At 28.4% G+C, this 51332-nt stretch carries 42 protein-coding genes, 7 tRNA genes, 1 rRNA gene and 1 other annotated feature; of the genes, 7 read left to right on the plus strand and 43 right to left on the minus strand.

From position 1 onward, the window contains the following. Positions 1 to 246: 246 nt before the first annotated feature. The 12 genes from EJJ37_RS13725 to EJJ37_RS13780 form a co-directional block, all read right to left on the minus strand. Positions 247 to 1581, minus strand: coding sequence for a peptidoglycan-binding domain-containing protein (locus EJJ37_RS13725; RefSeq protein ID WP_133016151.1), 1335 nt, complete (start codon positions 1579 to 1581; stop codon positions 247 to 249). 66 nt (positions 1582 to 1647) lie between these two features. Continuing rightward, positions 1648 to 5277 carry a S8 family peptidase gene (locus EJJ37_RS13730; RefSeq protein ID WP_133016152.1) on the minus strand — a complete coding sequence of 1210 codons (3630 nt, stop codon included), beginning with the start codon at positions 5275 to 5277 and terminating at the stop codon, positions 1648 to 1650. 78 nt (positions 5278 to 5355) lie between these two features. Continuing rightward, positions 5356 to 6030: a helix-turn-helix domain-containing protein gene (locus tag EJJ37_RS13735; RefSeq protein ID WP_133016153.1), complete on the minus strand. Its 675-nt coding sequence runs from the start codon at positions 6028 to 6030 to the stop codon at positions 5356 to 5358. Then, on the minus strand, positions 6023 to 6397 hold the full coding sequence (locus EJJ37_RS13740; protein WP_133016154.1) for a DUF3783 domain-containing protein: 375 nt from the start codon (positions 6395 to 6397) through the stop codon (positions 6023 to 6025). Before EJJ37_RS13740 ends, EJJ37_RS13735 begins: the two co-directional genes overlap by 8 nt. Positions 6398 to 6525: 128 nt before the next feature. Beyond that, positions 6526 to 7050 (minus strand): peptidylprolyl isomerase, encoded by a 525-nt coding sequence (locus tag EJJ37_RS13745; RefSeq protein WP_133016155.1) that lies wholly within the window; start codon positions 7048 to 7050, stop codon positions 6526 to 6528. 238 nt (positions 7051 to 7288) lie between these two features. Continuing rightward, positions 7289 to 7561: an STAS-like domain-containing protein gene (locus EJJ37_RS13750; protein WP_133016156.1), complete on the minus strand. Its 273-nt coding sequence runs from the start codon at positions 7559 to 7561 to the stop codon at positions 7289 to 7291. 161 nt (positions 7562 to 7722) lie between these two features. Beyond that, positions 7723 to 8499, minus strand: a complete 777-nt coding sequence (gene murI, locus EJJ37_RS13755; protein WP_133016157.1) for a glutamate racemase — start codon at positions 8497 to 8499, stop codon at positions 7723 to 7725. Between the two features lie 120 nt (positions 8500 to 8619). Next, positions 8620 to 8922 carry a hypothetical protein gene (locus EJJ37_RS13760; protein ID WP_193553932.1) on the minus strand — a complete coding sequence of 101 codons (303 nt, stop codon included), beginning with the start codon at positions 8920 to 8922 and terminating at the stop codon, positions 8620 to 8622. A 156-nt stretch (positions 8923 to 9078) separates the two neighbouring features. Further along, positions 9079 to 12285: a carbamoyl-phosphate synthase large subunit gene (gene carB / locus EJJ37_RS13765; protein WP_133016158.1), complete on the minus strand. Its 3207-nt coding sequence runs from the start codon at positions 12283 to 12285 to the stop codon at positions 9079 to 9081. Positions 12286 to 12298: 13 nt separating this feature from the next. Beyond that, the gene (locus EJJ37_RS13770; protein ID WP_133016159.1) at positions 12299 to 13348 is read right to left on the minus strand and encodes a carbamoyl phosphate synthase small subunit; all 1050 of its coding nucleotides are present in this window, start codon (positions 13346 to 13348) and stop codon (positions 12299 to 12301) included. Between the two features lie 518 nt (positions 13349 to 13866). After that, positions 13867 to 14682 (minus strand): HAD family hydrolase, encoded by an 816-nt coding sequence (locus EJJ37_RS13775; protein ID WP_133016160.1) that lies wholly within the window; start codon positions 14680 to 14682, stop codon positions 13867 to 13869. A gap of 11 nt (positions 14683 to 14693) precedes the next feature. Beyond that, on the minus strand, positions 14694 to 15476 hold the full coding sequence (locus tag EJJ37_RS13780; protein ID WP_133016161.1) for an SDR family NAD(P)-dependent oxidoreductase: 783 nt from the start codon (positions 15474 to 15476) through the stop codon (positions 14694 to 14696). Between the two features lie 249 nt (positions 15477 to 15725). Here EJJ37_RS13780 and EJJ37_RS13785 point away from each other — a divergent pair, with 249 nt between their 5' ends. Next, a complete protein-coding gene (locus EJJ37_RS13785) occupies positions 15726 to 15998 on the plus strand; it encodes a hypothetical protein (RefSeq protein ID WP_133016162.1) in 273 nt (90 codons plus the stop codon). Positions 15999 to 16035: 37 nt separating this feature from the next. Here the strand turns inward: EJJ37_RS13785 and EJJ37_RS13790 are convergent, their stop codons facing one another. From EJJ37_RS13790 to proB, 4 genes are all read right to left on the minus strand, one after another. Further along, a complete protein-coding gene (locus tag EJJ37_RS13790) occupies positions 16036 to 16632 on the minus strand; it encodes a SanA/YdcF family protein (protein WP_133016163.1) in 597 nt (198 codons plus the stop codon). A 70-nt stretch (positions 16633 to 16702) separates the two neighbouring features. Beyond that, entirely contained in the window at positions 16703 to 17149 is a 447-nt protein-coding gene (locus tag EJJ37_RS13795; RefSeq protein WP_133016164.1) for a GNAT family N-acetyltransferase, read from the minus strand. Positions 17150 to 17198: 49 nt separating this feature from the next. Continuing rightward, a complete protein-coding gene (locus tag EJJ37_RS13800) occupies positions 17199 to 18443 on the minus strand; it encodes a glutamate-5-semialdehyde dehydrogenase (RefSeq protein ID WP_133016165.1) in 1245 nt (414 codons plus the stop codon). Positions 18444 to 18467: 24 nt separating this feature from the next. Beyond that, positions 18468 to 19274: a glutamate 5-kinase gene (gene proB / locus EJJ37_RS13805; RefSeq protein WP_133016166.1), complete on the minus strand. Its 807-nt coding sequence runs from the start codon at positions 19272 to 19274 to the stop codon at positions 18468 to 18470. A 297-nt stretch (positions 19275 to 19571) separates the two neighbouring features. Here proB and EJJ37_RS13810 point away from each other — a divergent pair, with 297 nt between their 5' ends. Next, positions 19572 to 20948 carry a YjiH family protein gene (locus EJJ37_RS13810; protein ID WP_133016167.1) on the plus strand — a complete coding sequence of 459 codons (1377 nt, stop codon included), beginning with the start codon at positions 19572 to 19574 and terminating at the stop codon, positions 20946 to 20948. An 87-nt stretch (positions 20949 to 21035) separates the two neighbouring features. Here the strand turns inward: EJJ37_RS13810 and EJJ37_RS13815 are convergent. From EJJ37_RS13815 to EJJ37_RS13825, 3 genes are all read right to left on the minus strand, one after another. Beyond that, positions 21036 to 21110 (minus strand) — tRNA-Glu (locus EJJ37_RS13815). 130 nt (positions 21111 to 21240) lie between these two features. Further along, entirely contained in the window at positions 21241 to 22935 is a 1695-nt protein-coding gene (locus EJJ37_RS13820; RefSeq protein WP_133016168.1) for an ABC-ATPase domain-containing protein, read from the minus strand. Positions 22936 to 22938: 3 nt separating this feature from the next. Beyond that, positions 22939 to 23511, minus strand: a complete 573-nt coding sequence (locus tag EJJ37_RS13825; protein ID WP_133016169.1) for a DUF1836 domain-containing protein — start codon at positions 23509 to 23511, stop codon at positions 22939 to 22941. A 220-nt stretch (positions 23512 to 23731) separates the two neighbouring features. On the opposite strand from EJJ37_RS13825, the gene trhA reads away from it, so the two are divergent. Together trhA and EJJ37_RS13835 are read left to right on the plus strand one after the other, a co-directional pair. Further along, positions 23732 to 24379 (plus strand): PAQR family membrane homeostasis protein TrhA, encoded by a 648-nt coding sequence (gene trhA / locus EJJ37_RS13830; protein ID WP_133016170.1) that lies wholly within the window; start codon positions 23732 to 23734, stop codon positions 24377 to 24379. 267 nt (positions 24380 to 24646) lie between these two features. Then, positions 24647 to 26236 (plus strand): ABC-F family ATP-binding cassette domain-containing protein, encoded by a 1590-nt coding sequence (locus EJJ37_RS13835; protein WP_133016171.1) that lies wholly within the window; start codon positions 24647 to 24649, stop codon positions 26234 to 26236. 26 nt (positions 26237 to 26262) lie between these two features. On the opposite strand, the gene EJJ37_RS13840 is transcribed toward EJJ37_RS13835, so the two are convergent. Next, positions 26263 to 26823, minus strand: coding sequence for a TetR/AcrR family transcriptional regulator (locus EJJ37_RS13840; protein ID WP_166484772.1), 561 nt, complete (start codon positions 26821 to 26823; stop codon positions 26263 to 26265). A gap of 207 nt (positions 26824 to 27030) precedes the next feature. Between EJJ37_RS13840 and EJJ37_RS13845 the strand changes: the two genes are divergently transcribed. Continuing rightward, a complete protein-coding gene (locus EJJ37_RS13845) occupies positions 27031 to 27921 on the plus strand; it encodes a phosphatidylserine decarboxylase (protein ID WP_133016173.1) in 891 nt (296 codons plus the stop codon). 13 nt (positions 27922 to 27934) lie between these two features. Here EJJ37_RS13845 and EJJ37_RS13850 read toward each other — a convergent pair whose 3' ends face one another. The 3 genes from EJJ37_RS13850 to EJJ37_RS13860 all read right to left on the minus strand — a co-directional run bounded on the left by EJJ37_RS13850 (position 27935) and on the right by EJJ37_RS13860 (position 30093). Then, positions 27935 to 29068 carry a Card1-like endonuclease domain-containing protein gene (locus tag EJJ37_RS13850; RefSeq protein WP_133016174.1) on the minus strand — a complete coding sequence of 378 codons (1134 nt, stop codon included), beginning with the start codon at positions 29066 to 29068 and terminating at the stop codon, positions 27935 to 27937. 101 nt (positions 29069 to 29169) lie between these two features. Beyond that, positions 29170 to 29244, minus strand: a tRNA-Arg gene (locus EJJ37_RS13855). Between the two features lie 69 nt (positions 29245 to 29313). Then, a complete protein-coding gene (locus EJJ37_RS13860; RefSeq protein WP_133016175.1) occupies positions 29314 to 30093 on the minus strand; it encodes a DUF1189 family protein in 780 nt (259 codons plus the stop codon). 179 nt (positions 30094 to 30272) lie between these two features. On the opposite strand from EJJ37_RS13860, the gene EJJ37_RS13865 reads away from it, so the two are divergent. Together EJJ37_RS13865 and EJJ37_RS13870 are read left to right on the plus strand one after the other, a co-directional pair. Further along, positions 30273 to 31475 carry a L,D-transpeptidase family protein gene (locus EJJ37_RS13865; RefSeq protein WP_133016176.1) on the plus strand — a complete coding sequence of 401 codons (1203 nt, stop codon included), beginning with the start codon at positions 30273 to 30275 and terminating at the stop codon, positions 31473 to 31475. Between the two features lie 131 nt (positions 31476 to 31606). Continuing rightward, on the plus strand, positions 31607 to 32947 hold the full coding sequence (locus EJJ37_RS13870; protein ID WP_133016177.1) for a CCA tRNA nucleotidyltransferase: 1341 nt from the start codon (positions 31607 to 31609) through the stop codon (positions 32945 to 32947). Positions 32948 to 33045: 98 nt separating this feature from the next. Here the strand turns inward: EJJ37_RS13870 and addA are convergent, their stop codons facing one another. From addA to rrf, 20 genes are all read right to left on the minus strand, one after another. Beyond that, positions 33046 to 36801, minus strand: a complete 3756-nt coding sequence (gene addA / locus EJJ37_RS13875) for a helicase-exonuclease AddAB subunit AddA (RefSeq protein ID WP_133016178.1) — start codon at positions 36799 to 36801, stop codon at positions 33046 to 33048. Between the two features lie 2 nt (positions 36802 to 36803). After that, positions 36804 to 40235, minus strand: a complete 3432-nt coding sequence (addB, locus tag EJJ37_RS13880) for a helicase-exonuclease AddAB subunit AddB (RefSeq protein ID WP_133016179.1) — start codon at positions 40233 to 40235, stop codon at positions 36804 to 36806. A gap of 10 nt (positions 40236 to 40245) precedes the next feature. Beyond that, positions 40246 to 40764, minus strand: coding sequence for a GNAT family N-acetyltransferase (locus tag EJJ37_RS13885; protein ID WP_133016180.1), 519 nt, complete (start codon positions 40762 to 40764; stop codon positions 40246 to 40248). A gap of 138 nt (positions 40765 to 40902) precedes the next feature. Beyond that, entirely contained in the window at positions 40903 to 41844 is a 942-nt protein-coding gene (locus tag EJJ37_RS13890) for an ROK family protein (RefSeq protein WP_133016181.1), read from the minus strand. 187 nt (positions 41845 to 42031) lie between these two features. Then, positions 42032 to 42124 (minus strand) — tRNA-Ser (locus EJJ37_RS13895). A gap of 5 nt (positions 42125 to 42129) precedes the next feature. Then, positions 42130 to 42220 (minus strand) — tRNA-Ser (locus tag EJJ37_RS13900). Between the two features lie 88 nt (positions 42221 to 42308). Beyond that, positions 42309 to 42866, minus strand: a complete 558-nt coding sequence (locus EJJ37_RS13905; protein ID WP_133016182.1) for a beta-class carbonic anhydrase — start codon at positions 42864 to 42866, stop codon at positions 42309 to 42311. Positions 42867 to 42959: 93 nt separating this feature from the next. Further along, positions 42960 to 43050, minus strand: a tRNA-Ser gene (locus tag EJJ37_RS13910). A 242-nt stretch (positions 43051 to 43292) separates the two neighbouring features. Then, complete coding sequence (gene panD / locus EJJ37_RS13915; RefSeq protein ID WP_133016183.1) at positions 43293 to 43679, minus strand: aspartate 1-decarboxylase; 387 nt, start codon at positions 43677 to 43679, stop codon at positions 43293 to 43295. 17 nt (positions 43680 to 43696) lie between these two features. Beyond that, positions 43697 to 44542, minus strand: a complete 846-nt coding sequence (gene panC, locus EJJ37_RS13920) for a pantoate--beta-alanine ligase (RefSeq protein WP_133016184.1) — start codon at positions 44540 to 44542, stop codon at positions 43697 to 43699. Between the two features lie 13 nt (positions 44543 to 44555). Next, on the minus strand, positions 44556 to 45383 hold the full coding sequence (gene panB / locus EJJ37_RS13925) for a 3-methyl-2-oxobutanoate hydroxymethyltransferase (RefSeq protein WP_133016185.1): 828 nt from the start codon (positions 45381 to 45383) through the stop codon (positions 44556 to 44558). A gap of 2 nt (positions 45384 to 45385) precedes the next feature. Continuing rightward, the gene (locus tag EJJ37_RS13930) at positions 45386 to 46237 is read right to left on the minus strand and encodes a Rossmann-like and DUF2520 domain-containing protein (RefSeq protein ID WP_133016191.1); all 852 of its coding nucleotides are present in this window, start codon (positions 46235 to 46237) and stop codon (positions 45386 to 45388) included. A gap of 241 nt (positions 46238 to 46478) precedes the next feature. Then, positions 46479 to 47756, minus strand: coding sequence for a serine--tRNA ligase (gene serS / locus EJJ37_RS13935; protein ID WP_133016186.1), 1278 nt, complete (start codon positions 47754 to 47756; stop codon positions 46479 to 46481). A gap of 61 nt (positions 47757 to 47817) precedes the next feature. Next, positions 47818 to 48022 (minus strand) — a binding site (T-box leader). A gap of 129 nt (positions 48023 to 48151) precedes the next feature. Then, positions 48152 to 48385 carry a DUF1667 domain-containing protein gene (locus tag EJJ37_RS13940; RefSeq protein ID WP_133016187.1) on the minus strand — a complete coding sequence of 78 codons (234 nt, stop codon included), beginning with the start codon at positions 48383 to 48385 and terminating at the stop codon, positions 48152 to 48154. Between the two features lie 14 nt (positions 48386 to 48399). Continuing rightward, a complete protein-coding gene (locus EJJ37_RS13945) occupies positions 48400 to 49812 on the minus strand; it encodes an NAD(P)/FAD-dependent oxidoreductase (RefSeq protein ID WP_133016188.1) in 1413 nt (470 codons plus the stop codon). A 17-nt stretch (positions 49813 to 49829) separates the two neighbouring features. Beyond that, on the minus strand, positions 49830 to 50339 hold the full coding sequence (locus EJJ37_RS13950) for a transcription repressor NadR (RefSeq protein WP_133016189.1): 510 nt from the start codon (positions 50337 to 50339) through the stop codon (positions 49830 to 49832). Between the two features lie 15 nt (positions 50340 to 50354). Then, a complete protein-coding gene (locus tag EJJ37_RS13955) occupies positions 50355 to 50852 on the minus strand; it encodes an HD domain-containing protein (protein ID WP_133016190.1) in 498 nt (165 codons plus the stop codon). A 192-nt stretch (positions 50853 to 51044) separates the two neighbouring features. Continuing rightward, positions 51045 to 51120, minus strand: a tRNA-Ala gene (locus EJJ37_RS13960). Between the two features lie 5 nt (positions 51121 to 51125). Next, a tRNA-Ile gene (locus EJJ37_RS13965) sits at positions 51126 to 51202 on the minus strand. Between the two features lie 5 nt (positions 51203 to 51207). Then, positions 51208 to 51324: ribosomal RNA gene (rrf, locus tag EJJ37_RS13970) — 5S ribosomal RNA — on the minus strand. Between the last annotated feature and the right edge of the window lie 8 nt (positions 51325 to 51332).

Genomic DNA, 51332 nt, shown 5'->3' on the forward strand with positions numbered 1-51332 from the left:
AGTGATAGAGAAAAATTAATGATATAACCGGAAGAAAGTATTATATAATAAGCTTTAGAATTTAATTATTATTGTAATAAAATTAGCGTTAAGAAGCTGAGGTAAGCGATAGCGAACTTCGAAGCTTTAGCTAATTTTATGGAAATAATAATATAAATTCTTAGCGAAATTATATGACTTAATGGAGGTTATATCATTAATTTTCGGCATCACGGCATTAACGCTTTAGTTCGCAATATTATTCAATTAGTCGTCGAAGTAGTTTATTTTTGGTACTTGTTTTGAGTTTAAGATATCAAATGATAATGGTGGGACAAATGTTCTTTGTTTGATAGATGATCTTAATTCTGCAATTCTTGTTACTCCAACATAAACATCAGATATTCTATACCATGTTGCATAATCTACAACCCCTGTTTGAGGTAAGTTGAATACACTTTGAAATACCTTAACTGCTTCTTCTGTCCTTGGACCATATACTCCATCAACTGCAGACTTAGGTATTAATGGATAGTTTTGAGCTATTCTATTCAATTGATCTTGAATTGTTTCAACTTCAGTTCCTGTAGAACCTACAGTTAAATCATATCCTGGATAAGAACTTGGACTTCCTTTTACAACCTCTGCCGTAACTAACTCAATATCATTTCCATAATAAGTAGTCAAAATCTCATACGGAGTTTTTCCTTCATCTCCAAGATATTTACTTCCCCACTGAGTCATCCATCCTGGACACTTAACATTTTTTCCATCACAATACTGAGTTAATAAAGGTTGCTTTCTACCTATTCTTCTTACATAACTTGAAAAAATATCATCAACAACTACGCTTATGCTATCATATATATTTCTTCCATAATTAAAAGCATGATCATATGCTGTTGAATTTGTAATATCATAGTCTTTACCTTTTCCCCTATACCATTCTGTATAAATTCTATTTAAGGTAAATGATATTATTGCATAAATATTAGCTCTTATTGTACTCTCTGGCCAAGTTGAATAAATCTCGCAAGATGCTACATTTTTAATATAATCTTTATATGCTACTGTGTAATTTGGTGCTGAAGTATTACTTGGTGTACCTGCATGAACAGTTATAAATTCTGGAACTACAGGTTTAGGAAGTACTACACCACTAGTTGGTGGTGGTAATGGCTTATCTACTTCCTCTGGAATTTTTGCTGGGAAATTACCATTTAGTGTGTTAGGATTTATGTTTATTACATCTGCCCTAAAATTTCTACTACTAGTATTTTTTATCAACTGACATTTTTGTATAGCTGTTTGCCCTGGGAAAATTTGTATTCCATTTATAACAAGTACCTGAAACCCTTCTCTTTCAACTCGTAAATCATACAAACTGTAAGGTGTTGGTTGTGAAGGCTCTTGTGAATATTCTAATGGAGGTGCATCTAACTCTATTGTTTGGGATTCTCCTGATGAATTTGTTACTAAATTTACTTCCTTACTCTCTCCTGTTTGGCCTGATGATGGCACTAATACTGCCTTACTTCCATCTACTGGTATATAAGTATCACCTACAAAGCATTGTACTTTTAATCTACCTTTCTCAGCCATAATTACTCCTCAATATATTAATCCATTAATATTAATATGCTTTTTATACAGCTTTAGTTACTAAAGCTATATCTCTTTTGGCTTTCTAACAAATAAATTTCCTATATTATACTCTTCATATCGATCATTACTCTCAACTTTGTTAGTTCTAGTCTTCTCCTCATAAACCTCACTTATAGTATCAAATATCCCTTGCAAATTAAAAGTTCCATATCCCCATTCTCTATTTGGATAAATATCTCCACTTCTTGTATTAGCTCCTGCAATAATATACGCCCTCACCTGTGGAGTATATATTGCTTGCTGGTTTTTATTAACTACTGCCCATTGTAAAATTAAAGCGCATCCACCTGCTACTACAGCTCCAGCTACTGATCCTCCAGTTGCTAACCCTGTTCCTCCTCCTGGTTTAATAACAGTTGCATTTATACCTCCTGCTGCTATATCAGGTTTTATTCTATTATCTCTTGTATATCCTCTACCAGATTCACTTACAACTGAATTATTATTTTGATTATAATATGATACACTAATTGAACCAGAAGATGTACTAGGAACTGTCAATGTTGTGTTTGATGTCGAATTTAATAACTTAGTTTCTTCATCTAATAATTCTCTTTGTGGTATCCACACATAATACTTTCCATCTACTATATATTTTCCTTTCAATCTAAACTTCCATATACCTTCTCTTAAATTACTTGCCTTTATAATAATTAATGAATCACCTGTTATATAATCAGGACTAATAAAATTTACAATCATTTCTGTTCCTTCATAAGTGAATTTTATTTTTTGATTTCTAGATATTTTTGATGTTAAATTATCTATTATCTCTCCTGATGGTGATACTATTGACAATACAACAATATTAGGTTTATTTATATATATTTGTACAGGTAATATATTTTGATTTTTTCCTACTCTAAGCTCTATATCTTTAACATCACCAGTATTATTAATTACTCCTTCAACATGTGTTTCTGTATTTCCCTGATTACCAGTATTAGTTACTATTAAAGTTCCAACTTGTCTTGAAAAATTTTCTATAGGTCTCTCTAAAATTCCCTCACCCGAATGTGATGACATATTAGTACCAAGTGGTATATATATAACTATTGGTCTATTAACTTCATTTCCTATGGCAACTGTATATCTTAGTGCTAAAAGTATACTCCAAGGTGTATACCCAATTTTTTTAGGATCTATATAGGAATTAAGTAATTCATCCTCACTTGCCCTTGCAAGCTTTACTACTACAAATTCACAATCTGGTGCTGCACCCTTCAACTCTGGATTAATTCCTCTAGCTCCAACAATACCTGCTACCATAGTTCCATGACCGATTTCATCTTTTGATGGAACTATAGAATATGGATCTTGACCCTTTGCTTTAGCTGATATAGCTTCTGTTATTTGTTCTTCAGTATATTCCCTTCCATATTTAATTCCATATACATTTTCAGTTGCAGGTAATGTTTGATCCCATATTCTAAATACTCTGGATGTTCCATCCTCTCTTTGAAATTCCTCACTTAAATAGTCTATTCCAGTATCAATTATTCCCACCAGTACCCCTCTTCCATTTAACCTTAAATATGGATTATTATTAAATGTAGGGGCACCACTAGCCTCAACCGGAGATATATCACTTAATGTCATTATTGGTTGTAAATCAAGATCAACTATACTATTAGCTAATTTCTCTACTTCACTAACCTCATCCTTTGGAACTATTACTATTGCAAAAGTTTCAGATATCATTACTCCTGCCACACCGGGAATTTTTAAAATTTCATTAAGTGTTTCCCTGTTAGGAACTTCGATTAATAGAACTATAGAGTGTCCATCATTCTCAATTCCATTAATACCTATACCACTTTGGTTACTTGCACTTCCTTGATTAGATTCAGTTGTGGTTGTTGCATTTATATTCGTTGCTGGATCATCTTGTCTAATTCCTACATCAATTCTAGCTCCTAACGCTTCCATTGTGGCTCTAAGGCTATTATATGCACAAACTTCACCGTATCCCCATGCTGAATCAGGATAACTTATATCTCTTCTTTCCTTTTTAGCCCCAATAATTAAATAATATTTTAATCTTTCTCCATACAGATAAGGATCGTTTTTCTTTACTATTCCCCATTGCATCATTAATGCACATATTCCTGTAACATTAGGTGTTGCCATTGATGTACCTGTCTTTCTATCATAAGACTTCTCAGGAATTGTAGAATAAATATTCTCACCTGGAGCCACTATATCTGGCTTAATATACTGTCCAATAAACGCTTCTCCTCTACCACTAAATGGAGATATATTATTAGTTAAATAATTATAACTTCCAACTGAAATAATGTTGATTACTGTTGCCGGAATTCCTAATGTATTATTTATGGTTGGATCTAAAAATTTTGTAGTTACATTTAATCCTTCTGATATTGGTAACCATATATTAAAATTCCCCTTATAATCATTAATTCTTCTAATAGTCAATTTCCATTGTCCAGATGATACAAAAGCGTTGACACCTCTAAGCATTATTCCAATTTCTCCGCTAATATCAAATGGTTTCGGTCCTGTATCATATATTTCGTAAATACTCTCCCCTATTCTACCGGATCTAAAACCCTCTGCTAAAAATATCTCACCACTACTTATTCCTGAAGGACTTATAATCTCTATGCTAATTCTCGGTAAAATAGATTTATATATGTTTAACGCTATAATGGTTTCTGCATCACCAACATTAAAATACACATTATTCTCAGGATTTAATGTACCAGAAATATGATGTGCAGCCTCTCCCTCATTTCCAGCTGCTATTACTATAGTTTGTCTCTCTAAAGCTGCCGTTATACTTATATATCTCTCTAATAAACTACTCCCATTATGTGCACCATCATTAGTACTTAGACTCATATTTACAACTAGTGGTAGTCCTAATTCTTTTGATTTATCATTTAAAAATTTAAGTCCTCTCATTATTTGAGTACTAAGTGCAAATCTGGTTCTTGCAGCTTTAACCATAGCTATGGAGCTTTTAGGTGCTACTCCATAAAATTTTTTATCTATTTTCCCTCCAGCACAAGCAATACCTGCTACATGAGTTCCATGACCAACTAAATCTACAGAATTTACTACCGAAGATGGATTTGCTGACTGTAATGCTTTATTTATAGTCTCACTATCATATATTTTTCCACCCTGCTCTAAATCATAAATATATTTAATTCTAGTAGTTCCATCATCATTTATAAATGCAGGATGAGTATAATCTATTCCAGTATCTATAAATCCAACTAAAATTCCTTCACCATCTAAATCATATGAACTCACAGCTTGTGGAATACACGATACTCTATTAGCTTCCGAGTCTGTTGTATATAAACTTTTAGGAAGTTCTATATATTGAATACTAGGATTTAATGCTAAATCTATTAATTTATCCACAGGAATTGTTACAATTCCAAAATTATATCCCAAATCTTCATATTTTCCTCCTAACTTATCCACAGATTCAGCTACTTTATCCACACTATCCCCAGAGATTATAGTAACCTCTATTTCTTGTTCAACATTTTTTAACATGAAACTATTTGATATATTTAGTTTTCCTAAAACTTCAATGGGAAAGTTTTTTAATAATCCTAAATAGTTTTGATTCGAATAATTAGTTTCTATAAATATCATCCCCATATAAAATTGATTTATATAGTATATGCTTATCTATTAATTTTTGTATTAAAAAAAGTGCCCTTAAGCACTTTATTATAATTTGATTTCTATTCTTTCTAACTTTGCAATTACTGATATTTCTCTAGATTCTACAGTTTCTGTCATAAGAGCTCCCCCGTTGCTTACAAGAAGTAACTTTGAGTTTCCTAGACTCTTTATTTGTCTTATTTTTCTACTTCCTTTATAATCAACTAAGAATATTCCATTATTACTTATTTCCTTTACTAAATGAGCAAAAGCTAAATCTCCTTGCATCATTCTAAAACCAGACATTTCATTATCCTGAATTTCTAAATACATAACTTTATCTTGTGGAAATCCTTCTACTTTATTTGAATGAATAGGTAATTCTATTTTTCCTTTAATATTTTTTAAACTATAATCATAAATTGGAACATTCTTTAAAACAGATGAAAATGCATTATCCCATACTTCTTCTGTTTCTATCTTTGCTGGCTTTTTATTTACTGTAGCATAAGTTTTTCTTTCTTCCATTAAAGCTTCATCTGTTACAACCATACTTACATCATTTAAATCTGCATTTAAAATCTTAGCTGCCTTATCTATAAATGATTCTTGTACAATCCTTCTACCTGTTTCAACTTCGTTTATAAATTTTTCTGCAACACCTAACTTCTTCGCAAGTACCTTTTGTGTCATACCAGATTTTAATCTAGCTTCTTTTATCTTTTCACCAACTCTACTCATTGCCCTCTTCCTTTCTAACTTTTGAATACCATTCTTTTTCCTCTATTAAATGCTTAATAAGGTCATTCACCTTCCAATTAATAGATTGCTGTGTCACTACAGCCAATATTCCATCTTTAATATTTTGCCTAGTATCCATTATAGCTTTTCTAAGCTCATATTCAGATAAATTATTGTATAGTATTACCTTTTCTTTAATTGGATTATTATTAAATATTTCTAATCGCATACCAAGTAATATATCCATTAATGTCATATCACACATTTCAGGAGTTATTTCTATTATTTTATACCCTAACTCCTTTAAATTCAATAACTCTATATTAGATAATCCATATACTAAAATACACTTATTATTATCAATCATAACACTCACCCCAACATATACATATAAATTTAATTTAAGGCTGCATTAAAATTCAATGTGAAAACAATACGGAGTTATTCACATACTTATTTTAATACAGCCCTTAAAGTCTTAGCCCTAATGAAATATTATTCTTCTATTATTTCAGGCTCATCAAACTTTTCACCAAAAGTTTCTACTGTTACTTTTTTCATTACTTGATCTTCATATGGCTTATCGCTATAATCTCTCTTAGTGTTAACTATCTTTGTAGCAACATCTAATCCTTCTATTAATTTACCAAATGAAGCATATTGTCCATCTAAGTGTGGTGCATCTTCAACCATTATGAAGAATTGGCTACCTGCAGAATCTGGGTGCATTGCTCTAGCCATAGATAAACCACCTTTTGTATGTTTTAAGTTATTTGCAAATCCGTTTCTTGAGAATTCACCTTTTATACTATATCCAGGACCTCCAATTCCCATTCCTTCTGGACATCCACCTTGAATCATAAATCCAGGTATTACTCTATGGAATATTAATCCATCATAAAATCCTCTATTTATTAAATCAACAAAATTTTTAACTGTATTTGGAGCTATTTCTGGATATAACTCAGCTTTCATTATATCTCCATTTTCCATTTCTATAGTTACTATAGGGTTTTTCATATAATTACCTCGCTTTCATTTTTTGGTATAATTTATTATTATCATATTTCTATATAGTAATTCAATGTTTTAGGTAAATTTTTTATTTTTTAAGGATATAACACTATATTATAAATACTAATATATAACTTTTAATAAGAAAACTCAAAAAAAAAGCCTCGAAAATCGAAGCTAATAAAATTATAATTACTAAATAGAAATCTTTAAAATATATTATATGAAGTTGAAAAATTTTTATTTATTGTTGAAATGCAGTTCCTAAAACTACTCTTGAATAATCATTATAGTTTGATAAATTTTTAACATCAATTTGTTTAAAAATATAGTCTCGTCCAAATTTATTTATTAAGTCAGTAAATAAACATATTAAAAAAGTCGATGGAATTCTCTCTAAACCGTCGAAGTCTAAAGTTACACCTGTATCTAAATTATTCTTTACTATTTCTCTTAATAAAATAGCATCCTCTATTGAATAACTCTCTCCTAAAAACTCTTTTATTTTTATATTCATACTCATTACCCCAATCTCCTTTTTTAAATATTCTGAAAATTCTTTCTATACTAATAATATATACAAATTTCAGAATATTGTCAACTATTTAACAATTATTTTTAATAATTTTTTCTTATTATACCTACAAATAAAAAAAACGCCCTTTGGCGCTTTTTTATTTATGACTGTTGAATTAACTTTAAACTTAAATCAATAACCCTTTGATCATCTAATGAGTTATATATAGTTATGTTTCCTGTTTCCCTTCTATCTGTTAATAAGTCCTTTTCTTTTAACCTTCTTTTAATTTCTCTAGCAGTTCCTTCTCCACCATCCATTATAGCAACGTTACTTCCTACAATTTTTGCTATTGTATCTTTCACAAATGGATAATGTGTACAACCAAGAACTATAGAACTAATATCATCTTTATTATATAAACTTAATTTTTCCTCTAAATATTCCTCTAATTCTTTTCCACTTAATACTCCATTCTCAATAAACTCCATAAGTCCAGCACATGGTATTGGAATTATTTCAGCCTTTTCTTTATATTTATTAAGTAACAAATTAAATTTTTCTTGTTTAATAGTCATTGGGGTTGCCATTATTAATATCTTACCATCTCTATTTAATTCTACTGCTGGTTTTATTGCAGGCTCTATTCCAACTAAAGGAATATCTGGATATACTCTTCTGAGCTCACTTACCGCTGCACTAGTAGCAGTATTACACGCAACAACAAGTCCTTTTATTCCTTTTTCTATTAAAAAATCAACTACATTAAATGTTAAATCTCTAATCTCTTTTTTAGGTTTTACACCATATGGAGCATTTTTTGAATCTCCAAAATATATATAATTCTCATTAGGCATTATCTTTATGGCTTCTCTCATCACACTTAAGCCACCTACTCCTGAATCTAAAAAACCTATTGGTAAATCCTTCTTATCCAAGTTATCTCACTCCAATTTATATATTCCTTAACTTTATTTTATACCTTAATTAATAGTAAATCTACTTTCATTTACTATAATATATAAATTATTGTGTATTTTTCTTTAAACAAAAAGTTATTAATTATTACACATCCAAGATGGTATTGATACTCTATCATTTTCAATTATTTGCGAGTGTAACAAATCTTTCTTTTTAGCCAATTCTCTCTTAGCTGAATTTATACTTAATAATTCTTCTGCTTCTCTTATACTTTTAGCCTTAAAAACCATTGTCCATCCATCTTTATTATATTTTCCTGCGCACATAACATATTTATCTTTATTTTTATTTATTCCATTCATACTATCATAAATAAAACTATTAAGCTCTCCAATATTTTTATAATTAACTTTTACAAATATTCCTCTATTTCCTTTCATACCGCACCTCCGAACAAATGTTCATTTCTTAACTAAATAATACCAGAACATTTGTTCGTAGTCAACATTTTTTTATCTTTTTAGAGAAATTTCTACCATAACCTAAAAAAAGGAACAAGAAATTTAACTTTTTAAATCTCTTGCTCCTTTTTTATATTATTCAGCTATATTAAATACTTCTAAATCTCTCTTATCAATTTCAGATACTTTAACATCAGCAATTGCTCTTAATGTATCTAATGCTGTTATAACTCCTATATTTCTCTCAATAGCAGCTCTTCTAATTAAGAATCCATCTCTCTTAGAGTCATTACCCTTAGTTGGTGTATTAACTACTAGATCAACTTCCTTATTCTTAACAATATCTAATATGTTTGGTTCATTTTCATTAAGTCTTCTTACTTCTTCTGCATCAATACCAGCTTCTCTTAATAATTTACAAGTACCTTCTGTTGCTATAAATTTATAACCAACCTTAGCTAAATCTTTAGCTATTGGTAAGAATTCAGCTTTATCATGCTTATTTATTGTTGCTAATATTTTTCCTTTTTCCATTGATGGATACATTCCACCACCAACAAATCCTTTATATAAAGCTTCCTTAACATCTCTACCTACACCTAAAACTTCTCCAGTAGATTTCATTTCAGGTCCTAAAGATACTTCAACCTTTGGTAACTTTTGTGTTGAGAATACTGGAACCTTAACAGATACTAGTTCTGGTTCTGGATAAACATCTACTCCATATCCTAAGTCAATTAATTTTTCTCCAAGCATAACCTTAGTAGCTAAATCTACTATTGGAACTCCACTTACCTTACTGATATAAGGAACTGTTCTTGAAGCTCTTGGGTTAACTTCTATTACATAAAGATTTCCTTCAAATTCTATGAATTGAATGTTTATCATTCCTTTTATTCCTATAGCTAAAGCTAGCTTTTTAGTATAATCTAAAACTTTTGCTTTTATTTCATCACTAATATTTTGACTTGGATACATTGTTACAGAGTCTCCTGAGTGAACTCCAGCTCTTTCTAAATGCTCCATTATACCAGGTATTAATACATTTTCTCCATCAGATATAGCATCTACTTCAATTTCTCTACCCATTAAGTACTTATCTATAAGAATTGGATTTTTCTTATCTTTCATAAATGCATTCTTTAAGTAGTATGTTAACTCTTCTTCATCATGAGTTATTTCCATACCTTGCCCACCTAAAACGTATGAAGGTCTAACAAGTACCGGGAATTTTAATCTTCTTGCTTCCTCTATACCTTCTTCTAGAGTCCAAACACCTTTTCCTTTAGGTCTTGCTATATCAAACTTTTCAAGTAATTCTTCAAATTTTTCTCTATCTTCAGCCATATCAATTTGATCTGCTGTAGTTCCTAAAGTTTTAATTCCTTTTTCCTTTAAGAAGTTTGCAAGCTTAATTGCTGTTTGACCACCGAATTGAAGAATAACTCCATATGGATTTTCTTTTTCAATGATATTTAATACATCTTCTTCTGTTAATGGTTCAAAATAAAGTTTATCTGATATATTAAAATCTGTACTTACTGTTTCTGGATTATTATTAACTATTATAGTTTCAATTCCCATTCTCTTTAATGCCATTACACAGTGAACTGATGCATAGTCAAATTCTATACCTTGCCCTATTCTGATTGGTCCTGAACCTATTACTATAACTTTTTTCTTATCTGATACTTCAACTTCATCATACTGTTCATAAGTTGAGTAATAATATGGTGATAATGCTTCAAATTCTCCACCGCAAGTATCAACCATCTTATAAGCTGGTTTTATATTCCATATATTTCTTAATCTATAAATATCATCTGGACTAACCTTCAACATATCAGCTATAGCCTTATCAGAGAATCCTTTTCTCTTAAGATTTAATAACCATTCCTTATCTAAATCATCTATTTTGCTTAACTTTAATCTAGTTTCTTCATGAACTATCCATTTGAATTTTTCTAAGAAGAATATATCTATTCCAGTAATTTTAGCAATACTTTCAATTCTATAATCTCTTCTTATCATTTCTGTAAGAGCAAATAATCTTTCATCATCTGGCTTCATTACAGCTTCTTTTAATTCTTGTATACTCATTTCTTTAAACTTTGGATGATCTAAAGAATACTTTCCTATTTCTAAACTTCTGATACCCTTTAATAATGCTGATTCTAAGTTAGCACCTATAGCCATTATTTCTCCAGTTGCCATCATCTTTGTTCCTAAAGCTCTATCAGCTGTAAAGAATTTATCGAAAGGCCATTTTGGAATCTTAACTACTACATAGTCTAACGTTGGCTCAAAGCATGCATAAGTTTTTTGAGTTACTGCATTTTTAATCTCATCTAATCCATATCCTAAAGCTATCTTAGCCGCAAGTTTTGCTATTGGATATCCAGTAGCTTTTGATGCTAAAGCTGAAGATCTTGAAACTCTAGGGTTGATTTCTATAACTGCATATTCAAATGAATTTGGATTTAAAGCAAATTGTACGTTACATCCACCTTCAATTCCTACTGCATTAATTATATTAATTGATGCAGTTCTAAGCATTTGATATTCTTTATCTGATAAAGTTTGAGATGGAGCTACAACTATACTATCTCCTGTATGAATTCCTACTGGGTCAATGTTTTCCATGTTACATACAGTTATACAATTTCCATAAGAGTCTCTCATTACTTCGTACTCTACTTCTTTCCACCCTTTAACTGATTTTTCTAGTAAAACTTGCCCTATAGTACTTAATTGTAATCCTGACGCAAGAATAGTTCTTAATTCTTCTTCATTTTCAGCTATTCCACCACCAGTTCCTCCTAATGTGTAAGCTGGTCTTACTATAACTGGATAACCAATTTTGTTTGCAAAGGCCATACCAGTTTCCATATCAGTTACTATTTCAGACGTAATAACTGGCTCGTTAATTCTGTGCATCATATCTCTAAATAACTCTCTATCTTCACCTTCCTTGATAGAAGCTATTGATGTTCCTATAACTTTAACATCATACTTTTCTAATATTCCTGCATCATGTAAATCAACTGCTAAATTAAGCCCTGTCTGTCCTCCCATACCAGCAAGTAAGCTATCTGGTCTTTCTTTTGCTATTACTTTTTCAACAAATTCTAATGTTAATGGTTCTATATAAATTTTATCCGCAACTTCTCTATCAGTCATAATAGTAGCTGGGTTAGAGTTAACTAATACAACTTCTATTCCTTCTTCTTTTAACGCTTGGCATGCTTGAGTTCCTGAATAATCAAACTCTGCAGCTTGCCCAATAACTATTGGTCCTGATCCTATAACTAAAACTTTTTTAATATCTTTATTTAATGGCATTTTCTAAACCCTCCTATAGTGCATATTCCATAAATCTGTCAAATATATATTCACTATCCTTTGGACCTGCTGCAGCCTCTGGATGGAATTGAACTGAATATATTGGTAAAGTAGTATGTTTCATACCTTCTATTGTTCCATCATTGATATTTACATGAGTTGCTACAACTCCTTCTGGTAATTCGTCAACTACATATCCATGATTTTGAGAAGTAATATGAACTCTATTTCTTTCTAAATCTTTTACTGGATGGTTACATCCTCTGTGTCCAAACTTTAACTTAGTTGTTTTTCCACCTAAAGTTAATGCTAATAATTGATGTCCTAAACAAATACCAACTATAGGTTTAACTCCAACAATCTTCTTAATATTTTCTATTACAGTTCCTAAATCCTCTGGGTCCCCAGGGCCATTTGATAAAAATACTAAATCAGGATTTACTGATAATACTTCATCTGCAGTAGCTGTCATTGGGAAAACTGTTATTTTACAATTTCTCTTTTTGAAATTTCTTATTATATTAGATTTTATTCCAAAATCCATTATTGCAACATGTTTACCAGTTCCCTCAATTGTATAAGTTTCCTTTGTTGAAACTATACTAACTGCTTCTTTATTTGAAAAAGCTTTGATCTTTTCTTTTACTTCTTCTAAATTTTCATGTTCTAATGAAATAATCCCCTTCATAGTTCCATTATTTCTTAAAACTTTAGTTAAAGCTCTTGTATCTATTCCTTCTAATCCAATTATTTTATTTTGTTTTAAGTAATCTTCTAATCCAATTTCACATCTAAAGTTATTTGGGAAGCTACATTTTTCTCTCACTATGAATCCTTTTACTTTTGGTGATTGTGATTCATTATCTTCTAAATTTATTCCGTAGTTTCCTATTAAAGGATATGTCATAGTTACAATTTGCCCATAGTATGATGGGTCTGTTAATACTTCTTGATAACCAGTCATTCCTGTTGTAAATACAACCTCTCCTACGCTATCTTTTAAATATCCAAATGCCTTACCTTCAAAAGTCATACCATTTTCTAATATAAGCCTTGCTTTCATTCCTAGCCCTCCTGCAAATTAAGTATATAACAGCTAAAAATACACTTTCTAAAAGCTCTTTAATTTTAAATATATTTTATCTATTAAATTCATTATATTTTAATAAAAATAACAGAAAAGGATAGTAGGGAGACATTTAACTATGTAATCTCTCCATACTATCCTTATAATATTTAAAATCAACTTTAGAAAATTTCTTTGATAAATCGATGTAACTATTGCTATTTACGTATAACATACCTACATACTCCTTTCTGGCCTCTCTGGACCAATTTAAAGTGTACTTTTTAACTAATTAATTTATTTATTGTATATCTTTGTATATTATTCTATATGGCACATGAATTAATGTCAAGAATAAAATAGTTCAATTCGTAATTTTTTGTATAATTAGTTAATTTAGCACCTTTATTTCAAATATTTAACTGCATTTTCTATAATTATACATATTTGTGAATATTTATTCAATGCTTTTTTTAGAATTTCTCTCCCTTTTTAATCATATAAAAATAAATTATTTATATTAAATCTTCTTTTAATTGACCAATCCATTTTACTATGAACTCTATTGGATTATCATCATTACTTGGTGCTATATATTTTGATTTTTTCTTTAGTTCTTCACTTCCATTAGCTATACAAAATCCATAGTGAGCCTCTTCTAATAGTTCAACATCATTCATGTTGTCTCCAACAGAAATTATCTTAAATTCATCAAGACCTTTATATATTACTAACTCCTTTAGAGCTTGTCCTTTTGATATTCTCTTTGGTATTATTTCTAAATATACATCTGAACTTCTTACAATATCTTTATCTCCATAGTTTTCCCTTAAATATGTTTCAACAAAATCTAATTCTTCCTTTTCCCCTACAATTAAAGCTTTAGTCCATTTTTTATTCCATATACTATCATCAATATTATAAATTACGTCATAACCTAATTTGTTAAATCTTTCTGTTCTTTTACATGATTGATAAATATATACTACCTCATCACTATATATTTCTATTCCCACATTTGGACTAACTTCTTTAACTACTTTAATTATTTCTTTTCGATCTTCCTCTAAAAACTTCTCCCAAATTACTTTATCATTATTAAAATCATATACTTTTGTTCCATTGTACATAATAACAGGAAGTGTAACTTTCATTTTATGAATATGCCTTCTTATAGAAGGTAACATACGCCCAGTAGCTAAAGTGAATTCTCCTCCATTATCTACAAAATACTCTATAGCTTTTTTATTCTCTTCTGATAATTTTCCCTTACTATTTAAGAGAGTTCCATCCATATCCGAAACTAATAAATATCCATCAAAAGTCCCCATATTTTTCTCCTTTACTTTCTATTAGTCTTTAGTACTATTTTTCTCGAAATACTTCTGGGTAAAAATTTATTTCCTATAACTAATAACTTATTTTTCTTTCCTGGAATTATAATAAGTTTTCCTTTATTAAAATCTTTATAGCAAACCCTTGCCACTTCTTCTGCATCCATTAAATATTTTTTAGCAGCCTCGCTCTTTTTAATACCAGCCTTACCTTGAAAATTGGTTTTAACTGGACCTGGGCAAAGACATGCTATCTTTATTCCAGCATTTTTATATTCTTCATATATAGCTTCTGTTAAGTTAAGAACATAAGCTTTTGATGCATAATATGTAGCCATTCTTGGTCCAGAGCAAAATGCTGCAGTGGAAGCAACATTTAAAATTCCACCATTTTTACATTCTACTATTTTAGGTAAAAAATATTTTGTTAATCTTGTTAATGCTTTTATATTTATATCTATTAATTCTTCTTCTTTTTTCCAATGAATATCATTAAAATCTCCAAAGGTTCCTATACCAGCATTGTTAACTAAAGTATCTATATTTACCTTATTTATTTCTACATAATTAAATATATTTTGAATATCTTCACTCTTTGATAAATCTAATGCTAAAATTTTTATATCTACATTATATTTTGACAATTCATTTTTTACAGATTCTAATTTAATTTTATTTCTAGCAACTAAGATTAAATTATTCTTATCCCTTGCAAATAACTTAGCTAATTCATATCCGATTCCAGTTGATGCACCTGTTATTAATGTATATCTTATTTCATTATTTATCATAATGTTCTCCTAATTCCCCTATTTATTTTTTTATTTTTATAAAAAGTACCTAAAATAAAATTATACATTGTATTTAGTAATGACAACAGTAATTAAGTAAATCAACTTAAAAATATTTATAAAAAAGGTACTTAAAACAAAAATAAGAATTGTATTTAGTATTGTAAAAGAACTTTAGAAAAATCATAACTTATTGTATATATTATAAACCAATGATAAAAATTAATTTTAAATTGTAGGAGGCTTATTATGAAAAAACATAAAAGTAACAAAATTTACGAGGTTATTAATAAATATAACAACGCTTTAAACTTACACGAAATTAAAGCTAAAACTGGTGCTGGAAATGGATATAAGAATTATATAGAAGTAGCTACTTCAAATAATTCTTATATGACTGAAACTGTTGTTCATAAAAGTCATATAATTAATTCTGTATTACTTAATAGCAACAAAAAACTTAATCTTCATGAAATAAAAGCTCAAACTGGAGCTGGAAACGGCTATAAATATTACTGTTAGAATAAATTTATTAAAAATAACCTTATAAAGATACATATTAATGTATCTTTATAAGGCATAAAAAGAAATCTTTAATTTGTGCTAATAATTCTCTTCTTTTATATTTTTTCATCCTATCATATTCCCTCATATCTGAAGCAATACCATAAGCATCAATTCCTAATTTTCTTGCAATATATATAGCTCTAGGTAAATGATACCTATTTGTTGATATTATTGCACTTTTTATATTAAATACAGTTTTTGCTCTATACATACTATCAAATGTACAAAATCCACAATTATCGATAAGTAAATCCTGTTCTCTTACATTTACTTCAGTATAATTATTCATAATCCAATTTTTCATAGCCTTAAGTTCATTATAACTTTCTCCACTATTCTCTCCAGTTAATAAAATTGTTTTACTCATTCTTCTTACATATACTTTAGCACCAGTATCTAACCTATCTACTAATATATCACAAGGATTTCCATCCTGCCTTACTCCCGCTCCTAAAACAATCACTGTATCGCAATCTATCGGAAGATCTTTCATGTCTAAAATGTACTTTTGTCCATATCTATCCATTACTACTAAAATCTCAAGAACAATTAGCACTATCATTAAACAAAAAATCAATACATAGGCCATATATTATTCCTTCTCGACTATTTCTACTACTATATGATATGTATTGACTCTTGTATTTGTATACTATTTTTTATAATTCTATTTTCATTTTAACGTGAGGAATGTTTACCTCATTATAAGTATCAGATATAACTTTGAATCCTACACTTGAATACATTTCTTTTACATACTCCTGCGCAGATAGTACCACTACATTTTCATCTAAATTATTTTTAATAAATTCTAAACATGCTTTCATCATATTTTGTGCTATACCCTTTCTTCTATGGCTATTAAGCACTAAAACCCTACCGATTGAAATATTTTCATATCCAATTCCTCTAGGTACAATTCTACTGTAAGCAACAACTCTTCCATTTTCCTTTAACATTACATGATGACATAGCTTATCTTTATCATCAAAGTCTTGCTCTTCAGTAATTTCTTGTTCACAAACAAAAACTTCGAACCTTGACTTTGCAATCTCATACATTTCATCAACTGTTAATTCGTTAAACTTCTTTATTTCAAACTTCATAACCTTTCCCTCCTTTTTATATGAAACTCTCTATTCGCTTCGCTCATAGTTATCTTATTTGACCATTTCCATAGATAATATATTTAATAGTAGTAAGTTCTTTAAGCCCCATTGGCCCCCTTGCATGAAGCTTTTGAGTACTAATTCCTATTTCCGCTCCAAATCCAAACTCTTCACCATCTGTAAATCTAGTTGATGCATTTACATAAACTGCTGCTGCATCTACCTTTTGTAAGAACTTTTGTGAATTCGCATAATCTTTAGTAACTATAGCTTCTGAGTGGCCTGAACCAAAGTGATTAATAAGAGTAATAGCTTCATCTATATCCTTAACTACTTTAACACCAATTATATAATCTAAATATTCATTGTACCATTCTTCATCATTTGCCTTTATTATTGATGAATCATATGCAATAGAAGATTCATCTCCTCTAACTTCAACTTCTTTCTCTCTTAAAGCCTTTAAAATTATTGGCATAAACTCCTTAGCTATCTTTTCATGAACTAATAATTTTTCAGCAGCATTACATACAGATGGTCTTGAAGTTTTTGCATTTAATACTATATTCTTAGCCATTTCAAAATCAGCATATTCATCAATATATATATGACAGTTACCTGTTCCAGTTTCAATTACAGGTACAGTTGCATTTCTAACTACAGCTTGAATAAGCCCTGCTCCTCCTCTTGGAATTAAGACATCTATATATTCTTTTAATTTCATCATTTCAGTTGCAACTTCTCTGCTAGTATCTTCCACCAATTGAATTGCATCCTCTGGAAGATTTACAGCTTTAAGTCCCGCTCTTAAAACTTTAACTATAGCCTTGTTAGAATTAATAGCTTCACTTCCGCCTCTTAAAATAACTGTATTTCCAGCTTTAAAACAAAGTCCTGCAGCATCACTTGTTACATTTGGTCTTGCTTCATATATTATTCCTATAACTCCTAGAGGAACTCTTTTTTGTCCTATTTGTAATCCGTTAGGTCTATTCCACATTCCTAAAACTTCTCCAACAGGATCTGGAAGTGATGCCACCTGTCTTAGTCCATTAGCCATGCCTTCTATTCTTTCTTCATTTAATTTTAATCTATCAAGCATAGATTTAGACGTCCCTTTTTCCACTGCTGCTTGTAAATCTATTTTGTTGGCATTAATAATTTCTTCCTTATTATTAACTAAAAAATTAGCCATTGTATTTAAGCCTTTATTTTTTTCATCAGTACTTAAATTCCCTAATATAAAAGAAACTTCTTTAGATTTCTTTCCTTTAATAATTAATTCACTCATTCATATTTAACTCCCCTTTTATAATTATTTTCTTATAAACAATGTTCCAATTTCTTTTCCCTCAGTAATATCTAATAATATTGATGGATTATCTCCATTAGCTAATATCATATTACATCCTGCATTTATAGCTCTTTTCGCTGCTGTTAATTTTGTAGCCATTCCACCTGTTCCAAGTGAACTTCCAGCTCCACCTGCGCATGCTTCTAATTCTGGTGTAATTTCTTCTACAGTTCTTATAAGTTTAGAATTTGGATTCTTTCTTGGGTCTGAATCATAGAATCCATCTATATCAGATAATATAATTAACAAGTCTGCTGATACTAATTGTGCAACTATCGCAGATAAATTATCATTATCACCAAATCTAACTATGTTTTCTATTTCATCTATGGCAACAGTATCATTTTCATTAACTATTGGTATTATTCCATTCTCTAATAAAGTTTCAAATGTATTAACAACATTTTCTCTTATATGATCATCTTCAACAACATCTCTTGTTAAAAGAACTTGACCAACAACATGACTGTATTCTCCAAAGAATTTACTATATATATGCATAAGTTCACATTGTCCTACTGCTGCTACTGCCTGCTTTTCTTTTATACTTGTTGGTTTTTCTTTTAATTTCAGTTTATTAACTCCAACACCAACTGCTCCTGATGTAACAAGTACCACTTCTTTTCCTGAATTCATTAAATCTGATAGAACTCTTGTTAATTTTTCGATTCTTGTTAAATTTATATTTCCATTATCATAAGTAAGAGTAGAAGTCCCTACCTTAACTACTATTCTATTGCATTCTGTTATTTGATCCCTATAATCCATTTCACTCATCTCCCAAATCTTAGCTTGTTATTTTTATATTATAATTATCTTTATTACTATTTACCATAAAAATTTCCCTTACATTTATCCCCTCATATTCCTTTTAAAATGATTTATAACTATAAAATTGAATAAAAATATTATAAAATTAAATATTTTTGCATAAAAATTAAATTTTAGAAGGTTTTTCTAAGATTTTATGCATAAAAAACTATTGATTTTTAATATTCTTGCATTTACAATGAACATAGCTGAATAATCATAAAAATTTATTTGTATAAATATAAAGGAGATAAAATGGAGATTTCAAAAATTAACCCATTTAATGATAATAAAGTTACCTTAAAAGATAACTTAAAATTTATAGTTCCTTCTATAATTGGTGTCTTATTATTTATGATTCCAATAAAATACGAAGGTGATGTAACAATTCCAATTGCTATTTTTTCTGGAATGTTAGTAGATTTTCTTGGTGAATATTTAGTATATATAATTACTGGAACATTAGCTATATCAGCTATACTTAGTTTAATAACTACATTATTTAAACCTAAATTTATTACTAATAATAAATTATTAAACTCACTTTTTAGTACTACACCTTTATGGTTAACATCTAGGGTGCTTGGAGGAATATTTGGAGTTCTTGCAGCATTTCAAATAGGACCTGAAATGATAATAAGCGCAGATACTGGTTCATTTGTATTGCATGATCTTTTAACTGTGTTATTTTCTATATTTTTATTTGCAGGATTATTCTTACCACTATTACTTAACTTTGGCTTACTAGAGTTCTTTGGTGCTTTACTAACAAAAGTAATGAGACCTGTATTTAAGTTACCTGGTCGTTCATCAATCGACTGTATCACTTCTTGGTTAGGTGATGGTACCTTAGGAATAATGCTAACTAACAAACAATATGAAGATGGATTTTATACTGAAAGAGAAGCTGCTACTATAAGTACTACATTCTCTGCAGTTTCAATTACATTTAGTTTAGTTGTAATAAATACTGTTGGACTTGGAAATATGTTTGTACCATTCTATTTAACTGTTACATTTGCTGGTATAGTTGCAGCAATAATAGTTCCAAGAATTTATCCATTATCAAAAAAGAAAGATACTTATTACAATGGTAAAACTAAAAAATTAGATGAATCTATCCCTGAAGGATATACTTCTTTATCATGGGGATATGAACAGGCTATAACAAAAGCAAGAAAAAATTCTAATGTAGGTGAATTCTTCGCTGATGGTGCTAAAAATGTTTTAGAGATGTGGATTGGAGTTCTTCCTGTTGTTATGTGTATGGCAACAATAGCTCTTATAATAGCCACTTATACTCCAGTATTTAAAATTTTAGGATTACCATTTGTTCCAATACTACATTTATTACAAGTACCTGAAGCACTTCAAGCTTCTCAAACATTAGTTGTTGGGTTTGCTGATATGCTATTACCTTCAGTTGTTGCTTCAACAACAATAACTAGTGAAATGACAAGATTTATAGTTGCTGCAGTATCTGTAACTCAACTTGTATATATGTCTGAAGTTGGTGGTGTTTTACTTGGATCAAAGATTCCAGTAAACATAAAAGAATTAATCGTAATATTTATAGAAAGAACATTAATAACTTTACCTGTTATAGTTTTAATTGCAAATTTCATTTATTAAAATACTTAAGCTGTCTTTTAAAGACAGCTTATTTTATTTTAAATAAAAAAGGAGCAAACATAATGTTTAACTCCTAAATCCTTGATATGGTGACCTGTAGGGGAATCGAACCCCTGATTTCACCGTGAGAGGGTGACGTCTTGACCTCTTGACCAACAAGCCATTGTAAATTATTTACTTTACAATATTAATATTACCACATCTTATAAAAATATTCTAGTTATTTTTTACATTTTTAAAAAAATATTTAATTTTTAAATATTTTTTCAATAACCTTTTTCATTTATCCATATTAATTTTTAATTTTTAGATTTCTAAATCTGTTATAGGCACTTATTAATTCCTGTTTTCTGACAGTAGCGAGACTTCCATATCCACCTTTTGTATTATCAATATTAATAAGATTATTATTTATTTCTTCAATCATTTTATCTGTAATTTCAATTAAAGTTAAATTTTTTCCCATTAACTTATTTTCAACATATTTCATTATGGCACCTATAGTATTTAATTGTTCAGTATCTACAATCTGCTCAACAGCCCTTAAATCTATATTATCTCTATTAATAGAAAGTCCATCTTTTCCTAAAGTTTTTATCTTAACACCTTTAGGTCCAGATTCTATAGTTCCTTTAAGTATTATTCTATTAAAATTTATATTAATATCTAAGTCTTTATTATATTTCTTATTACTTTTACTTAAAGATTTAGCCTTCTCTGTAACTTCAAAAGGTTCATAATTATCCATTTGAATAACTAGATCTGCAATATCAAAAAAATCTCCTGAACTTCCAGCCACTAATATAGTTGATATACCTTTTTTATTATAAAGACTTCTTGCAACATCAATAAATGGAGTTATTGGTTCTTTATCCTTTACTACAAGCTGCTGCATAATGGTGTCTCTAATCATGAAGTTAGTTGCTGAAGTATCTTCATCAATTAAGAATACTCTTGTTCCACTTTCAATTCCTTCAACAATATTAGCTGCTTGAGATGTACTTCCACTTGCATTCTCTGTATAAAACTTCACTGTATCTTTTCCATTAGGCAGATTATTTATAAATAATGATATATCAGTTTTAGTTATTGCTCTTCCATCTTCAGCTCTAACTTTTAAAGCACTATCATCAGTAATAACAAATTCTCTACCATCACCTTCAATATGATTATATACACCAAGTTCTAATGCTCTAAGTAATGTTGATTTACCATGATATCCACCACCAACTATAAGTGTTATTCCTTCTGGTATTCCCATTCCTTTTATAATTCCTCTATTTGGTGTATTAAACTCTATTTCTAACTCCTTAGGCGATATGAATTTCTTTGCATCTTTTAATGGTTTTTGTGAAACTCCACTTTCCCTTGGCAAAATAGAATTATTAGCTACAAAGGCAACTAATTTTCTCTTTTTAAGTTCACCTCTAATAAACTCTTGATCTTGAACTAAATTTATTCTTTCATTTAAAGCTTTATTATTTATATTAGTGTAAATTAAAGTATTCTCTACTATATTAGGTAAAATATTAAATAATATCTTTTCTAATTCATATGATAATACACTTCTTCCTTTAGCCGGAAAACCAACATAAAATCTTGCTTCAATTTTTTCATTATCTATTATTATTGAGGTTCTTTCTAATATTTGTTGTGGACATCTACTTATTTCTAAAAGCCCACTCTTACCTGATCCAAATATTTTTTCACCATATTTATATATATTTTTACTAAATAATCTAGTTAAAAAATCACATAGTGCAATTTTCTTATATTTCTCATTAAATAATTGCCCTGGAAATTTATTAATATTATCTTCTACTATTACTCTAACTCTTGATGGTGATGCAAATGGATCTCCTTGAACATGATCTATGCTTAATACATAGTTATCAAATTTATATTGACCCTCTAAATCTTTATATGACTTATATCCTCGTCCATTGATTCTATCTAATTCTCTTTTTAAATCCCTTGAATTTTTCATATACTACTCCTGTTCAGTGAAGAACTCATCGATTAACTTCTCACTCATTCTTCTATACATATTACTCATATTTACTAAAGAACATAACAATAAAAATCTTTTTTCAAATTCACTATTTAATACTTTATTTTCATCAATTTTATTATTTATATTCTCAATTTTATTAATAACATCTTCTCTAAAATTATTTTCATCATTTACGCATTCATCTAAAAAGCAAGAGTATAATTCTCTTAGTGGATAATTATCTTCCTCTGGCTTATTTATAATTTCATCTAAAGAAAGCTTTATATCATTGATAGATAATGCCCCTTTTAAATTATAAATTAAAGACATTAATATTATATGTTCTTTTGAATATTTCTTATTTTTTATTGGTAATAATAACTTTCCTTTAGCATAATTATTAATCATGGTTTTTGTTAATATCTTCTCATCTTCATTTCTTTTTTGATCACTTAACTTTGATTCAAATAATTGTATTACTTGATCCATGTATAAATCTATTTCCGGTATTTCATCCAATTTTATATTACTTTCTAATTTCAAATCATTTAATATATCTAGTATATTCATAGTATCCTCCAAGTAGTTTCAAAAACTATATCATATCATCTCTACATTTAATAATAATAGCATTTACTAATATTTGCAAGAATATTTAATCTAATTGATGATAATTTCCTTAAATCACCTATCATAAACTTTGACTATTTTGCATATATAATAAATAATATTAATATAATATCACGTAGTTTTGTAAACTACATGATAGATTGAGAGGTGTTTTTTCTATATGCATAAAAAATTAAGAGAACCTATTAACTCTATTACTCATCTTGCTGGAGCTGGATTATCTTTACTTGCTTTAATAGCAATGTTAATTAAGGCTATATCCTCAAATTCTTCCAGTATTGCAATATTATCTGTGACTATTTTTGGAATTAGTTTAATTCTTTTATATACAACTTCAGGAACCTATCATGGAATAATGTCTAGTGAAAAAGTAATTTCTACTTTTAAAAAACTAGATCACTCAATGATTTTTGTTCTAATTGCTGGATCTTATGCTCCGTTCTGCTTGCTTTCTATCGGTGGCAAATTTGGTATTACAATGTTTCTAATAATGATTACTCTTGCTATTGCAGGAATTATATTTAAACTTTATTGGTTTAATTGCCCTTGTTGGGTTGATAGTGCAATGTATATTGGAATGGGATGGGCTGCTTTATTTATGATTAAACCTTTAGCTGCTATTTTACCTGGAATAAGTTTATTTTTATTAGTTCTTGGTGGAATCCTTTATACAATTGGTGGAGTTATTTATGCTACTAAATCTAAGAGGCTAACTATAGGAAATTGGGGGTTTCATGAAATATTCCATATCTTTATATTGCTTGGCAGTTTAAGTCATTTTATTTGTGTATATACTTACGTAATATAATTAAATTTTATTTATGAGAGATTTATATAATGAATGATTTAAATGAATATTTAGTTTAATCTTTTCTTAAAAATACCTGCAATAAATAATTATTGCAGGTATTTTAATATTCCAAATAAAATATTATTTAGATATATAAAATTTTACAATGATTTTTTTTGCAGAATTCACACTAATTCACTCCCTCAATATTGCATATTTTCATGAAAATATAAAAACTTTGTGTTATAATATCGGGAGAATAAGAAATGAAATGAGGTATGTTGAGTGATAAATGTTTTAAATGTAAGTTTAAGATACGGGTCTCGTAAATTATTTGAAGACGTTAATATCAAATTTACTCCTGGGAATTGTTATGGTGTTATTGGTGCTAACGGAGCTGGAAAATCTACATTCCTAAAAATATTATCTGGAGAAGTTGAGCCAAATACTGGTGAAGTTATAATTGCTCCAAATACAAGAATGTCTGTTTTAAGTCAGGACCATTATAAATATGATGAATTCCCTGTTTTAGAAACAGTTATAATGGGTAATGAAAGATTACATACTATAATGAAAGAAAAAGATGCTTTATATGCTAAACCAGACTTTTCAGATGAAGATGGAATTAAAGCTGCTGAATTAGAAGGTGAATTTGCTGAATTAAATGGTTGGGAAGCTGAATCTGAAGCATCATCTTTATTACAAGGTTTAGGAATCGGAACTGATGCACACTATAAATTAATGTCAGAATTAACTGGTGCTGAGAAAGTTAAAGTATTACTTGCTCAAGCTTTATTCGGTAACCCAGGAATATTAATCCTAGACGAGCCTACTAACCACTTAGATATTAAATCAATTAAATGGCTTCAATCTTTCTTAGGTGACTTTGAAGGTACAGTTATAGTTGTATCACACGATAGACATTTCTTAAATGAAGTTTGTACTCACATGGCTGACGTTGACTTCGGTAAGATTAAACTATATGTTGGTAACTATGATTTCTGGTATGAATCAAGCCAATTAGCTACTCAAATGGCTAAAGACCAAAATAAGAAAAAAGAAGAAAAGATTAAGGAATTACAAGACTTTATCGCTAGATTTAGTGCTAATGCTTCTAAGTCAAAGCAAGCAACATCTCGTAAAAAGTTATTAGAAAAAATTACTTTAGACGATATTCAACCATCAAGCAGAAGATATCCATTCGTTGGATTTAAACCTGAAAGAGAAGTTGGTAATGATATATTAGTAGTTGAAGGATTATCTAAAACTATTGATGGAGTTAAAGTTTTAGATAATGTAAGCTTCAGAGTAAATAAAGATGAAAAAATTGCTTTTGTAGGAAATGAAATTGCAATTACAACTTTATTTAAGATAATAAACGGAGAAATGGAACCAGATGCTGGTGAATACAAATGGGGAATCACTATAACTAAAGCATACTTCCCTAAAGATAACTCTGAATTCTTTAACGATTGTACATTAAGCTTAGTTGACTGGTTAAGACAATTCTCTGAAGAAAAATCTGAAAGTTATATCAGAGGTTTCTTAGGAAGAATGTTATTCTCTGGAGAAGAAGCTTTAAAACAAGCTAACGTATTATCTGGAGGAGAAAAAGTTAGATGTATGCTTTCTAGAATGATGCTTTCTAGTGCAAATGTATTAATTTTAGATGGTCCTACTAACCACTTAGACCTTGAATCAATTACAGCTGTAAATAACGGATTAAAAGATTATAACAGTAATGTATTATTTGCTTCTCATGACCACCAATTCGTTCAAACAGTTGCAAATAGAATTATAAGAGTAAATGATGACGGATCTATCTTTGATAGAACTATGACATATGACGAATTCTTAGAAAAATTCGGTGAATAATAAAAGAGCCAGCTATACTGGCTCTTTTATTTAATTACTAAACCATCAAACATTATATCTACAATATTTTTCATGGTCTCTTTATACTCTAACTTTTCCTTATGTAAATTATCATCTTCAATTAAAATTCTAATACTACCAATTAAAACACTTTTCATAAGATATAAATTTACTTTTTTAATCAATCCCTCTTCAATACATTTATTCGCTAGTATTTCTGTTGGTTTCCAGCCTATATCTAATCTATTAATTATTTTTTCATAGATATTAGGATAAAATTTCTTTATTTCATGTATTTTTGTATAATCAATAGTATTATAAGAAGTTGGAATTATTGTTAATAATCCCTTTAACTTGTCTAAATCATCTATACTATTATCTTTAATTATTTCTTGTCCTTGTTGCTTAATTGAATCAAATACCTCATCAACTAATAAACTTAGTAATGTTTCCTTACTATCTATATTTTCATAAAGTGTTCTTTTACTAACCCCTAATTTGTTAGCAATATCATCCATCGTAAATTTAACGCCTTTTTCTCTAAAAATATCTATCGTTGCATTTATTATTTTTATTTCCAAGCTCATATCATCCTCCATAACCTAATAAACTATTTCATATAGATTTATTCTATAGCTTTACCTTTATAGTTTCAAATAATTTTTCTATTATATTAATGTTAATAAACTATTAAAAGAAAATATGTTAATATATTATAAGAATATTATTGTATTTTCATTTATAATAAATAATAACAGTTTTCTTAATCACAATAATTAATATGAGGTAAATTTATGATACAAGTTTATAATAGAAAAACAAATAAATATGATACTGAGAATGTCGCTGGCGAAAAATACATAAAGTGGGCTTATGAATCACCCCTAGGTAAAGGCTTTGTTGAATTATTTATAAAAAGAAAGTTTTTTTCTAAATTATACGGTAATTATTGCGATAGTAAATTTAGTACCAAAAAAATTAATTCTTTTATTAAAAACTTTAATATTGATACTGATATATTAACTAATGATCCATCTGATTTCAAAAGTTTTAATGACTTCTTTATTAGAAAACTTACTCCAGAAGCTAGGCCTATTAATAAAGATAAAAATATCTTAATCTCTCCTGGTGATGGACGTTTATTAGCTTATACTGATATTGATATAGATTCTTTAATTCAGGTAAAAGGAATTACTTATAGCCTATCTGAATTAATAGAAGATAATCCTATTGCAAATGAATACGTTGGTGGTACTTGCTTAGTTTTAAGGTTATGTCCTACAGACTATCATAGACTACATTTCATTGATAATGGTGTTGCAGAAAAATCAAATATAGTTAAAGGGAATTATTACTCTGTTAATCCTACAGCTTTAGAGAGAATTCCTAAATTATATTGTCAAAATAAACGTGAATGGTCTATTTTCCATTCCGAAAACTTTGACGATGTAATTCTTATAGAAGTAGGTGCAACTTGTGTTGGATCTATAGTTCAAAGCTATGAACCAAATAAAAAAGTTGCTAGAGGTGATGAAAAATCATACTTTAAGTTTGGTGGTTCTACTACTATTCTTTTCTTTAAACCAAACACTGTAAACATAGATGATGATATCCTTATTCAATCATCCTTTGGCTTTGAAACAAAAGTTAATATGGGAGAAAAAATAGGAGAAAAATTTAACTAAAGTGCCTTGCACTTTAGTTATTTATTATATCCTTAACTTCCTTAACGAATTTTTCTTCATTTCCATCAAAAATAATTAAATGAATTCCCATTTCTTTTGCTCTTATTTTTACTGGAGATTTTATTGGCTCTTTTGTTGCTACTAATATTTTATAAGAATTTTTTCCTCCAAATTTAGAAGCATACACATTTAATTCATTTAATGCCATTTCATTATATTTATCACTATCTTTACATGAAATAAAAATTGGAACTGAATCCTTTACTGCTACAACATCGAGCTCATTTCTAACAGATTGATTTTCATCATTCCATAAAAACATTACGCCATTCTTTGCTTCATCCACCTCTTCAATACTGTTAATCAATTTATTTGTTTCTATTTCTAACCATGTTCCACTTTTGAATATAAATGCCTTTAGATAATCATTATTAAAATTAACAGTTATTTTATCATTTTCTTTCCTATAACTAATTTCATTCATTTCTTTAAATTTAGATAATATTTTATCTAATAAATTAATTTCTTCATTCTCTAAAGCTTGTGTATGAATATAAATTTTTTGCGGTTCATTGCTATCATGCTGGAATATACTCGCTTCATATAATTGTTGTTTATACTTATGCCATAATTCTAAGTTATTAGATATCTTTTCAGAAAAATAAATCAAATCCTTTTTATTACATAATTCTGAAGAATCTTCAACAATTTTTCCGCCTGAAGCCTTAACAATATCATCAATCTCCAAATCTTCAAAAGTTTTTTCACATATTATTATATTTTCTTTAAATTCATACATAATTTGCTTCTTAATATCTATATATAGTGCTGTAAGCTTTTCTTTTATACATAAATCTAACAAAATTAAAGAATTTATTCTTTTTCCCCCTGTTAAATTAAGTAGAATATTTTTATCTTTTATGCTTTTTATTATTTTTTCTAATTCTTCTTTATCTCCTTCTTCAACAAGAAATTCTTCAATTTTAATTTTTCTAAAATTTTTTTCATAATATAATCTAAGTGTTTTCATCTTTTCTTCAGAGTCTTTATCCTTTATAAAATAGACTACACTTGGATTAAACTCTTGAGTTGCTAGGATATTACTTTCATTATGCTCATCTACTTGATTTATTAATATATCAATCATATATCTATACCTCTTTATTTTAACTATAAAGATAGTTTTCCTAGTAACATAGAATTTTATAATAACAAAAAAAGAACTGTTGAAAATCAACAGTTCTTTTATGGCAGAGCGTAAAGGAATCGAACCCTTAATGCGCCGTCCGTAGCGGCGTGTTATATCCGTTTAACTAACGCTCCATAGTGTTAACAAGACTATGTTAACACAAAAATTATAATTTATCAACAATTAAAATTTTTTACATTTAATTAATTACTTTCTATACTTCCATTTTCATTATAAAAAGATATATAATTTAATCCAAACATTAATATAATGCCCCCAACTAAAATAGAATATCCACCAATTGGATATATTAAATTAATTATTGCAGGTAATGTAACAGCATATAATGAAAGATTAAACAACTTTCCATACTCCATCTTTCTATTTGTAATTAGATTACTTAATAATCCTACTAATGATATTATTAATGCATATATTATTAATTGCACAAAACTAACAATTATCATAATCGGAATAACTATATATTTAACTATATCAACTTTTTCTAATGTGGCGATTATGAAACTATTATCAAAATCTATCTTATCTAAACCTATATCAGAATATTTATATACCATATCTTCTGATCCACTCTTAATCATAAATCCGTCTTTAAGTAATACAGTTACTATTTCTTTATGAACTGTAATACTTCTCAAAGATTCTAAATCTCCTATTCCTTTATTCGTATCTATATATAATAACGCTTGACCTTCCTCCTCTTTTATAGGAGATGTCTTAAAGTCTAATAATCCATCCTTCATTTCAAATTGAACTTCATCTTGATTTAAAATCATTTTTGTAGTCTTTTCCAATCCTGAAATAATTACAGCACTCATGGCTCCTTGAATAACTCCAATAATCAAAGAAAGTACTAATACATATAAAAATGCCTTACTTATTTTCTCTTTATATAAATAAACATATTTCTTAGGGCTAATACTAAAAATAAATTTATTTCTCATTTTTAATTTATCCTTCATTACTCCTCCATAAATCTAATTAATTATTATTAAATTTAATATTAAGTTAGCTTTTCATACTTTGATTATAACATATTTTTCTAAATTCTCTTATGTACTTTTTGTAAATTTGCTTACTATAGGTTTAAAAATAAAAGAAGTAGTCAATTATTAATAATAAAGCATAAGGAGGTATTTAATTGAGAAATTTATTTCGAAAACCTAAAAAAAGTGTTTTTAAATTTATTACAATTATTTTTGCTGGATTATTACTAGTATTCGCTGCTAATTACTATATAAATTACAAATACTCTTTAATTACAGATGACTTTTTCTCGAAATTTAATAGTTGTGATTTTACTGCTGCAAAAGACGTCATTACAGATGATAATATTTATTTAAAATTAAAAAAGAAAACTTTAAATAAAGACTTAAATACTTATTTTTCGTCTGTAGTAAAAAACTTGTGCGATTCTGTTTTGGATAATGAAGATAGTAAATCCAAGGCTCTAGTAGTTTTAAATGAAATTAAGAGTTATAATATATTGAGTTCATCATTGAATAAAGTAATAATTTCATTAGATGATACCTATATTCCAGAAAGTGACTCTGATTATAAAGCAATTTTAGATTTAGCTTTAGATAATTATAATAATGGAGATTTTGCTATAGCTATTAACTTATTAAACAAAATACCTGATTCTTCAAAATATTATAGTGATGCAACTAATTACATAGAGAAATGTATCACTGATTATAAAGATAATTTATTCAAAGAAGCTGATGATTTGGTTAAGGATGATTATTATACTAAAGCTATAAATTTATTATCTAATGCTGATACTTCTATAATCACTGAAGATGATGCTGATATTAATAATAAAATTGATTCCATAGCTGAGGCTAAAGAAAATTATCTAGCTTCTATAGGTGCTAATGATAGTCAAAATTCAACTTTAACTTCTAATCAATTGCTTCAATCAATTACTAGTAGTAACATAAACACTTTAAACATAGAAAGCTTAACTCCATATTTAATATATGTAAACTTATCTGAACAAATGACATATGTTTATAAAGGAACTATGAATAAATGGGATACGGTTAAATCATTTACTTGCTCTACAGGCATAGCTGATGAAAAGACACCAACTGGAATTTTTGATGTTCGTGAACGTGGAGATTGGTTCTTTTCAGATAAGTATCAACAAGGTGGAAAGTATTGGGTTCAATTCTATGGTGATTACTTGTTCCACTCTGTTCCTTATAATGAGGACCAAAGCGAGGTTGTAGATAATACTTTAGGTACTCCAGCTTCTCATGGTTGTATTAGATTAAAAACAAATGATGCTAAATGGATTTATGATAATATCGAAGCTGGTACAAAAGTAATAATTAATTAAATCTAAAAGCTATATATCAAATTTATTTAAATATAGATTTGATATATAGCCTTATTTTTTTACTATTAACTTTTTACATAATCTTTATGATAAAATATATTAATAATACTTATTTTTAAAGGATGATTTTTATGTTTATTAATATACCTAATAATGTTCAATTTATTATAGATACATTTTATAACAACAATTATGAAGCTTTTATGGTTGGTGGATGCGTTAGAGATTGCTTACTTGGTTTAACACCCAAAGATTACGATATAACAACATCTGCTTTACCTAATATAACAGAATCACTATTTGAAAAAACAATCCCAACTGGAATAAAACATGGAACAGTTACTGTTGTATTAGATAATGAAAATTTAGAAGTTACTACTTACAGAACAGAAGGAAATTATTTAGATAATCGTCATCCTGAATCTGTTGAATTTGTTTCAAATATAAAAGAAGACTTATCAAGACGTGATTTTACAGTTAATGCTTTAGCTTATAATAATAAAGAAGGTCTTATAGATTATTTTAATGGAATAGATGATATAAAAAATAAAATAATTAAAGCTGTTGGAGATCCTAATAAAAGATTTCAAGAAGACGCTTTAAGAATGTTACGTGCAATTAGATTTAGCTGCCAATTAGGCTTTGAAATTGATGAATTAACATATTTAGCTATAAAGGAAAACTATAAGTTAATAAAAAACATTAGTATTGAACGTATTAGAGACGAATTATGTAAAATATTAATTTCTAATAATCCTTGTGATGGTCTAAACTTACTTAAAGATACAGGAATATTAGAAATAATTATTCCTGAAATTTATAGCTTAGTTGGTTACACACCTCTTTGTAATAACCATAATAGAGATGTTTTTAATCATACATTAAATGTAATAAACAATACCTCAAGTAATGACTTAATTTTACGATTATCAGCTCTTTTCCATGATGTTGGTAAGCTTAATACATTAAAACAATTGCCTAATGGTCATTGTTACTTCCCTGGTCATGCTCAAGAAGGTGCAATAATATGTAAGCCAATATTATCAAGACTTAAATTTGATAATACTACTATAGATAAGGTTTCTAAAATTATTTATGATCATTTAGTTTTAGATGTAAATTATATGCCTACAGATGGTGAAATTAAAAGATTATTAAGACGTGTTGGAAGTGAAAACATATTTACACTTTTTGAACTTCAAAAAGCAGATATAAATTCACTATGGGACCCAGTTCCTTTCTTAAAGAAAGTTAATTATATCTCTGATAGAGTAAAATTAATACTTAAAAATAATGAACCACTTTACATAAAAGATTTAGCTGTTACTGGTTCTGATTTAATGACACATTTAAATATTAAACCTGGAAAACTTATTGGCGAAATACTAACATTTTTATTAGAAAGTGTTTTAGATGATAAAAATTTAAATAATAAAGAAAGCCTTTTAGAAATAGCTCAAAACTTTCTTTAGATTATGTATAAAAATCTAATTAGAATTTTAACACCTAAAGTCCAATAATATAATTACTTGGACTTTAGGTGAATATACTCTATATAATATTTTAAAAGTTAAATTTCCACTAAAATTTCTCTATCTATTCCGAATAAGTAAAGATAACTTTCTTTTACTCTTTTCTCTGTTATCTTCTCTAAAGCATCCTTATAATACTTAAGTTGAGCTCTATATCTTTCAATTATTTCATCAACTTTTCCTTCTTCAACATAATCAGTCTTATAGTCTAAAAGGACTATTCCATCCTCTTCCTCAAAGAAACAATCCATTATTCCTTGAAGTCTAATCTTTTCATCTATATAAATATCTTTATTTAATTCAGGATCATATTCTACACTACTTAATTCAGTAAAGAAAGGTAGCTCTCTGCTTACTAATCTACCTTCTTTATAAGCTTTCAATAATCTCTCTCCTAATTTACTGTTAAAGAAATTATATATTTTCTTATACCATACAGAGGAAGCTTCCTTTTCTGTTAGTGAATTATCTAGTACCATTTCTTCTATTTGTGTTTTAATTTCACCAATTGTGCTTACCCTATCATAATTCAATCTTTGCATAACATAGTGAATTACAGTTCCTCTTTCAGCTGCAGATAATCCCCTTTCTTCTTTTAAAAATTTAGGTTTTAAAACTTCTTTCTCTTTAAATACTTCTACAGTGTCATGCACCTCATCACCATAAGTAAATTCTTTTTTCTTTAAATCGGAAACAGAAATATTACTTGGTAGCATTGCACCTTCTATAAATTTATATTTATAGTCAAGCCTTCTGCTTATTTCTTTATCCACAACAACATTTTTAGAAGTTATAAACAGACTATCATCTTCAATTTTATCCACAGGCTCTAAATTTTTATCCACTGTTAATAAGTCTTTTGTCCAGAATTTGATATTCCATGTGGAAAAGTCACTTGTGATTAAGTCTCTAGTAGCACCGGTAACCTCTCTTAATTTTTCTCCACAGGTATGTTTACACATAGCCATAGCAATCCAATCTAAATAGGATTTTCCTTTTAAAACTTCAGAAGGTAAAATTATATTATCATCTAATGAAGCTGATGATATCCAACTATTAATTGCTTTTTCTAAATTACTAGTTGCTCCAGTAATAATTAATTTTTCCTTTGCTCTAGTAAATGCAACATAAAGTATTCTCATTTCTTCAGATAAAGTTTCTAATCTTATTCTTTTCTTTATAGCCTCTTTTGCTAAAGTTGAATATGAATTTCTAGTTTCTAAGTTAACATAACTAGGTCCAAAACCTAATTCTTCATGATATAAAATAGAATTTGATAAATCCATTAAATTAAACTGCTTACCCATTCCACTAGTAAATACTACTGGAAACTCAAGCCCTTTACTCTTATGAATACTCATAATTCTTACTACATCTTCATTTTCTCCAAGGACTTTCGCACTTCCCATATCTCCTGAAGACTTTCTTAATTTATTAATAAAGTTTATAAAATTAAATAATCCCTTAAAACTAGTGCTTTCATATTGTTTTGCTCTTTGGAAAAGAATTTTTAAATTTGCCTGTCTAAGCTTTCCATTAGGCATTGCTCCAACATACCCATAAAATGCAGTATCCATATAAAGATACCATATGAATTCATCTATTGGAGTATATATCGCTCTTTCTCTCCACTTAGATAAGTCTTCAATAAAATTATTACATTTAAACTTTAATTCCTCATTTACTTCATAATTTCCTTCATGGACTTCTTTTATTATTTCATAAAAATATAAATCTTTATTTAATAATCTTAAGTCACTTAATTCTTCAGCAGTAAATCCACATATAGGTGATCTTAAAGTTGCTATCATAGGTACATCTTGAAGTGGATTATCTATTATCTTAAGTAAAGACATTATAGTTCTAATTTCAATAGATTCAAAATATCCACTACCAGTATCAGCATATACAGGAATACCTTCAGATCCTAATTCATCTAAAAATATTTCTGCCCAATTTTTTGTTGCTCTTAAAAGAATAACTATATCCTTATATCTAACATCTCTATATTCATTAGTATCCTTATCAAATACCTTGAACTTTTTGCCATCTCTAGTTTCAAATAACTCATGTATTCTCTTTGCTACTATTTTGGCTTCAAGAGTAATAGCATCTATATCTTCTTCCTCTTCTTTACTTCCATCTTCACTATCTTCATCTATAAATTCTTCTTCCTTAACAATACCTGACTTATCTAATATATGAAGCTCAATTTCGCCTCCTACGATTGCTTCTTCATCATTACATTCCTTAAAGCTTGCACCTAAGTTCAATGCTTCTTCATCAGTATATTCAAGTTCACCTACTGTATTAGACATAACCATCTTAAATATATAGTTTACGCCTTCAATTACCTCTTGCCTACTTCTAAAATTTTTATATAATTGAATCTTCCTATCTTTACTTCCATCCTCTAAAGAATATCTATTATATTTATCTAAAAATAACTCTGGTTTTGCCTGTCTAAATCTATATATACTTTGCTTAACATCTCCAACCATAAATACGTTAGATTCTTCATATCTTCTTCTTGAAACTAAATCTATTATAGTTTCTTGAACATTATTAGAATCTTGATATTCATCTACTAATACTTCATCAAAGAACTCCATAAAATGTTCTGCAACTTTAGATGGTACAATATTATTATTTTCGTCCTTATCAATTAATATTTTTAAGCAAAGATGCTCTAAGTCATTAAAATCCAGTATATTTTTTTCTCTTTTCTTCTCATCAAATCTCTTTGAAAATTCAAGAGTTATAGTTGCTAAAGTCTTCATAAAAGGATATACACCTATTATTCCATCTAAAGCCTCTTGTGGAGTAAATTCAAATGTACTTTCAATTAATGATTTTATTTTTTTCTTAACTGAATCTCTTATACTCTTAACTGAATTTTGAGCATTTTCATCAGAAACTTGATTCTTCTTAACTGTCTTTAACTTAATAAATGAAATAGAATTTAAAGCAATATAAATATCATTTAAACCACTATCTAAGCTTTCATAAGCCCTTAATAAATTATCATAATCACTATTAAAAGCATCTAAATATGGCTCTAAACCATCAGTATCATTAATTATTTCAATAGCTTTTCTATACATATTTAAGAATCCATTTAATTCAACTCTTAAACTTTCCTTTAGCACCTTTACCCATTCACTCTTATCAAGCTCTTCTAAAGTGCTAATATTAAAAGCTTCAGCCTTCTCTATCAACCATTTTTCTGGCCAAGGCCCACTCATAGAAAATCTATATAAAGAAAGTATCATTTCCTTTAACTTTTCATCATCTTTAGACCCACTATATGCTTCTATTAGTTCTTTAAACTCTTCATTATCTTCTTCATAGTACTCTTCAAAAAGCTCTTCAATTATTTCATTTTTCATTAAAGTTGCTTCTGTTTCATCACCTATTCTAAAGCTAGGATCTAAATCAATAGTATAAAAATAATTTTTAATTACATCTAAACAAAAGGAGTGCATAGTAGTAATATTAGCTCTACCTAATAAGGTAAGTTGCCTTTGAAGATTTTTAGAGTTAGGACTTTTCTCTAAGGCCTTTGATATAGCTGCTGCTATTCTCTCTCTCATCTCTGATGCTGCTGCACTAGTAAATGTAACAACTAAAAGCTTATCAATATCTACTGGATTTTCTTCATCTGTTATTATTCTTATAATTCTCTCAACTAAAACAGCTGTTTTTCCTGAACCTGCAGCAGCTGCTACTAGCAAATTACATCTTCTTGTTTCTATAGCTTGAAGCTGTTCATTAGTCCATTTAGTAGCTCCCATATCTATTCATCCTCCTCCACTTTTACTTTATTACTCATTGCATTCCATAAATCATCTTTTTTCTTTTTTAATATTATTTTATATTTATTATCTTTTATTGAAGTATCAAATTGACATATTGATGAATAATCACAGTAATCACAATATGTTACTTTTGATGATTTACATGGTTCTATCTTAACCTCACCACTAAGCATTTCTTCGCATATTTCAATCATTTTATCATTAACATATTTTCTTAATAATTCAAACTGTGATTCTGTTACTACAGAACTAGTACTTGTAAAATCTCCATCCTTTTTAAAAGCAGCTGGAATAATAAGTGAGTATGTTTCCATATCTCTATCCATTGATTTAACAAGCTCCACATTCTTTAATAACAATCCATCCATTTTTAACTTCTTTAATACCTCAACTTGAATCTCTTCCTCTGTTAAGGCTTTCTTTGACTTAATTATTGGATTATCAATTTTAAAATATAATATACCACCTGGCATACATTGTGTTTTTAAAATTTGCTCTGAGTTCTTTAGTATGGCATCTAAGTAAACTAATAATTGTATTTGAAGACCATAATATAACTCATTTAAATCAAAACTCTTAGAGCCAGATTTATAGTCAACAATTCTTATATATGTTTCTCCATTTAAATCAACCTTATCAATTCTATCAACTCTACCTTTTAAATATACTGTTTCCTTTGAAGGTAATTCTAATTTTATTGGATCTGAATCTTTAAAATCTCCAAAATCAAATTCACTTTTGAATATATCAAACTCACCTTTTCTCATTTGTTCTGATATTACTGTTACAGATTTAGTAATAGTCTTTTTGAATCTTTCTGAGAAATATTGATACTTTTTATTACTATTTAATATAGAATTAGTTTCATTTTTAAGCTTACTATTAACAAGCTCATTAACTATTTCAGCACATTTATCCTTTGTTAAATCGCCCCATAATATATTTTCTTTTCTTATTTTATTTGTAAATTGGTCTAATATATCATGCATAAATGAACCTAAATCTGGTGCAGTGAACTCGTATACCTTTCTATCTTTAGCCTTTAACCCATATTGAACATAATAGCTAAAAGGACACTGCGCATATTTTTCTATTCTAGAAACACTAAACATTAATCTTCCATTATCATTGCTATACAGCCTTTTTATTTTTTCTCTTGGTATCTTTTCAACTAAATTAGTATAGTTTAATCCATTGAAGATAATCTTAGTTCTATCTTTAAATTCTTCATTTTCTTCAAACCACTTAAATGTTTCTACCCAATATGCTTCAATTTCTTCCTTTTCATATTCTCTTCTTAATGCTTCTATAAGTTCATTAAATGTTGGTACTGGTGCAGTTATATTATGATATTTATCATTAAATAAATTATTATTAAATATTTCACTTTCTTCCTTTAATCTAGGCAAAATCTTTTTTAATCTAGGTATTATTATTGAAGGTCTTAATGATTTTCCCTCGAAATCTGCCATTGGATAAGTAATCATTAAATAATTTGAAGGTATTGTTAATGCCGTATAAACCATGAACTGCTCTTCAAATACTCTACTTCTTGTATCACTAGCAAGTTCGATTCCCATACTCTTAAGTTCAATTCTATCTTCATCAGATAATATACCCTCATCTTTATTAGCCGATGGTAAAACCCCATCATTAGCTCCTACTATATAAAGTGCCTTTACATCTCTACCTTTTATTCTAGCTATATCACCTATATTTACTTGATCTAAAGCCATAGGAATTACACCAATTTCTTTTTCTTCAAATCCTGATATTAATATCTTAGAAAAAGTCTTTAAATCAACTACTTCATCTCCTAATACTTCTACAGCTTGATCTAACATATCCATTACTATAGCTGGAACTTGAGTATATTCCTTAATTTTATCTTGCATTCCTTTATTATTAAAATCATCAAGCCATTTATCCATAGTTTCAAAAGCATTTATTTCTAATAAAAACTCATATAAAGCAGTGCAATACTTTCTTACTGTAACATCACCTTTTATCTTATTATATAAATTAATTATTGGTCGCCTGATTTCTTCCATATACTCAAAGATTTCAATTTCTTCTTGAGTTAGCTCCTGATCTTGAGATGTTAATAAATCTCTAGTCCATTTATATCCCTTTATTCCATTAGCTAAAATATAATTTTCTAATTTATCAATAAAATTAGTTTCTAATGTTATAAGTCCACTTTTTACATATTTAAATACACTTTCATAAGACCAATTGGTAACTAATATTTCTAATACTGATATTATTAATACTACTAATGGATTGCTTAATATTTCCCTTTTCTTATCTAGGAAATATGGAATATTATACTCATTAAATATAACTGAAGTTATTTTATCGTAACTATCAATCTCTCTACAAACAACAGCAATATCCTTATATCTATATCCTTTATCTCTAACAAGCTTTAATATATCTTGTGCTACCCATTCTATTTCAGAATAATTATTATTTGCTTTATATAATCTTATATCTTTACAATCATCTTTATATATTTTAAAAGGGTAATTGAAGAAATATTTTTCTATATGCCCTAACTCTTTACTATCTTTAAATCTATAAATATTTTTCTTATTTAAATTTACAGGCTCTTTATAGGAAATATTATTTTCCTGCATCATTTTTAAAATTCTATTTTCAGTATTTTTTATTACGTCAAATATATCAGTTTCACCTTCAGTAAACTGAATCTCCCCATCACTACATAAAGTAATGTTTACATTCTTACATTGTTTAGCTAATACCTTTAGTACCTCTAACTGCTGTGGAGTAAATGTTGTAAATTCATCTACCCAAATTTCAGCATCATTATATAAATCACATTCCTTTAACTTTTTAGCTAAAATAGATAATATATCTTCAGAGTCTATATATCCTTTATGCAAACTTTCATTAAAGGTTTCATAAATAGAAGCTAAATCACTTATCTTTTCTTTTAAGTCCTTATTTTCTATTTCTAATTCTTTTTCCTTTAATATTTCCTCGGAAATATTATATTTTTTAAATTCAGTAATTGATTTTGATACTATTCCAACAAATCCTTGTTGCTTACTTATTCTATTAAAATATTGAAGTTCTTCACCTTTATCCTTTAATAGTTTATAAATAAGCATATTCTTTCCTGAATCTTCTATTACATTAATTGCTCTTCCACCACATTTATCAAAAACTCTTGTGGCCATTCTCTTGAAGCTTAAAACTTCAGCTCTAAGTAATGCCCTTTCCCCTATATATTCTAATAGCTTTTTTTCAGTTTGAAATGTATATTGATCAGGTACTAACATTATTAACTTATTATTCTTATCATTAGTTAACTTTTTCTTTATTTGATTTAAGCAATAATAGCTTTTTCCTGAACCAGCTCTTCCAAAAACAAATCTAATTCCCATATGCAACTCCTTAAGCTTTAAATTCCTCTTTTAATAACCCCATTACAATGGTATCTAAATATTCCCCTTTATAATAATATTGCTTCCTTCGTATTCCTTCTTCAACAAATCCACATTTTTTATAGCATAGCACTGCAGCTTCATTATTTCTAACTACTTCAAGTTCAACCTTATGAGCTTTTCTCTTGAAAAATAAATACTTTAAAATAGCTTTTATTGAATCTGTTCCATACCCCTTTCTCCAATACTTTTTACCTATAGTTAAACTAATACTATAAACATTTCTTGAATAATTATCTTCTGAATAATTTATTACTCCAACTATAGTTCCCTGTTTATTAATTATTACATAACTTCTTTTTGAAGGTATATTTAAATATTTTAAATGTTCAATTATATATTTCTTTGATAATACTCCATATTGATAACCATTATATTTTAATACTTCACTATCTGAGCATAAATTATAAGCTTCATCAATATCTTCTTTTAATATCTCTCTCAAATATATTTTATCTCCATAAATCACATTAATCCCTCCCCATAATTAATGATACTATTATTTTGAAAGTTTTTCTAATTGCTAATTATTATAAATTTTTAAATAAAAAAACTACAATACATAAAGATTCTCTCTTCATATATTGTAGTTTATTATATATCTATATTATCTCTCAGTAATAGCTAAAGCTGCAGCACCTAATACTCCTGCTTTTCCACCTAATACGGCCTTTTCAATTGTACAATTTTCAACGAATGCAGCCATACATCTTTCTTCAACAACATTTCTTATAGTTTCAATAACTATATCTCCACCATTAACTACTCCACCACCAACAACAACTTTTTCTGGATCAAAGTTTGTTATTGTATTAGCTACAGCAATTCCAAGATAAGTTAATGAAGTGTTTAATATATTCTTAGCAACTCTATCTCCATTTGCAGCTTCTTTAAATACTTCTTTAGCTGTAACATTCTCATAGTTCTTTAATGAAGTTACAACATTACTTAATACAGCTTCTTTAGCTCTCTTACCAATAGCTGTACCAGACCCTAAAGCTTCTGCACATCCTAAGTTTCCGCATCCACATCTTGGACCTTCTGTAGCAACAGTCATATGTCCAACTTCTAATGCGTTTCCTGTTGACCCTCTAAATAACTTACCATTTAATACAGCTCCTCCACCGATTCCTGTACTTGCTGTAATAAATACCATGTTTTCAGTACCTTTTCCTGCACCAAACATAAACTCTCCTAATGTTGCTACATTAGCATCATTATCTAAATAAGTTGGTAAATCATATGTTTCTTTTATAGTTTTAACTATTGCAAAGTTTTTAAATGGTAAGTTTGAATTTTCAATTATAATACCATTCTTTACATCTAATGGTCCTGGAGAACCGATTCCAATTGATTTTATTAAATCTTTATCAGTTCCATCTATAACATAATTTATAGTATCTATTATTCTTCCCATAACAGCTTGTTCACCTTCATGAGCTAGTGTTTCAACTGTTTTTTCTTTTATAATATTTCCTTCTAAGTCTACTAAAGCAGTGTAAATTTTAGTTCCACCTAAATCAACACCTACAACATATTTCTTTTCCATTTATTACCCTCCCACTGAAAAGTTATACTACTTTGACTATTAAAAGTATACCATTTAAAAATTACGTTTACAATTATTAATTATGGAAAATATGGAATTAATTCATTTATTTATAAATTAATGTACTAGTATTAATTACACTTTCTTTTATATACCAAAAAAGCATCTAACTAATGTTAGATGCTTTTGGCGGAGAACAAGGGATTCGAACCCTCGCACCAGTTTTATCCAGCCTACTCCCTTAGCAGGGGAGCCTCTTTAGCCACTTGAGTAATTCTCCACTTATGGCGGAGAGACAGGGATTCGAACCCTGGGTACGCTCACACGCACGCCGGTTTTCAAGACCGGTGCCTTAAACCAACTCGACCATCTCTCCAAAACAAGATTAATTATATCAATGACAATTAATTATGTCAACACATTTTTAAAATTTTTTTTATTTTTTTTTATTTTTTTTTATTTTTTTATTGATCTTTAATTATTACTTCTAAACTGCCTGTTTCAGGATCCATTATTAATCCATGTACCTTTATTTCTTTAGGTATTAATGGATGTTTTTTTATTAAATCTACACTTTCTTTTACTGAATCCTCTACAGAATCAAATCCATGTAACCATTTATCTATATTTATTCCTGAATTATTTATTGTATCTATGGTTTCTTTTGAAACACCTCTACTAATTATCTTATTAATAATTTCTTCTCCATTAATATTGCTCATACCACAATTTTTATGACCAATTACTAGTACTTCATCAGTATTGAACTCATAAATGGCAACTATAATACTTCTTATAATACTTCCAAAAGGATGCATTATAGTAGCACCTGCATTTTTTACTATTTTAGCATCACCATTTTTTAAATTAAGTGCTTTTGGTAACAATTCTGTTAGTCTTGTATCCATACAAGATAATATTACTAATTTCTTTCCTGGATATTTTGTGGCTTTATATTGTTCATATTCTTTATTTTCTACAAACAATTTATTGTATTCTAATATTTCATCTAATTTATTCATAATATACCCCAACTTATAAAAATTTTATTTTATATTTTTCTATTACTATAACTTTATATATAAAAAAAGCTCCTAGCGTTTGCTAGAAGCTTTTGGCGGAGAGACAGGGATTCGAACCCTGGGTACGCTCACACGCACGCCGGTTTTCAAGACCGGTGCCTTAAACCAACTCGACCATCTCTCCTCGGAACAATTGTTATTATATCAGTGCTAAAATATTATGTCAACACTTTTTATAAATTTTTTTAAATTAATTTTTCTCCGTTTGCTTCTGCTTTGTAACTATCTAAAAATAACTCAAAATCTATATTAATATTTGGATAATTATATACTACTATATCATATTATTGACAAAAAATGATGAATTTAGAATGAAAATCTCATTCTAAATTCATCATACCTATCTAAAATTACTTTAATATTTTATTATTCAGAAAGTTGACCATGTTTTTCATAATTAGTAATCCTACTAATTTTGTTTTCTTCATTAACAAAAATAACTTTTGGCTTATGCTCTTTTACCTCTTCTATATCTAAATCACAATAAGCCATTAATATAATTTTATCTCCAACCTGTACACATCTTGCTGCTGCTCCGTTTAAGCAGATCATGCCTGTCCCTCTTTCTCCAGCAATAGTATAAGTTTCAAACCTTGCACCATTATCAATATCAACTATATGAACTTTTTCATATTCATATATTCCTGCTGCATCTAGTAAATCTTCATCTACGGTTATACTTCCAACATAATTTAGTTCAGCTTGTATTACTGTTGCTCTGTGTATCTTGCCTTTTAACATATTTACCTTCATTATTGCTTCGCTCCTTATTATAACTCGTATGTGAAATTATCTATTAATCTTGTTTTACCTATAAATACAGCTATTGCTACTAATACTGATTTTTCTATTCTTTCTACTCCTTCCATAGACAAACTGTCTACAACCTCAATATAGTCAACTCTAGCTAGCTTTTCTGAATTAAGTATTTCTTCAACTAATTTAATAATAACTTTAGAATTTCTTTCACCAGATTGAATTTTTTCTTTAGCTAACGTTAATGCTTTATTTAATATAGTTGCAGCATTTCTTTCTTCTACTGATAAATAAGTGTTTCTTGAGCTCTTAGCAAGTCCATCTTTTTCTCTAACTATAGGACATCCTATAATTTCTATATCTATATTTAAATCTCTTACCATTCTTTTTATAATTGCTAATTGCTGAGCATCCTTTTCTCCAAAATAAGCTCTATCTGGTGCTACTATATTAAATAATTTTGTTACAACAGTACAAACCCCTCTAAAATGAGTCGGTCTACTTTTACCACATAAACCAGCCGTTAATCCATTCATATCAACAAAAGTAGAAAAGTCTTCAAAATACATTTCTTCATTTTCAGGATGGAATATAATATCTGCTCCTGCTCTCTCACATACTTTACTATCTCTAGCTAAATCTCTAGGATAAGTAGATAAATCCTCTTTAGGTCCAAATTGAATTGGATTAACAAATATGCTTACAACAACTCTATCATTTTCTTCTGAGGCCTTTCTAATTAAACTTTCATGACCTTCATGTAAATATCCCATAGTAGGAACAAATCCAACTTTTAATCCTTTTGCTTTCCATTCCTTCACTGTAGCTCTTACGTCATTTACCTTTTCTACAACTCTCATTTTATCTTCCCCTTTAATATAATTTTTCAATTACTTCATCATTTATTTTAAAAGAATGCTCTTCTGCTGGGAAAATTCCATCCTTAACTTCTTCTATATACTTTTTAAAAGCTATATTCATTTTTTCACCTAAAGTTTCATACTTCTTAACAAACTTAGGCGTAAAATCACTATACATACCTAACATATCTTGATAAACAATAATTTGACCATCGCATTGTGCTCCAGCACCTATTCCGATTGTAGGAATAGATAATTTTTCAGTTATTATTGCTGCAAGCTTAGCAGGAACACATTCTAATACAACTGCGAATGCTCCGGCTTTTTCTACAGCTAAAGCTGCTTCAATAAGATTCTTTGCTGCCTCTTCATCTTTACCTTGAACCTTAAACCCACCAAATGCATTAACTGATTGAGGAGTTAATCCAATATGAGCCATAACTGGTATTGAAGCTTTAACTATAGCTTCTATCTTATCGCAAACCTCAATTCCGCCTTCTAACTTAACTACATGAGCTCTACCTTCTTTAATTAATCTTCCTGCATTAACTACAGCATCATATACTGATGTTTGGTAAGACATAAAAGGCATATCTGCTACAACTAATGTATTCTTTACACCTCTAGATACAGCTCTAGTATGATGTATCATATCTTCCATAGTAACTGATAGCGTATCTTCATATCCTAAACAAACCATTCCTAATGAATCTCCAACTAAAATTCCGTTTATTCCAGCTTCATCAATTATTTTTGCTGTAGAATAATCATATGCTGTAAGCATAGTAAGTTTTTCATTTTTCTCTTTGGCTTGTTTAAATGTGACTGCTGTATTTTTCATAACTAATCTCCTAAATACTCTTCTAAATTTTTATAATCTCTATCCAAATTTTTAACTTTTGCTATCTTTAAAATATTTTTTGATAATAGCCTATATAATTCTTTATCCTCTTCAGGTATTACATTTAAATGATTAATAACAGTACTTAAATCTCCTCTTTCTATAGGCCCAGTCAAACTATTAACTGTACCTCTTTCCTTAACATTTCTTAGGTTGTTTTCAATTAATGGATATAAAGCCTTAATTGCCATTTCCTTTGTAAATCCGCATGCTTCTAGATAATTAATTCCATTATTAATTAATCCTAATACTAAGTTGCTAACTGTTACTGCTGCTGCATGATATAAACTCTTATTCTCTCTGTTAATAATTGCTACATCATTTCCTAAATTCAAAAATAACATATTTAAATATTCAATATGTTTTTCATGGCCTTCAATTGTAATAAATGCTTGAGATAAATTTTTATAAGAATTATATTTGTCCGAGATAGCGAACATTGGATGAATAGAATAACCATATGCACCATGATTATTTATATTTGAAAAGACTTCTGAAGAAATAGAGCCACTACAATGGCAAATTAATTTTTCTTTAATAGGTAACTTTTTTACTTCATTCCATACATCTGCAATTTGATTATCAGGTGTTGTAATGAATATAGCATCACTATTTTTTATTAAATCTTCTAAATTATTATATTGTCGCGTATTTGTAAAAATTGCAGCTTCTTTAGATGAATGCTGTGATTTACTATAATACCCACTTATGTCTATGTTGTTTTCTTTTAGATATTTTCCTAAGGAAAAGCCAACTTTTCCTGCTCCAATAAATCCAAATTTTATAATTATCACCTCCAAAAGAGTGTGATACTAATAAGTCCCATTCAAAATTGATATGAGCTATTTCTATTAATCTTTAAATTTTCAAATATATAAGGTGCGGTTTAATTAAAATACCACCCATTTTAAATTTATCATATTTCTTGTTTTTGTCAATATTTGTTATTGTATTATTTGCAATAACTTCTTATAAAAAAAGATATAAGAAAATCATAATTAATTTTCTTATATCTTAGGTTTAATCAATTTAAAATTATCTTATAACATCCATTCCACCCATATAAGGTCTTAAAGCTTCTGGAATGTTTATAGATCCATCTTCATTTAAGTTGTTTTCTAAGAATGCAATTAACATTCTAGGTGGAGCAACAACTGTATTATTTAATGTATGAGCAAAATATTTTCCTTTTTCTCCATTTACACGAATCTTTAATCTTCTAGCTTGAGCATCTCCTAAATTAGAGCAGCTTCCAACTTCGAAGTATTTCTTTTGTCTTGGAGACCAAGCTTCAACGTCAATAGATTTAACTTTAAGATCTGCTAAATCTCCTGAACAACATTCTAAAGTTCTAACTGGAACATCTAAAGAACGGAATAATTCAACAGTGTACTTCCATAGCTTTTCAAACCATTCTTTACTTTCTTCTGGCTTACAAACTACTATCATTTCTTGTTTTTCGAATTGATGTATTCTATAAACTCCTCTCTCTTCTATTCCATGAGCTCCTTTTTCTTTTCTGAAGCAAGGTGAATAACTAGTTAAAGTTTGAGGAAGACTCTCTTCCTTTAATATAGTATCAATGAATTTACCTATCATAGAATGTTCACTTGTACCTATTAGGTATAAATCTTCACCTTCTATTTTATACATCATAGATTCCATTTCAGCAAAGCTCATTACCCCAGTAACAACATCGCTACGAATCATGAAAGGAGGAATACAGTAAGTAAATCCTTTATCAATCATGAAATCTCTAGCATAAGAAAGTATTCCTGATTGTAATCTTGCAATGTTACCCATTAAGTAATAGAATCCATTACCAGCTACTTTTCTAGCGCTATCTAAATCTATTCCATTTAATTTTTCCATTATTTCTGTATGGTATGGAATTTCAAATTCTGGAACAAAAGGTTCACCAAATTTTTCAACTTCTACATTTTCACTATCATCTTTTCCAATTGGAACACTAGGATCAATGATGTTAGGAATAACTAACATTATATTTCTTATTTTTTCTTCAAGTTCAGATTCTTTAGCTTCTAACTCTGCTAAACGCGCTGCTTGTTCATTAACCTTAGTTTTTAACTCTTCAGCTTCTTCTCTCTTTCCTTGGCCCATTAGTGCACCAATTTGCTTAGAAATTGTTTTTCTATTTGATCTTAATGAATCAGCTTCTTGTTGAGTAGCTCTGCTTTCGATATCTAAAGCAATTACTTCATCAACTAAAGGAAGTTTTTGATCTTGAAACTTGTTTTTAATATTTTGTTTAACTATTTCTGGATTTTCTCTTAAAAATTTTAAATCTAACATAATATCCTCCATGTATATTTTATTATTTTTCTGATATAAAAAAAGAGCCCTTCCCTCCCATATAAGGGACGAAGAACTCCGTGTTGCCACCCTAATTGATAATAAATTTTTACTTATTATCCACTCTTTATAAAACTAACGGGTTTATCCGTACTGCTCATCACAGTCCCTCCAAGGTGGATTCATAAAATATTGTTATCAGTTTTCACCAGCCACTGACTCTCTTAAAACAATTACTTTATTACTAGCCTCTTCAACGGTTTAATTAAATATTTACGATATTAATATATTTAATATATTATAAGCTCCTACTTTTTGTCAATACATTTAAATACCTATTTGGGCAAAGCTCTTTAATAAGAATGAATTTAAATTTTAAAATCACTTCTAAATGATTATTTAGTTTGGATATCCCTAGTACAGATTATATCAACTCCACTATTTAAAATATTCTTACATATAATACTTCCCATTTTTATAGGAATACTTACATATAATCTACTAACAACTTTAGACATTTCTATCCATAATCCCTTATCAACTTCATCACTACTTTTAACAGGAACAACCTTAAATTTATCACTACCTTTAACTCTAACTACAGAAGTGAAAATATCCTTTTTACCCATACTTACAACTCCTATTATATATCTTTAAATTCTTTAATTCTGCCTGAAATTATATTTGAATTTTTTGAATCATCTACTATATCAGTAAATTTTCTATCTAACTCTCTAGATAATATTTGAATTATTTTCTCATTACAGTAAGCTCCATGACAATTTCCAAATCCAGCACCTGTTCTTCTTTTAACCCCTTTAACAGTTCTAGCACCTAAAGGTCTTCTAATAGAATCAACAATTTCACCTTCTGAAACATTGTTGCACATACATACTATCTTACCATAACGTTTATCTAACTTAATAACCTCATTAATTTCATTTCTATCCATTTCTCTAAATCTATAGAACTCTCTTCTTTTATCAATGAAATTCTTCTTTAATCTACAATTTAAATTACTACTAATAGTATCACATAACATTTTGGCTATAGCTGGTGCTAATGTAACTTTTCCGTAATGAGTTCCTATAACACTAATATACCCCTTATCGATTTTTTGATCATCTACTACAATAGAATCTTTATCATAACTTTCCCTAAATAGGTTATTTATATTACTTTTATCTAATCCTTTTAATAATTTAGATGCATATTGTAAATTATCATCTAAACTAGTTTTTTCAATACTTTTTATTCCAATAAGAGAACCTCCATTTAAAACAGGTGTTGAAACAACAAAAGTATCTTTATCAAAAGTCTTTGTAACAATTCTTTGTAACTTATTTTCATAATTATCATCAAGTAAAATATAACTCATATTTTTGAAAGAATTTATTCCATCCTCAGAGTCTTTTTCTTCAACTACACCTTTTTCATTTATATATATTTCATTTGCAATTGTATTTATAACAACCTTACAAGAGAACTTATTTTTATTAGTTACAACTCTAAATCCTTTTGTAACATTTTGAATAGTTAAAACTTCTTCCTCTAACCTAAAATTTACCCCATTATCAAATGCAACTTCAGCATATGCAATTGCTAAATCATATGGAGCAACTATTGCAACATTTTGAGAGTATAAGCCTTTTTTTACTTCCGTATTAATATTAGGCTCTATTTCATACACCTCATCTGGATCTATTAAATATACTCCATCAATTCCACGCCTTATAGCTCTTTCATACATTTCTTTTAATTTAACTACACCATTATCATCATTAACTACTCTTAATGATCCTATTCTTCTAAATGGAACATTAAACTTCTCACATAAGTCCTCTAATAATATATTTCCTATATACTCTAGTCCAGCCATCACATTATTAGATGTTTCTGATCCATCATATACAATGGAAGTATTAACAAATGAAATATCATCTGCTATATCAAATTCTTTTTCAATTACAGCTATATTTAAATTATATTTAGATAATTCATAGGCAACAGCACATCCAATTATGCCACCACCTAAAACTAAAACATCATAATCCATAATTCAATTCCCCTAATTTATAAAATAAAACCATTTTCTTTTAATTCTTCTTTTATTAACTCCATATTTTCAATAGAGTCAGCAGAAATAGTATGGAGATGTACTCCATTAGTTAATATAGATAATGGCTTTGCATTTATCTCTTTTAACGCATTTTTAAATTTATTTAAATCATTAAGATTCTTTATCATTAATATCCCTTTTATCTCTCCGTATAAGGGATGTTCTACTATAACATCTTCTATTATTCCACCATACTTAACAACTATTTCAAGCTCTTTAATAACATCCTCATTATTATGATTTACTGCAATAACTGATTTTACCCTACTACTATTATCATCATTAATCATATATCCATCTGGAGTTGCTATTATATTATTTCCTTTCGCTCTTAAAATAGCTATATCTTTAACTATTATTTGTCTTGTTACATTAAAGCTCTCAGCTAATGTTGTTCCTTTAATAGCCTTTTTTTCCCTCATTAACATCTCAATAATGCTATTTCTTCTTTCATCAGCTTTCATAATTCACCCCATAACTTAATTTCTATTGTCACTTTCCTTTATTATATCTAGTAGTTTATTTCCTTGTATCTTATTACTATGATGATATCTAATAGTATCCAAAAATTCTTTATCATATGTATTAAAATGCTTTAATAAATTTGCACCTTTTTCTGCATGATTATAATAAGAATCAACAGCTTTAATACCATCATATTTTTTTAATTTTCCCTTGGTCATTTTATTTAATATTACTAATACAGATTTTTCAATAATATTAAGTCCATATTCACCTTTTCCTATATCATGCAATAGCCCTACTTTGGCAACTCTATTTAAATTTATATTTTTTCCCTTTGATAAATGTACAGCATCTTTACTAACTCTAATACAATGTTGTTTATCTGTTTTTTTCAATTTATTAAATAAATTTTTCTCTCTTTTATTGAGAAATTTATTTACATATTCAGTATCAATATCCTCGGACAATGATTTTAATGCCCAAACAAATTGTTTCACTCTATATAAAGACATCTACTTATCACCTTGTTCTTTAACATATATTGTAATACACATTCATATTTATAATACCACTATTATAAATAAATTAAAAATATAAAAATCTATTTTATTTAGTTATAATTCTACATTTTAATATTAAAAATATTAACTTAAATTTTTTAAATTTTGTAAAACAAAAAAAGCTACGATTTATATCGTAGCTTTTGGTGGAGGTAAAGGGATTCGAACCCTTGACCCCTTGCGTGCAAGGCAAGTGCTCTCCCAACTGAGCTATACCCCCAGAAATGGTGGACCTTCAGGGACTCGAACCCCGGGCCGACCGGTTATGAGCCGGTTGCTCTAACCAACTGAGCTAAAGATCCTCGTTACCTGGCAACGTTCTACTCTCCCACACAGTCTCCCGTGCAGTACCATCGACGCTGTAGAGCTTAACTTTCCTGTTCGGAATGGGAAGGAGTGTTTCCTCTACGCCATCATCACCAGATCTTTGAG

Origin of the sequence: Clostridium cuniculi, assembly GCF_004353185.1 — a bacterium.
Classification (GTDB): Bacteria; Bacillota; Clostridia; order Clostridiales; family Clostridiaceae; genus Clostridium; species Clostridium cuniculi.

Coding starts and splice junctions, on each gene's coding strand:
- EJJ37_RS13725 (WP_133016151.1), bottom strand. CDS start 1,581: ATGGCTGAGAAAGGTAGATTAAAAGTACAATGCTTTGTAGGTGATACT.
- EJJ37_RS13730 (WP_133016152.1), bottom strand. CDS start 5,277: ATGATATTTATAGAAACTAATTATTCGAATCAAAACTATTTAGGATTA.
- EJJ37_RS13735 (WP_133016153.1), bottom strand. CDS start 6,030: ATGAGTAGAGTTGGTGAAAAGATAAAAGAAGCTAGATTAAAATCTGGT.
- EJJ37_RS13740 (WP_133016154.1), bottom strand. CDS start 6,397: ATGATTGATAATAATAAGTGTATTTTAGTATATGGATTATCTAATATA.
- EJJ37_RS13745 (WP_133016155.1), bottom strand. CDS start 7,050: ATGAAAAACCCTATAGTAACTATAGAAATGGAAAATGGAGATATAATG.
- EJJ37_RS13750 (WP_133016156.1), bottom strand. CDS start 7,561: ATGAATATAAAAATAAAAGAGTTTTTAGGAGAGAGTTATTCAATAGAG.
- EJJ37_RS13760 (WP_193553932.1), bottom strand. CDS start 8,922: ATGAAAGGAAATAGAGGAATATTTGTAAAAGTTAATTATAAAAATATT.
- carB (WP_133016158.1), bottom strand. CDS start 12,285: ATGCCATTAAATAAAGATATTAAAAAAGTTTTAGTTATAGGATCAGGA.
- EJJ37_RS13770 (WP_133016159.1), bottom strand. CDS start 13,348: ATGAAAGCAAGGCTTATATTAGAAAATGGTATGACTTTTGAAGGTAAG.
- EJJ37_RS13775 (WP_133016160.1), bottom strand. CDS start 14,682: ATGGGGACTTTTGATGGATATTTATTAGTTTCGGATATGGATGGAACT.
- EJJ37_RS13780 (WP_133016161.1), bottom strand. CDS start 15,476: ATGATAAATAATGAAATAAGATATACATTAATAACAGGTGCATCAACT.
- EJJ37_RS13785 (WP_133016162.1), top strand. CDS start 15,726: ATGAAAAAACATAAAAGTAACAAAATTTACGAGGTTATTAATAAATAT.
- EJJ37_RS13790 (WP_133016163.1), bottom strand. CDS start 16,632: ATGGCCTATGTATTGATTTTTTGTTTAATGATAGTGCTAATTGTTCTT.
- EJJ37_RS13795 (WP_133016164.1), bottom strand. CDS start 17,149: ATGAAGTTTGAAATAAAGAAGTTTAACGAATTAACAGTTGATGAAATG.
- EJJ37_RS13800 (WP_133016165.1), bottom strand. CDS start 18,443: ATGAGTGAATTAATTATTAAAGGAAAGAAATCTAAAGAAGTTTCTTTT.
- proB (WP_133016166.1), bottom strand. CDS start 19,274: ATGGATTATAGGGATCAAATAACAGAATGCAATAGAATAGTAGTTAAG.
- EJJ37_RS13810 (WP_133016167.1), top strand. CDS start 19,572: ATGGAGATTTCAAAAATTAACCCATTTAATGATAATAAAGTTACCTTA.
- EJJ37_RS13820 (WP_133016168.1), bottom strand. CDS start 22,935: ATGAAAAATTCAAGGGATTTAAAAAGAGAATTAGATAGAATCAATGGA.
- EJJ37_RS13825 (WP_133016169.1), bottom strand. CDS start 23,511: ATGAATATACTAGATATATTAAATGATTTGAAATTAGAAAGTAATATA.
- trhA (WP_133016170.1), top strand. CDS start 23,732: ATGCATAAAAAATTAAGAGAACCTATTAACTCTATTACTCATCTTGCT.
- EJJ37_RS13840 (WP_166484772.1), bottom strand. CDS start 26,823: ATGAGCTTGGAAATAAAAATAATAAATGCAACGATAGATATTTTTAGA.
- EJJ37_RS13845 (WP_133016173.1), top strand. CDS start 27,031: ATGATACAAGTTTATAATAGAAAAACAAATAAATATGATACTGAGAAT.
- EJJ37_RS13850 (WP_133016174.1), bottom strand. CDS start 29,068: ATGATTGATATATTAATAAATCAAGTAGATGAGCATAATGAAAGTAAT.
- EJJ37_RS13860 (WP_133016175.1), bottom strand. CDS start 30,093: ATGAAGGATAAATTAAAAATGAGAAATAAATTTATTTTTAGTATTAGC.
- EJJ37_RS13870 (WP_133016177.1), top strand. CDS start 31,607: ATGTTTATTAATATACCTAATAATGTTCAATTTATTATAGATACATTT.
- addA (WP_133016178.1), bottom strand. CDS start 36,801: ATGGGAGCTACTAAATGGACTAATGAACAGCTTCAAGCTATAGAAACA.
- addB (WP_133016179.1), bottom strand. CDS start 40,235: ATGGGAATTAGATTTGTTTTTGGAAGAGCTGGTTCAGGAAAAAGCTAT.
- EJJ37_RS13890 (WP_133016181.1), bottom strand. CDS start 41,844: ATGGAAAAGAAATATGTTGTAGGTGTTGATTTAGGTGGAACTAAAATT.
- EJJ37_RS13905 (WP_133016182.1), bottom strand. CDS start 42,866: ATGAATAAATTAGATGAAATATTAGAATACAATAAATTGTTTGTAGAA.
- panD (WP_133016183.1), bottom strand. CDS start 43,679: ATGAAGGTAAATATGTTAAAAGGCAAGATACACAGAGCAACAGTAATA.
- panC (WP_133016184.1), bottom strand. CDS start 44,542: ATGAGAGTTGTAGAAAAGGTAAATGACGTAAGAGCTACAGTGAAGGAA.
- panB (WP_133016185.1), bottom strand. CDS start 45,383: ATGAAAAATACAGCAGTCACATTTAAACAAGCCAAAGAGAAAAATGAA.
- serS (WP_133016186.1), bottom strand. CDS start 47,756: ATGTTAGATTTAAAATTTTTAAGAGAAAATCCAGAAATAGTTAAACAA.
- EJJ37_RS13940 (WP_133016187.1), bottom strand. CDS start 48,385: ATGGGTAAAAAGGATATTTTCACTTCTGTAGTTAGAGTTAAAGGTAGT.
- EJJ37_RS13945 (WP_133016188.1), bottom strand. CDS start 49,812: ATGGATTATGATGTTTTAGTTTTAGGTGGTGGCATAATTGGATGTGCT.
- EJJ37_RS13950 (WP_133016189.1), bottom strand. CDS start 50,339: ATGAAAGCTGATGAAAGAAGAAATAGCATTATTGAGATGTTAATGAGG.
- EJJ37_RS13955 (WP_133016190.1), bottom strand. CDS start 50,852: ATGTCTTTATATAGAGTGAAACAATTTGTTTGGGCATTAAAATCATTG.